Genomic DNA, 52161 nt, shown 5'->3' with positions numbered 1-52161 from the left:
GCTTTATTTGATTATGTCCACTGGTACAATTATATTCGAATTCATGGCACTCTCAACTACCTTAGTCCTATAGAATTCAAGAAGAAACACCTTAATGAAATTGTCTAGTTTTGTGTTGACAATCCAGTCTTCCACTATAGGGAGCTTACATGAATATCAAGACTGAAATTCCTAAGAACAAAAAAATATCGAGTATACACTAAAAGGTTGTATACTCGATTTCATTAGCTGTTAACTTTTTTATAAGGAATTTAGTTATTTACAGGTTCAGCTTCTGTTATTTTTTCGTTTTAATTTTTCCGTTCCATTTTTTGAAGCCGCCCTGCAGCTGGTTAAGATTAGAGTACCCTTTCTTATTCAGCATCAAGGCCGCCCTTGTGGAGCGTGCTCCGCTTTGACAGTAAAGGTAAACAGGCTTGTCTTTGCGAATTTCTATGAGACGGTTTCTCATCTGAGAAAGCGGGATATTACGAGCTCCTAAAATGTGGCCGCCATCAAATTCTTTTGGTTCGCGTACATCAATTAGCTGGGCTTTTCTATATCCTTGTCGAAATTCATCCTCTGATAATGTAGTCAATATCTTTCTAGCTTTCAAAAATCGATAAACTCCGAAAGCAATCAAAAATACTATTGCACCGATTAAAATCCAAAGTTCCATATTTCTTTCTACCCCCTCTTCCCCTATCTATTATATGAGGGAATCCATCCTATTTCAAAGTTTTTTTATCTTGGACTTTTGAGTAGAAAGAATTTATAATGGCTTTTTGGATTGGAAGAAGCAATCTTACGTCATATTGCTTTTGGCGGATTTTGCAACTTATAAAAAAAGTGTCTAATCGTTTATTTAATTCTATATTCTTTGATTATCTTCCATTCACTTTCATATTTGAACGATTTGTAAATTGACAAAGTTCTACATAGTTGTTCAAAAACACAATATATAGGCACTTTGTAATTTACGAGCACAATATATTGATTATTTTTTCGTAGATGTGGTATGTTACTAATATATTAATTCTTTATAAAGTTTTAAGACATGCCCTAACAAGCATGATGGAAGGGAGAGGTTTGCATGCAAATAACGCCCACAACGAAAGATGCAAATTCAAAAATTAACGTGGAGCGCTTGAATGCGGACATACGCCAATTTGAGCAAGTGCATGAAGTGACTGAGAATATGCATTTGACCCATAGCGGTGTATCAAGACTGGTAATGTTAGATCGTTACGCGTTTAAAGACACGGAAAAGTTGACCTTAGCAGAAGGGGACTTTGTCGTACTTACGGTCAAAGATGATCCTAAGTTTCCGGCACGTGGATTCGGGTTTATCCAATCCATCGACTGGAATGCACACAAAGCTGTGGTCAAAGTTGAGCCGGAATTTGTTAACGTATTGGACAGCGAAGAAGAGCAGCAGACAGGTTTGATCACTAAAAGCCTTGACACGATAGATAAGCCTTTAGAAGTTTATTATGAACAGATCGCGTTAAGAAATGCTGCCGGGTTATCGGCAGTAGAAGCGGATGAGCAAAAAAGACATGAAAGTTTCGAGAGATTTTATGAAGAGCTTTCTAACCTGAACTTTATCCCGGCAGGCAGGGTATTGTATGGGGCTGGTTCCAATACAGATGTCACGTACTTTAATTGTTACGTTATGCCTTACATCCAGGATTCGCGTGAAGGAATATCGGATCACCGTAAACAAGTTATGGAGATTATGTCCAGAGGTGGAGGCGTAGGGACGAATGGTTCAACGCTGAGACCGCGGAACACACTTGCTCGCGGGGTGAACGGTAAATCTTCAGGGTCTGTATCATGGCTTGATGACATTGCTAAACTGACTCACTTAGTAGAGCAAGGCGGTTCGAGACGTGGAGCACAAATGATCATGCTGGCTGATTGGCATCCGGATATTGTAGAATTTATCATCTCAAAAATGCAGAATCCTCGTATCCTGCGTTATCTGATTGAAAATACAGAAGATGAGGAAATCAAGAAACTTGCAAAAGATAAACTGAAATTTTCTCCGTTAACAGAAACGGAAAGAGATCTTTATCAGAGTGTTGTCAACTACAAGAACATGCCGGGTCAGGGCGGTTTTACAGAGAGCAGCATTCGGGAAGCGGAAGAGAAGCTTTATACAGGCGGCACATACACAGTCAACAATTCCGAGTTTTTGACAGGGGCTAACATTTCCGTTTGTATAACAAAGGATTTTATGGAAGCTGTTGAAAACGATGAAGATTATCGTCTCCGATTCCCAGATGTAGAAAGCTATTCAAAAGAAGATATGGAAATTTACAATGCCGAATGGCAGGCGAGCGGAGATGTTCGTGAATGGGAAGAGAAAGGTTTGGCTGTTCGAACATACCGGACAGTAAAAGCGAAGGAACTCTGGAATCTCATTAACATCTGTGCGACGTATTCAGCAGAGCCGGGTATTTTCTACATCGATAATGCGAATGAAAAAACTAACGCTAGTGCATACGGACAAAAGGTCGTAGCTACCAACCCTTGTGGGGAACAGCCTTTAGCTCCATTCTCCGTTTGTAATTTAGCGGCTGTAAATCTAGCTTCTGTAGCAGATAAAGATAATAAAGAAGTTGATTTTGATCAATTGAGAAAAACAGTCGCCACTGGGGTTCGCATGCAAGACAATGTTATTGATGCTACACCGTATTTCCTTGAAGAAAATAAAAAGCAAGCGCTTGGTGAGCGTCGTGTTGGTTTAGGAGTAATGGGTCTGCACGACCTGTTGATTTACTGTGAGACAGAATACGGTTCCCAAGAAGGAAATCAACTTGTTGATGAAATTTTCGAAGTCATTGCTACGACAGCTTACCGCGAGTCGATCGCCTTAGCTGAAGAAAAAGGAAGCTTTCCTTTCCTAATCGGGCAAACAGATGAAGAAACGAAACAATTACGTCAGAATTTCGTTAACACGGGCTATATGCAGGACATGCCTGATGATATAAAAGAAGGTGTTCTGAAATACGGCATTCGTAACTCTCACTTATTAACTGTAGCTCCAACGGGAAGCACAGGAACTATGGTCGGAGTAAGTACCGGGCTCGAGCCTTATTTTTCCTTCTCGTATTATAGAAGCGGCCGTTTAGGTAAATTTATCGAAGTAAAAGCGGATATTGTTAAAGAATATTTAGACAGGAATCCTGAGCAGGATCCAGACGAACTGCCTGAATGGTTCATCACTGCGATGACGATGTCTCCTGAAGCGCATGCGGATACCCAATGTGTGATCCAGCGCTGGGTGGACAGTTCAATTTCGAAGACGGTGAATGCCCCGAAAGGCTATTCTGTAGAGCAAGTAGAGAAGGTTTATCAGCGACTTTACCACGGTGGAGCAAAAGGCGGCACGGTGTATGTAGACGGCAGCCGTGACAGCCAGGTGCTTACGCTCAAAGCAGAAGAAAACGGTTTTGAAGGAGAACAAACCGAGTTCGATTTTGATGAAGAGAAGAAGCCGAGAGTGGTCCTTATGGATACTGTCCATGAGTTGGAAAAGACAAACGTTACCATCGGTTCTGAGGTAGGAGATACATGCCCTGTATGTCGTAAGGGAACAGTAGAAGACATTGGTGGATGCAACACATGTACAAACTGTAATGCTCAGTTGAAGTGTGGATTATAAAACACGACTAAAATGAGCTGTCCGTGAGATATAATCAGGTGAAAAGTTACTCATAAAAAATCGCTCTATCTTGTTTTTGTTAAGTTTAGTCGCTTATATTAAAACGAGTGGAGCGGTTTTTTGTATAAGGTTATGGAAACCTGTGATTTGCTGTTCGTGTGAATGGATGGATTGTTAAAACTCAAAGTTCAGACACTGCACAGTTCCACCATCGTGATGAGTAAAAGGTGTTTTCTAGGATGGGGCTCAAACTATCTTTAGTATAGGAAACGCCAATATATCTTTAATTTGCGTCTTCAAAGTTAGGGGATTGCCACACCCTTCCTTGTCATTGAAGTTGAACTAGTGTATCATTTTCTTGAATAGGCCTACAGAACATAAGCATTATTGGGGGTTTAACATGCCAACGCCAAGTATGGAAGATTATATTGAACAAATTTACATATTAATTGAGGATAAAGGGTATGCACGGGTTTCAGACATTGCGGAGAATCTGCAAGTTCACCCCTCTTCCGTAACAAAAATGGTCCAAAAATTAGACCGGGATCAATACTTGAATTATGAGAAGTACAGGGGACTTATATTAACTCCTAAAGGAAAGAAAGTAGGTAAGCGGCTTGTCTACCGCCATGAGTTACTAGAACAATTTCTTGCGATCATAGGCGTCGATCCGGATATAATCTATGAAGATGTAGAAGGAATCGAGCATCATTTAAGCTGGGATTCCATAGATCGTATAGGCGACCTGGTGCAATATTTTGAAGAAGAGTCCAGCCGAGTTGATGACTTAAGAAGCGTGCAGCAAAAAAATGAAGAACAAAATAATGAGACGGACTAAGAAGACGTAGAATTACGTCTTTTTTTTATGGCTTTCGTTCTATATAGCACTCTCCACACTTATAAATAACATATGGGGGGATGTGCGTGAACATAGACGGCGTTTTCTCTGGCGGGGGTGTTAAATCTTTAGCTTTTATTGGTGCTTTAGAAGTGCTTGAAAAGAATGACTATTCTATTCAGCGAGTGGCAGGAACCTCGGCTGGTGCAATTGTTGCTTGCTTGAAAGCAGCGGGGTATAACTCTGGAGATTTAAGCGTAATACTTGAAGAGCTCACTTTGGAAAATTTGATTGATCAACCATTTGTGGATCAAATTTTCCCGTTTTCCAAATGGATATATTTATATTTTCGGATGGGTCTTTACAGAGGGAATAGGTTAGAAGATGTATTGGAGAAATGGCTTCAAAAAAAAGGCATAAAGACTTTCGCCCACTTGCCGGAGGGAAAGCTTAAGATTGTGTGCTCAGACTTGACATTAGGGAGGATGGTCGTATTACCAGATGATTTAAAAGAGGTCTATGGCATAGATCCGAATACATTTTCTGTGGCAAAAGCAGCAAGAATAAGTGCAACCCTGCCCTATTTTTTCATGCCGGTAAAGCTGTATGGCAAGAAAGGGAAGTCTATATTAGTCGATGGAGGGGTTCTAAGTAATTTCCCTATTTGGCTGTTTGAGAATGAGCATGGAAGGAGGAAGCGGCCAATCATTGGTATGCAGCTTAGCGATCCTCCTGACCACTTACCTGAAAAGAGAATCAAAAACGCCATAGAGATGTTTCAAGCCTTATTTAATACGATGAAGCAGGCTCATGATGCCAGGTATATATCAGCTTCTAAAAGCCGTGATATTATTTTTATACCCGTAAAAGGAGTAGAAACGACAGATTTCCACTTGAGTACGAAGCAAAAAGAGATGTTGATTGATTTAGGCCGTGAACAAGCGGAGAAATTTTTGAAAAGATGGTCAAAATAAAAAGATCGAGCCCGCGATAATTAAAAGGAGGCTCGATCTTTTTTAGTATTTTTACTACCTTCTATAACCCTGAGATTAGGTGTGTTTTTTCTTCTGCTTTTTTTCTTTTGTATGGACGCTGTTTTAAATGAAGGGTTTGTTTTTACTTTAGATGCTTTGACAGGACTAGGAGCTTTGTATTTTTGTTTGGATTGTTTGACCGCTTGTTTATATTTTTTCATCTCATTTTTATTTCCTCCAGAGCCCATGCGGTGACGGAGAAAAAAGAAATAGATGGCACCATATAGTAGGACGGCAAATCCGATCATCATGATAATTGATGATAGGAAACTGGTTGTGTCCGTCAGCAATTGAACAGCCACATAAAAAACAGCAAGTGCGATTAGAGTGTAAATGACAGGAGTAATCCATTTTCTGGCCATTGCGTTATCCCCCTTTTTAAGAATTCGGCATATTTCAGGTCTTTACTAATTGTATACCACTATTCTGTGCACTTTTATCATTTTCTAGCATATTTTATTAATTAGCTTATACGGAGCGTGGTCATAGTTTAGATTCTTTCCGAAAATACTTAAAGTATTCATTCTTCTGGGGCTGCGTTTAAAAAACAATTGACTAGTAGCTTAAATTTGCTTCTATATATTTTATACTTTTATTTTACAGTATATTTGCAAGTTTCACTACCATTAAGATGGTCGAAAGTGGATGAAATTTTAAAATGTTGGTAACTATAAGTTCGAGGTGATTATAATGTCGGATGAACAAAAAGAACAAAGCAAAAAAGAACCCCCGCATAGTGTGCTGGCTAAATCATTAACAGTCGGATTCGTTGCGGGAGTTTTATGGAGTGGGATTGGAGCTTTATCTTACTATTTTCATTTTTCAGAAGTATCAGCTGCATCATTCGTTTTTCGCTCTTTTTGGGAGACAGAATGGACAAGTTCTTTATTGGGCGAGATATTAGCTGTGATAATTGTTGGTTTATTATCTGTTTTAACAGCGCTTATCTATTATACAGCTTTGAAAAGTATGAATGGTATATGGCCTGGACTGCTTTTCGGTCTAGTGATTTTTGTAGGAATTTATTTTGGTCTAAATCCTATATTTGACGCTGTACCTCACTGGAGAGAATTATCAGTAGATTCCATCGTAACTAACTTATGCTTATTTATCTTATATGGCGTATTCATTGGATATTCTATATCTTATGAGTTTCACGAATACAACCAGCAGACGAAGTGATGATATGCTCATAGTATGATAAAATAACGAAGAGTATTCATTCTGAAAAAGTTGGGTGGCTGATGATTGTTGAAACGATTGCTTTTATTGAATGGCCCTAATTTGAATAGACTTGGTCAGAGAGAACCGAAAACCTATGGCCATCATACTTTGCAAGACGTGGAGAGTCTGGTGACGGAAGCTGCTTCAGCTTATCACTATAAATTGGAGTGCTTCCAATCAAATCACGAAGGGGAACTGATCGATCGCCTCCACGAGGCGGAGGGTACTGTGGCTGGAATTATTTTTAACCCCGCAGCTTATACTCATACGAGCATTGCCTTGCGTGATGCGATTGCCAGCATATCTGCACCGGTAGTTGAAATTCATATTTCAAACGTTCATGCGCGCGAAGAGTTCAGGCATCATTCCATGTTAGCGCCTGTATGTATGGGCCAAATTGTAGGATTCGGAATCGAAGGCTACCGAATCGCTGCGTTAGGATTGATTAATAAACTGGAAAACGAAGGGGGAGAAGCTGATGGGTAAACTTGATAACTTACGCCAGGCTTTTGAAGAGCAACAATTAGATGGATTATTGATAATGAGTGAAAAGAACCGCCGCTATTTAGCGAATTTTACAGGTTCATCCGGAGCCTTGCTTATTACTCATAATAAAGCTTTGTTTATTACGGATTTCAGGTATACTGAACAAGCTGCTGAGCAAGCCGTCAATTTTGAGATTGTTGAACATAAAGTACCTTTACATGAGGAAGTGGCGACTCAGGTCGATAAGCTTGGCTTGAAGAAGGTAGGTTTTGAAAAAGATCATCTTACATATGGGCAATTCGACATGTTTGCTAAGAAATTGGACGCTGAGCTTGTTCCGACCTCAGGGATGGTCGAAAAATTACGCTTGATAAAGACTGAAGATGAGCTTACTATATTAAAGGATGCCACTAAAATAGCTGATGATGCATTTGAGCATATCCTTTCCTATATAAAACCGGGTGTCAGAGAAATTGATATCTCCAATGAGCTGGAATTCTTCATGAGAAAACAAGGTGCCTCCTCATCTAGCTTTGATATTATCGTAGCTTCAGGGTATCGTTCCGCCCTTCCTCATGGAGTTGCTTCTGAAAAAGAAATTCAAACCGGAGAATTGGTCACATTAGACTTCGGTGCTCTATATAAAGGATATTGTTCAGATATAACCCGTACAGTAGCTGTCGGCGAAATCAGTGATCAACTAAAGGAAATCTACGATACAGTGTACCACGCCCAGTTGAAGGGTATGGAAGGTTTAAAAGCTGGAATCACTGGGAAAGAAGCAGATGCGCTGACCCGTGATTATATTAAGGAAAAAGGCTATGGTGAATACTTTGGTCACTCGACTGGTCACGGTATTGGCCTCGATGTCCATGAAGGTCCCGGTCTATCGTTTAGATCAGACGTAAAATTGGAACCTGGTATGGTTGTGACTGTAGAGCCGGGCATCTATGTTCCGAAAATCGGCGGCTGCCGAATTGAAGATGATACGATTATTACTGAGAACGGAAACGAGAAATTAAGTCATTCGACTAAGAAGCTTATTACACTATAATTAGGAGGGGATTCAATATGATATCTGTGAACGATTTTCGCACAGGGTTAACGATTGAAGTTGATGGTAATATTTGGCAAGTTATGGATTTTCAGCATGTGAAACCAGGAAAAGGAGCGGCATTTGTACGCTCAAAGCTTCGTAATTTGCGAAACGGAAACATCCAGGAAAAAACCTTCCGTGGAGGAGAAAAGGTTGAGAAGGCTCACATAGAGAATAGAAGAATGCAATATCTATATGGTTCGGGCGATATGCATGCGTTCATGGATACAGAAAATTATGAGCAAGTGGAACTTCCTACTGCTCAAATCTCTCATCAGCTCAATTATTTGAAAGAAAATATGGAAGTTCAAATCCAAACCTATCAAGGGGAAACGATTGGTGTGGAGCTTCCTAAAAACGTAGAGCTTAAAGTGGTAGAAACAGAGCCTGGAATTAAAGGTGACACTGCTAGTGGCGGAACTAAACCAGCAACTCTTGAAACAGGGCTGATTGTACAAGTTCCATTCTTCATAAATGAAGACGAAGTTTTATTGATCAGTACGACAGACGGTAAATACGTATCCAGAGCATAAATAAGGGTTTAGAAGAGTAGTCCTGATAGGGCTGCTCTTTTTTTTGTGGCGAAAACCATAAATAGGGTTGTTCTCATGATGATAGAAATAAGTGTTTATTCAGCATATCAATCTCTTTATTTCCACTTTCTATCATGTGTCATAACTTTTGAGAGAGGACATACATATAAGGTAAAGCATCTAAAGGAGAATGGTGCCATGAAGGAAATTATCCGGCTGTTTCCGAAGCCATACCATCCCGCTATGCATGAAAACATTGATTGGAATACCGTTCAAGAGATACGCCTTCGAGTGAACCGTTGCTTGGAAGTGACGGATACTAATGGAGTGTCTTATGTAACGAATCAAGTGGCAGGGAGGCAAGACTTATCGTACGTACTCAACCAAGTAAGCCAGTTCTCCGTCTATAAGTTCAAGGAAGAGATGAAGGAAGGATTTATAACGATAGAAGGGGGGCACAGGATTGGACTGGCTGGAAAAACCAACATCCACGCACAAAGTGTAGAAGTTTTAAAAGATATAACGTTTATGAATATTAGAGTAGCTCGCTCATCTATTGATAGCGGAAGAAAGATTCTGCCTTATCTATTAAATGAGGGAAGGTGGCTGAATACATTAATTATCGGTCCGCCTCATTCAGGTAAGACCACCGTACTGAGGAACCTTGCTAAATGGATTGGCTCTGGGACAGATTTCAAACCAGCCTCCAAAGTGGCTCTCGTTGATGAGAGATCTGAAATTGCTGCCTGTAAAGACGGTGTCCCTCAGCTTGAAGTAGGGGAGCGGACAGATGTTATGGATGGATGCCCAAAAGCTGTCGGTATGATGATGATGATCCGCTCAATGTCTCCTGAAGTCATCATTGTTGATGAAATAGGGGGGATGGAAGATGCACTTGCTATAAAAGAAGCGATATACACCGGCGTCCAGGTGATTTGCAGCGTACATGGAAACAACCAATTATCTGTAGCTCGGCGCCAGGATGTTCAAGAACTGATAGAAAACCAAGCGTTCGATAGATATATCATTCTTAATAGACTATCTACACCAATTAGCTGCATTGAAGTGTTAGACGAAAAGGGTAGTCAATTGATGAGGTTAAAGGGGGAGGGGGACCATGGAGTGGTTGGGAGCGCTGATCGTACTAGTCGCCACCACGTGGGTAGGTTTTGACGCTGCGTCAAAGTTCAAAAAGCGTCCAGGGCAAATTAGACAGTGGAAAAGCGCCCTTCAAATGATAGAGGCAGAAATGGTTTACAGTCAGTCTTCATTGTGGGATGTATGTGAAAAATTATCCAAAGTGCTCCCTTCGCCAATCTGCTATTTTTTCTCAAGTTTAGTAAATGGAAAAAGTACATGTACAGACTTTAGTGAGTTATGGACTTCAGAATTAAGAAAGCAATGGTTTTGGAATGCTATGGCCAAGAGTGAATTGGATATACTGATCCAATTTGGAAATACACTAGGACAGCATGATCTGGATCAACAGCAAAAGCAGATTAAGTTAACTTTGCACCACCTTGATTTACAGCTTAATGAGGCGATTGAAGTTTCAGTCAAGCATCAGCGGCTGGCGCGCGGTATTGGAGTGCTTAGCGGTTTATTAGTGGTTTTACTACTTATATGACAAGGGGGAGGGGACGTTTTTGTTCCAAGACGCATCCATCCTGTTTCAAATTGCTGGGATAGGAATCATCGTAGCTATGTTCCACAGTATTCTAAAGCAAATGGGAAAAGAAGAAATTGCTCAAGTTGTTACTTTGACAGGGTTCATCATTGTGTTATTCATCGTGTTGCACAGACTTGCTGATTTATTCCAGCAAATCAAATCCGTATTTCTTTACCAGGGATAACCGGTATGGACATCATTCAAATCGTCTCTATAGGTTTAATAGCTACCATGCTCATCATCTTATTGAAAGAGCAAAAGTCTTCTATCGCATTTCTTTTGTTGTTATTTACAGTTTTGTTGATTTTCATTTCCATATTGGATCAAATTAAATATATTTTTTCTCTTCTTCAATATATGGCTGAACAAGCTCATGTCGAATCGATTTATTTTAAAACCATTCTTAAAATCATAGGTATTGCTTACATCACAGAATTTGGTGCTCAGCTCATCCGTGATGCGGGGCTTGGAGCTTTAGCATCAAAGGTTGAATTAGCTGGAAAGTTATTCATATTGATGTTAGCGATACCTATCATAACGGCGTTAATTGAAACGATCTTGGATTTCATACCTGGAGCGGCAGGTTAAGGATTGAGGTATGCCATGAAATTAATGACGTCTATATGTTTTTTATGGATAGGACTCCTTCTCTTTCCGATGGCCATCTCAGCTGCAACTACAAATGAAGAAGTTGAATCGTTAAGAGAACATTTTTCAACAGAAGAATTAGAGAGGAACTACGAGCAATTACACGAACAATACGGAGAGTATATGCCTTCGATTTCTTTCAGTGATATGAGTGACTGGAGCGAAAAAGAAGTCGAACCTTCTGGCTGGATATCAGGAATTCTTCATTTCCTGTTTAATGAACTTCTTTCGAATGGAAAGCTGCTTGGTGCACTATTATTTTTGACGTTGTTCAGTACGCTGCTTCAAGCAATGCAGTCATCTTTTGAGAATACCGTGATTTCCAACATTGCTTATATGGTCGTCTATCTTGTGCTTATTGGTTTGGCTCTAGAAAGCTTTGGACAAGTCATCGAATACACCCTTGGCGCTATAAACCAGATGAGCAGTTTCATGATCGGACTGCTTCCTTTATTACTCGGAATAATGGCATCCTTCAGCCATCTTCTGTCCATATCTTTTTTTCATCCAATTATAATTGCTTTAGTCCAATCCAGCGGCCTATTGGTAAAACATTTATTAATTCCATTATTTGCTTCATCTGCTCTTCTGCTGATTGTCGGCACATTGAATGAGTCGTTCAAAGTAGACCAGCTGGCAGAATTATTACGAAAAACTGGAGTCGCAGTGATGGCGGTATATTTAACTTTGTTCTTAGGTGTAATTTCGGTACAAGGAACAGTCACCGCTGTCCAGGATGGTGTCACGATGAAAACAGCAAGATTTGTTACAGGAAACTTCGTCCCGGTCGTAGGAAGACTATTCACAGATGCCACCGATACAATTTTGGGAGCCTCCCTAATTTTGAAAAATACGCTCGGTCTGGCAGGGGTTGTCATCCTGTTAGGGATCGCCTTATTTCCTGCTTTGAAAATTTTGGCCATAGCGATCATATATAAATTAGCTGCGGCACTTCTGCAGCCATTAGGAGATGGCCCGATCGTGACAGCTATGGATATTGTCAGTCGTCATATGATGTATATATTTGCTGCCTTGCTTATGGTATCAATGATGTTTTTTTTAGTCATAGTCATTATGGTAGCTGCAAGTAATATTACGATGATGGTTCGATAAGGGTGATCATATGCAAGTATTTATCCAGTGGATAACAGAGATTGTATTATTTTTGTTGTTAGCTATGGTTGCAGATGCTCTGCTGCCTTCAGGAGCAATGAGGAAGTATGCAAGATTAGTGATGGCGATTCTTCTCCTGTTAGTTATTTTAGATCCGCTGCTCCAGTTTTTGAAGCTGGATCCGCAGCAAATCATTCAGTCTGTTGAAAGCAGGATGCACACTAGTATTGAAACGGAAGAAATGAGTGGAGAAATCGAAGACAAGAAAAATGAAATATTACGTGGACAAGATGCATATACATTACAGCAAGTGGAAGAAGCAGTCTTAGATCAGCTGCAGAAACCTTTAAAAGCCGATTATGAACTCAGCCTTAATCAAGTGGAATTCAAGTTTCTGGAAGAACCATATTCAATGGAATCACTGGACAAGCTCATATTATTTGTATCCTCGAACAGCGAGGAGGGTGACATAGAAGAAGTAATCATTTCCACCTCAAGTGAGGATACAAATCAAAAATTGACAGTAAGAAATGAAGATCGTGACAGGATATATAAGTATGTCGCGGACCAACTAGATCTAAATCGACAGCAAATTGAAATTCACTGGGAGGAAGGCCATGAGTAAATGGTGGAGTAAACTCGTAAGCCCATTGACTTCAAAAGATGGAAACAGCGTGAACAAACGCAAATATTTTATCATTATCGGAATAATTGGAGTACTCTTCATTTTAATGAGTAATTGGTTTCAGACGCCTGATACAAGCAGCCCGCCTCCTGTGGAAAGCGATTCCGAAACGTTGAGCCAGGAAGTGGAAGAGACCTCCCTTTCTGTTGAGCAGCTGGAATCAGAATTCGAGTCGCAGCTGAAGCCGCTTCTGGAGAATATCCAAGGAGTGAGTGAGGTGGAGTTAATGATCAATTTATCTGCGACGGAGGAAAAAGTGTATGACAAAAACTTGATTATTGGAAAGCAGACAACGAAGGAAACAGATAAGAATGGAGGGGAAAGGGAGATTGAGGACTATTCAAAGGAACAGCAGCTAGTATTAGTCCGACAGGGCGATCAAGAAGTGCCGCTGCTTACGAAAACAAATAAGCCTGAGGTAAGCGGGGTATTCGTCACAGCAAAAGGTGTAGAGCAGATGAAGGTCAAAGAATGGGTCGTTGATGCAGTGTCCAAGGTGCTCGATGTACCCAGTCATAGAGTATCAGTTTTACCTAAATCATAGGGAGGGATTAGATTGGTGAAAAAACAGACAGTATGGCTATTGACGATGTTGAGTTTATTGATTGTGTTAAGTGTGTATTATATGACTTCTCCAGATAATGGGGAGATGGCTTTCATACAAGATGATCAGTGGGAAGAGGGAGAAAACGTTGATGTGAATGGGGAAGGGGAAGGGACTTCAGAAGATGTCGTCACTTCGGATTTTACTGCTGAAGAACTGTTCGCATCGATTCGGTTGGAAACACAAAGCGAAAGAGACCAAAAAACAGAGCAATTATCTGAGATTGTAGCTTCCAGTGAATATTCCGCAGAGGAGAAGAACGAAGCGATGGAAGAAATGGAAACATTGCAGGAAACTTCTTCTAAAGAATCCATTTTAGAAAATACAATCCGAGCAAGCATTCCATATGAGGACGTGCTTGTAAGAGCCGAAGATGAAGTCATTCAAGTTACTGTCAAAGCCGATGAACTTACTAAGGCGGAAACAAGAGAAATCATGCAGATGGTGTCGGATGAATTCGGACAAATGAGAGTGGAAGTGAAGTTCCAACCGAGTAAATAAATAGAAAACCTCCTGTGCAGTGATTCAGGAGGTTTTTTAATTGTTGATAATGTTCTTTAGGGATAGTTGCAGTTAGACGTCATTGTGTCGTAGAATGTTAGAAGGAGTTATTAGTACCAGTCATAAAAGTTAATTTACATAAAGGGGTGCCCTAAGATGTTAAAAGTTCAAGAAATTAGAGAACTAATTAAGTTGATTGATCAATCACAAATTGACGAATTTTCTTACGAAACAAATGGAACTAAAGTATGTATGAAGAAAAGTGGTGGACAGGTCGTCACAGATGCGCCGGCCATTAAGGAAACTGCTAAAAAACCAGAACCAGAACCAGAAGTAAGAGAGACGCCTGAACCTAAACAGGAAACTACAAAGGCGGAAGAGAGTAAAGAAGAGCCTGAAGCAAAAGCTGACTATGATAAAGAAATCACTTCTCCTATGGTGGGGACTTTTTATGAATCACCTTCACCAGAAGAGGGTGCATACGTAAAAGTCGGTGACAGCGTAAAGCAGGATAGTGTTGTCTGTATCGTAGAGGCCATGAAGTTATTTAATGAAATTGAAGCTGAAGTATCCGGTGAAATCGTTGAAATTCTAGTGGATGATGGCGAACTAGTAGAATACGGTCAGCCATTATTCAGAGTGAAAACGTCATAGTTCGGGGGTGGAGTCATGATTAAGAAAGTTCTAGTTGCGAATCGTGGGGAAATTGCGGTTCGAATCATTCGCGCTTGTAAAGAAATGGACATTGAAACGGTTGCGGTATATTCAGAAGCAGATAAAGAAGCTCTCCATGTTCAAATTGCTGACGAAGCTTATTGTGTCGGTCCAACGTTAAGTAAAGACAGTTACTTAAATTACACGAATATCATGAGTCTGGCGACTTTGACAGGAGCAGATGCCATCCATCCAGGTTATGGCTTTTTAGCTGAGAACGCTGAGTTCGCTGAGATGTGTGAAGAGTGTAAAATTACGTTTGTGGGGCCTTCCGCTTATGCTATTCAGAAAATGGGTACGAAAGATGTAGCACGTGAAACGATGCGGGAAGCAGGTGTCCCGGTCGTTCCTGGATCGAAAGGTATTATAAAAGACGTGGAAGAAGGAAAGCGTGTTGCAGAAGAAATAGGCTATCCCGTCATCATTAAAGCGACTGCTGGCGGGGGTGGAAAAGGTATTCGCGTAGCACGTACCGAAGAAGACCTTGAAAAAGGGATACGTGTGACCCAGCAGGAAGCAGAAACTGCTTTTGGAAACCCGGGCGTTTATATTGAAAAATTCATAGAAGATTTCCGTCACGTCGAGATTCAAGTCCTTGCAGATAATCACGGGAATGCGGTGCACTTGGGTGAACGTGACTGCAGTATACAGCGAAGGCTTCAAAAATTAATCGAAGAAACCCCTTCTCCTGCTATCACTCCTGCTATCCGTAAGAAAATGGGAGACGCAGCAGTTAAAGCTGCATTAGCAGTTGATTATTCAGGAGCTGGAACTGTTGAATTCATTTTTGACCAAAATGAACAATCGTTTTATTTTATGGAGATGAATACGAGAATTCAAGTGGAGCACCCTGTGACGGAGATGGTTACTGGGGTTGACTTGATCAAGGAGCAGCTGAATGTAGCTAATGATGAAAAGCTGACATATTCTCAAGAAGAAATAAAGTTTGAGGGTTGGGCGATGGAATGTCGTATTAACGCTGAAGATCCTTTTAAAAACTTCATGCCTTCAGCAGGAACGATAGATATGTATTTAGCCCCTGGCGGCTTTGGGATCCGAGTAGATTCCGCTGCTTATCCAGGCTATATGATCCCGCCATATTACGATTCAATGGTAGCTAAACTGATCACTTACGGAAAAGACCGTGATGAAGCCATTCGTAAAATGCGTCGAGCATTAGATGAGTTCGTTGTGGAAGGAGTCAAAACGACCATTCCGTTCCACCAGCGGATGATGGAACATGAAGTATTTGTTAGTGGCGACTTCAACACAAAATTTCTTGAAAACTATACAATAATGGAAGATTAACAAAATAGGAGTGGTCATTGATGGATGAAAGACAATTGTTGAACGTTACAGAAGGCTCAACGCTTGGTAATGTTGAGATTGCTCCGGAAGTTATTGAAGTTATTGCAGGTATAGCTGTATCAGAAGTTGCGGGGGTCGCCTCAATGCGTGGGAATTTTGCAACAGGTGTAGTGGAGCGGCTAGGTAAAAAAAGTCATGGCAAAGGTGTGAAGGTTGAACTGGATCAAGATGGGATTCTTATAGATGCTTATGTCGTCATGGACTACGGGATCTCAATCCCTGACACAGCACAAAAGATCCAGGATAATACACGCCAGGCTTTAAAAAACATGACTGCACTCGAGATCAAAGAAATTAATGTTCACGTGGTCGGCGTCCAAATGGATCCCAAAGAAGAAGCTGAAATCGAAGAGGAATGAAGATAAGGCCGGTTGGGCTTGCCCTTAACTGGTCTTTTTCTATTGACAGAATAGCAATTCAAAGGCGGAAATGTTATGATTCTTACGGATATGACATTAAAGGAGCAGAATATAGATGAAACGACGATTAGCAAGAGAAAAAGCATTCCAAACCCTTTTTCAAATTGACTCAAGTGACATCAGTACAGAAGAAGCGATGCAGCATGTACTGAATGAGGAAGAAGAAGATGCTTTTTTAAACCAATTAATTGATGGGGTTATAGAACATAAAGATAAGATCGATCCTTGGATTGAAGCGCATTTAGAACATTGGACCTTTGCTCGTTTAGCCAGGGTCGAAAAGACCTTATTAAGAATGGCAGCCTATGAAATTAAGTTCAATGAGGACGTTCCGACGCAGGTTGCGATCAATGAAGCAGTAGAATTAGCTAAAATTTTTGGAGAAGATCAATCAGGAAAATTCATTAATGGCGTGCTATCAAAAATGGTGAAGTAGGAAGGGGAAAACGACTATGTCAGCAGAAGTGATTTATGGAAAGCAGCTTGCCGAAACCATCAGGCAGGAAATGAAAGAGGAGGTTGCCCAGTTAAGTGGACAAGGCATTCATCCGAAACTCGTTGTCATCATCGTTGGAGAAGACCCGGCTTCCCAGTCCTATGTTAAAGGGAAACAGCGGGCTTCCGAAAAAATCGGCATGAATTCCGATTTATTAGAGTTATCTGCGGATACTTCTGAAGAGAAGCTCTTGGAAATTATTAAAGAATTGAATGAGGATAGAAGTGTACACGGAATTCTTGTGCAGCTTCCTTTGCCTGAACAAATCGATGATCAGAAAGTTATTGAAGCGATTGACCCTTCTAAGGATGTCGATGGGTTTCACCCTAGTAATGTAGGACGCTTGATGACTGGGCAAGAAACATTTTATCCTTGTACACCCTATGGAATTTTAGTGATGCTGCAGCGTGCAGATATTTCTCTTGAAGGAAAGCATGTAGTTATTGTAGGACGCAGTAACTTAGTCGGAAAACCTGTAGGACAGCTTCTTTTGAACGAAAATGCAACAGTGACTCATTGCCACTCAAGAACAAAAAATCTAAGAGAGCATACGAAGCAGGCAGATATTCTGATTGTAGCTGCGGGTAAAGCCGGGTTAATTACAGGTGAGGATATATCAGATGGTACCGTAGTCATTGATGTAGGAGTAAACCGAGTCGATGGAAAGTTGACAGGGGACGTGGATTTTGAATCGGCTTCAGAAAAAGCATCACATATTACCCCTGTTCCAAAAGGGGTCGGTCCTATGACTATTACAATGCTGCTTCACAATACGATCAAAGCAGCTAAGTGGATTCACCAAAAATAAGGAGACTTTCTAGTGAATGATCGCTATTTAACCGTTTCGGCACTTACCAAATATATTAAACGCAAACTTTCTCATGACCCTCATTTAAAAGAAGTTTGGTTAAGAGGGGAAATATCGAATTTTAAGCATCATAGCCGGGGGCATATGTACTTGTCTATCAAGGATGATCAATCCCGCATTCAAGCCGTGATGTTCGCAGGTAATAATCGGTCTTTGAAATTCGCTCCTGAAAACGGGATGAATGTTCTTGTGCGTGGTGAGATCAATGTGTACGAACCTATGGGATCTTATCAGCTCTACATCCAAGAGATGGAGCCTGATGGTATAGGAGCCCTTTACTTAGCGTTTGAACAATTGAAAGAAAAGTTAGAGAAAGAGGGATTGTTCGACTTCAGCCGAAAACGGGCGATCCCATCTTATCCTAAACATATCGGTATTATAACCTCCCCCACAGGAGCAGCGATCCGGGATATCTTAACAACGATTAAACGAAGGTATCCGATTGTTAAAGTTTCGATTTTTCCTGTTCTTGTCCAGGGAAAATCAGCGGCTTCTTCTGTGTCCAAAGCCATTGAATACGTCAATCATCATATCGATTGTGATGTCCTTATTGTAGGGAGGGGCGGTGGATCATTAGAGGACCTATGGGGGTTCAACGAAGAAGTCGTGGCACGAGCCATCGCAGGATCTCAAATTCCGGTCATTTCTGCCGTGGGTCATGAAACAGATACAACAATCAGCGATTTCGCTGCGGACTTAAGAGCGGCTACCCCGACTGGAGCAGCAGAGCTTGCCGTACCTTCTCTCGTTGACATTAAGGAGCATATCCAGGGTTTGAAGAGAAGATTGCATCGTACTTTAGAGGTAAAGCAGTCTGAAGCCGAACAGCGCCTTACTCGTCTGAAAAAATCCTACGCTTTTAAATACCCGGAACAGCTGATGCGTCAGAAAGAACAAGACTTGGACCGATTAATCGAGCAGCTTCACAAAAGCGCAGATTCAATAAAAAGCCGTGAAGGTGAGCGATTGAAATACATGATGAACAGACTTCAACAACAACACCCCGCATCACAGATCGAGACCGGCCAAAAGCAAGTCCATGATGTTACGAAGCGGCTGCACACTGAATTTCAATATAAACTTAAATCTAAGCAAGAAGAATTCAGAGCCTCTTTAGAAAAGCTTGCATTACTGAACCCACTAGATACAATGAAGCGTGGCTATGCTATACCGTATCTGGAAACTGGTAAAGTGTTAAAAGACGTTAAGAGCGTACAAAAAGGGGACGAAATCATCGTCAGCATCCATAATGGTTCTTTATACTGCCAAGTAGCTGATGTCAAGGAGGAAAACCGATGAGCGAGGAGAACAAAGAACTGAGCTTTGAGGAAGCGATGAAACAATTGGAAGAAATCGTAGAAAAACTGGAAACCGGCGAGGTTCCTTTAGAAAAAGCGATAGAATATTATCAGGGTGGCATGAAGTTATCGAAGCTTTGTAATGAGAAGTTAGGGAATGTAGAAAAACAAATGCAGCAAATTTTAAATGAACATGGGGAATTTGAGCCTTTCGATGTTCAGGAGGAAGAATAGTGGATTCGCTAATCGAATACTTAGATGGAAAGCGGCAGCTAGTGAATACGCAATTAGTAAATTATGTTACCGCAAATACGTATGAAGGCCGGGTACGGGACGCGATGCTCTACTCGATTGAGGCTGGAGGCAAGCGTCTGCGACCTATCCTTTTATTAGCAACTATAGAAGCTTTCCGCGGAAACCTTTCTAAAGGACTCCCAGTAGCCTGTGCTTTAGAAATGATTCATACTTATTCCCTTATTCATGATGACCTTCCTGCTATGGACAATGATGACGTAAGAAGAGGCCAGCCGACAAATCATAAAAAATTTGACGAAGCAACGGCTATATTAGCTGGAGATGCACTGCTTACCCTTAGCTTCCAAATCATCACGGACTCCAATGATCTTACGAATGATGAAAAAGTATTCATTGTAAAAGAATTATCAAAAGCCAGCGGTCCAAAAGGAATGGTCAATGGACAGATGAAAGATATGCAATATGAAAACCATGATATTCCGCTGCTTGAGCTCGAAGACATACATCGGCAGAAAACTGGCCGTCTATTAAGCTTTGCTGTGTTATCAGGGGCTTATTTAGCTGAAGCTGATGATCAGTCAATGAACAACTTGACAGCGATGGCAGGAGCACTGGGGCTGATATTCCAAATCCAGGATGACATTCTAGATGTGGTAGGCGACTCTCATGCTATCGGCAAGCCTACCGGAAGTGACGAAGGAAACAATAAGAGTACCTATCCCCAGTTATTAGGACTCGAAGGTGCTATTGCACAGAAAGATAGGTATGTTGAGGCTGCTAAAAATGCATTACACGAATCTGGGATTAATGGCACCACTTTATCTGAATTGATTGACTATTTAAGCAGCCGCGACAGATAAGGTTGGTTCAGCGTTTTTTAATTGAGGATGTCAGATGGATGTGATATATTATATATACAAAAGGAATGGTGCAGTATCCTAGTCGGCCCTCCGTTCCCGAAGGCGGGCCTAAAAATCCGCCAAAGGGCACATCGATGAAGTTCCTTGTGTCGGCTTGAGGCGCCCAGCCTTGGGTCGATGCTGGGAGTTAAGGTCGCAGGGCGATCCACAAAGGCATGTGGGCGTTGACCCTGCTTCCGCGGAGGCCCATTCTTGTGAGAGTATCTCAGCCAGAGACTCTTATGAAATGGGGTATGAACCTACTTTTATATGGAGTAACATCTATATAAGTAGCGTAGCCTGCCTTGAGTGGTTCTTGAGGGGATTATAGCCATGGACCATTCATGACTTCCGATGGCCACTGAAGTGTGAATGTTGTCGCTGTATGAAATCAGAACTGCAAAAGAGGCTAAGGAACGGTTAAAGGCTGTCGGGGAAATCCCCTAGGCTGTTCCATGGACGGGGATCAGGAATTATAGTGCGGACTAAGTGGTAATCTAGTCCAGCATTTGGAAACGAAGCTGATTCGGTTTTAAAGGGGAACCGCCAGAGTGGTGACACTCGGTAACCGAATGGGAAAACCTACTAGACCTAAGCCGTAATTTTTACCTGATCCGCGACCATTCCTTTTTACATAAGTCTTTTATATACGAGGGTTGAAATGGACAATAAATTAAAAAAATCATTAAAATTTAGTGTTAGTATCGCCGTTATCACTTTTGTGCTAGCGGCTATTTTTTCAGTTATATCAAACTCTGTTATGAGCGGAGTAGTATGGGGAATAGGTTTAGTCATTGTCTTAATCATCATAATAATCGGGGTAGTGTTTGATATGCTGGGAATAGCAGCAACAGCAGCCTCAGAACCTCCCTTCCATGCCATGGCCGCTGAAAAAATCCCCGGAGCAAAACAGGCCATTATTATCGTTAGAAATGCTGACCGATTTGCAAGTTTTTGTAATGATGTAATAGGGGATATTTCAGGTATAGTGAGCGGAACGGCTTCCGCTGTAGTAGTTATACAAATAGCAAATGATCTTGGACATTCTGATGGATCGAGTGTTCAAATTACATTATCTGTATTATTAACAAGTGTCGTTGCTGCATTGACTGTAGGAGGTAAAGCCGTAGGGAAGTACATGGCTGTTCATTCTTCTACTAAAGTCATCTTTTTTGCCGCACGGGTGATTGCGTGGATTGAAGCAAATTTAAAAATAAGAATTCTTTCCGCCGCTACAAAAAACACTCGAAAATCAAGATAACTATAAGGGGGTCCATTTATGGATCTGTACAAGATTAAAGACCCGTCATTTTTGAAGGCTCTATCGATTGAACAACTTAAAGACCTATCATCAGATGTCAGGAAATTCCTTATCGAAAATTTATCTTCTACAGGGGGACATTTAGGAGCGAATTTAGGGGTTGTAGAACTTTCCCTTGCTTTGCATTACGTATATGAAAGCCCTAAAGACAGGTTCCTTTTCGATGTTGGCCATCAATCATATATCCATAAAATTTTAACGGGGAGAGCAGAGAAGTTCGACACGCTAAGAAAATACGAAGGCTTATGCGGCTTTCCCAAGCGTAACGAAAGTGAGCACGATGTGTGGGAAACCGGTCATAGCTCAACGTCTTTGTCCGCTGCCATGGGTATGGCGATTGCCAGGGATCTAAAAGGTGAATCGCATTCCATTCTTCCTATTATAGGGGATGGCGCTCTGACAGGTGGAATGGCTCTGGAAGCCCTCAACCATATCGGGGATGAGAAAAAGAATGTAACCGTTATCTTAAATGATAACGAAATGTCGATCGCTAAAAACGTGGGAGCACTTAACACAGCGCTCGGCCGTATGAGGAGCGCTGGAAAATATAATCGTGCAAAAGACGATTTGGAATGGCTTCTCAAAAGAATTCCTGCTGTTGGTGGAAAACTGGCTCAAGCAGCCGAGAGACTTAAAGACAGTATGAAGTATTTTGTGGTTCCCGGCATGTTTTTTGAAGAGCTGGGTTTTACTTACTACGGTCCTGTTGACGGACATGACTACCATGACCTTCTTGAAAACCTCCAGTATGCGAAAAAAACGGAAGGCCCGGTGATCATACACGTCATAACTCAAAAAGGGAAAGGTTATCACCCTGCAGAAACTGATCAGAAAGATAAGTGGCATGGAGTGGGCCCTTATAAAATTGAATCAGGTGAAAAAATCAAAGCGTCAGGAGCTCCGCCAGCGTGGAGTGAAGTTATCAGTGATACTCTTATAAAGGAAGCACGCACCGATAAACGTATTGTAGCCGTGACTCCTGCCATGGTGCTTGGATCAAAACTTGAAAAATTCCAGGCGGAGTTTCCAGATCGATTATTCGACGTAGGTATTGCTGAACAGCATGCCACAACGCTATCAGCCGGGTTGGCAACGCAAGGCATGAAGCCGTTTTTGGCAATTTATTCGACTTTTCTGCAGCGCGGATATGATCAAGTGATTCATGACGTAGCAAGGCAGAACTTGAATGTCATTTTCGGTATTGATCGCGCCGGTCTCGTCGGAGCAGATGGAGAAACTCATCAGGGTGTATTTGATATAGCATTCCTGCGCTCAGTTCCTAATATAGTGCTGATGATGCCCAAAGACGAAAATGAAGGCCAGAACATGGTACACACTGCGGTGAAATATAACGATGGTCCAATAGGTATCCGTTATCCGAGAGGGAATGGAAGCGGTGTGGAAATGGATGAAAATCCAACTGCCCTTCCAATCGGCAGCTGGGAAGTTCTAAAAGAAGGGTCTGACGCTGTGTTACTTACATTCGGTACTACGATACCAATGGCTTTAGCAGCAAGAGAACGTCTTCTAAAGGACGGCATTTCCGTTCGTGTTATAAATGCGCGCTTTATCAAACCGATGGACGAGCCGATGCTTCACGATATTATGGGTGAGGAATTGCCAATTGTTACTATAGAAGAAGCAGTTCTTCTGGGCGGCTTCGGGTCGAGCGTACTGGAATTTAAAGAAGAACACAATTATGATTCATGGATCAAGCGGCTCGGTGTGCCCGATCGTTTTATAGAACACGGAAGTGTAAGTAAGCTGTGGGAAGAAATCGGGTTGACGGAAGATAATATTATAAATGAAGTCAAAGGTATGAAAATGACTAAAAAGCGAAGGGCTTAAAAAGATGAGTAAAAAAGTAAGGCTAGATGTGCTCCTCGTTGAAAGAGGATTGTTTGAAACTAGAGAAAAAGCGAAACGAACAATTATGGCCGGTCTTGTTTTTCATGAGCAGGAGCGGATGGATAAACCCGGTTTAAAGGTGGACGAAGAAATCCAGTTGACCGTTAAAGGGAAAGCCATCCCCTATGTTAGTCGCGGCGGCTTAAAATTGGAAAAAGCTTTAAAAACGTTTTTTCTTGATATTGATGGCAAAATTATGATTGATGTAGGCTCATCCACAGGAGGATTCACAGATTGTGCTCTGCAAAATGGAGTGGCATTAAGTTATGCTGTTGATGTAGGATACAACCAACTGGATTGGAAGCTTAGAAACCATGCACAGGTTGTAGTTATGGAACGAACAAACTTCCGATATATGACAGAAGAAGACTTAGAATACGGACGGCCTGATTTCGCATCAATCGATGTTTCCTTTATATCGCTGCGTATTATTCTGCCTGTTTTGGCCACATTACTTAAGAAAGACAGTGATGTCGTTGCTCTAATAAAGCCTCAATTTGAGGCGGGTAGAGAGCAAGTCGGAAAAAAAGGGATCATAAAAGATCCAAAAATCCACAAACAAGTAGTTGATACGATTTTATCATTTGCTATGAAGCACGGATATTCCGTACACGGCTTGACGTTTTCCCCTATTACAGGCGGTGATGGCAATATTGAATTTCTTGCTCATTTTCATTACGAAGGTGGGGAAGGGAAGTTCATATCGGATACTGACAGCTATTCAGTAGTGGAAGAAGCGCACAAGAACCATAAAAAGGCAACATAACTTTCGGAAGGAGGCTAGTGGACATTAGCCTCCTTCTTCAAGAGAATAAAAAAGAAGCAGGAGTGTGATCATGAATAAAGGTCAGCGTCATATTAAAATTCGTGAGTTAATTACGAATGATGATATTGAAACACAAGATGAGTTAGTAGATCGGCTCAAAGGAATGGGGTATAACGTTACTCAAGCTACGGTATCTAGAGACATCAAAGAGCTTCATCTCGTGAAAGTACCGATGATGGATGGTCGGTATAAATATAGTCTGCCTGCGGATCAACGATTCAATCCGCTTGAAAAATTAAAGAGGCTTATGATGGATGCTTTCGTCAGTATAGATAGGGCCGGTCATTTTATTATTCTGAAAACTCTTCCTGGTAATGCGAACGCTGTAGGAGCACTTATCGATAATCTAGAGTGGGAAGAAATCATGGGGACTATATGCGGAGACGACACATGCCTGATCATTTGCCGAAGCCAGGAACAAACAGAAGATATCAGTGAACAGCTACTAAATATGCTATAAATTGAGGTGACTCACTTCATGCTTACAGAATTATCTATCAAAGATTTTGCTATTATTGATAAAGTTACCATCACCTTCAAAGAAGGTCTGACGGTTTTGACGGGTGAAACAGGTGCTGGTAAATCCATCATTATCGATGCTATACAACTGCTCTCAGGCTCTCGAGGCTCTGTTGAATTTGTCAGGCATGGGACAAAGAAAGCAGATATTGAGGGTTTATTCACTGTGGAGAATTCACACCCAGTTTTCAGCAAGGCCGAGGAGTTTGGCATAGACATCAGCGAGGATGGTATGGTTGTCCTGCAGCGAACCATTACAAACCAGGGGAAAAGCATTTGCCGTGTGAATGGGAAGCTCGTCACGCTAGCGATTTTAAAGGAGTTTGGACGTTCCCTTATCGATATTCACAGTCAGCATGAAACTCAATCTCTTATGGATCCTGAACGGCATATAGAACTTCTTGATTTGTATGCTCACCGGAAGTTAAAGGATACTAAAGATGAATATACAAAACAGTACGAGCAGCTGCTTACGTTAAAAAAACGTTATAATGAACTAAACGAAAATGAACAAGAGATGGCACAAAGGCTCGACTTGCTTGAATTCCAACTGCGCGAATTACAAGAAGCTGAACTTATGCCTAATGAAGATGAAGAGCTATCCGAAGAAAGAAAAAAGCTGATGAATTTTGAAAAAGTCTATCAGGGAATTCATGATGCCTATAATTCATTATACGGAGAACAAAGAGGCTTGGATTGGCTCAGCCACGCTATGTCTTCTTTAGAAAGTGCAGCAGGTTACGACGAACAGACTTCTAAATTGTCAGAGGAACTCAATAATCATTATTACATGGTTGAAGAAATCAGTTTTCAATTAAGTTCCCAGTTAACTGAAATGGAATTTGACCCTGAAAGACTGAATTTCATTGAATCCAGATTAGATGAGCTAAACAGATTGAAGAAAAAATATGGGCAGACCGTGGAACGTATGATGGAATACGCTTCTGAAATCGAAGAAGAGATTGATGAGATAAAGAATAAGGATTCTCATTTAAATCGGCTTGAGACGCAAATGAAGGATGCCGGAGCTGATGCTGTTCTCGAGGCTAAACATCTGCATGAAATACGAGCGAAGGCCGCTGTACAGCTGTCAGAATCGATCCATGAAGAACTTAAGGATTTATATTTAGAAAAAGCTGCTTTTGATGTCGGCTTTTCTTATAAAGAAGGCAATAGTTCAGATCCAGAACTGGACGGACAGCCGATTCGTTTGAATAAGCGTGGAATGGACTTTATTACATTTTTAATTACGACTAATCCTGGTGAACCTTTGAAGGAAATACATAAAACGGCGTCTGGTGGAGAATTATCAAGGATTATGCTAGCTTTAAAACGTATTTTTTCAAAACACCAGGGAGTGACGAGCGTTATTTTTGATGAAGTCGATACGGGAGTAAGTGGGAGGGTCGCACAAGCAATAGGAGAAAAGATTCATGGTATTTCAGAAGGCTCACAAGTTCTTTGTATTTCTCATTTACCTCAAGTAGCGGCCATGGCTGATACTCATATCCGAATCGAAAAAGAAGTTAAAAACGATCGTACATCCACTTTGGTCTATGAGCTTTCTGAAGAAGACAAAGCTGATGAGATATCAAGGATGATATCAGGTGCAGAGATGACGGCAACAACGATAGAACACGCAAGAGAGCTTCTTACTTTAGCTGAAAAACACAAACAAAAATAACGAAAAAGACGCATGGAGCATCCATGCGTCTTTATTTTGGAGAATGTTTCATGAGAAGGGAATCCATCCTATATTTTCTGTCATTATGCTCGTTTAAAAAATGCGATTGAAGCCCACATTATAAGTAAGCCAATTGTTTGGTTCAGGAGTGAAAAGGAGTGTGAGAAAGTGAAGAAAAAAGAAAAAATGAAGTTGATCTGTGGCTCCGTACTCCTAATGATGATGCTTGTTATTCCTTTAATTAATCCACTTCAAGAGTATATATCTATACCGACAGAGTTAAGAATAAATGCTTCTCAGCCTGTTACTGCAAGTGCCGGTGAACAATCGCTTCCGGCACTCTCGATGGATAAAATTACTGAAGGTGACAATGTTTTTCATGAATATGCTGGAATCCCGGTGAAAAAGACGGAAATGCAGCATGTCAAGGATATCCGGTTAGTACCGGGAGGACAGTCTGTAGGAGTTGAATTGCAGACGAAAGGCGTTTTAGTCGTCGGTCACCATCTTGTTAGTGAAGATAAAAACAAACAGACATCACCAGGAGAATATGCCGATATTCAAGTAGGAGATATTCTGCTGAAAGGAAATGGCAAAGAACTTAACCATATGGAGGATTTGTCCACAGTAGTGGCAGAGTCTGGTGAAAATGATAAAGAAATAAAGTTTGATGTAAAAAGAGGGGAAGAAACATTTCAAGCGACAATAAAGCCCGAGGTCAATCCTAAAGAGGATAAATACCAAATCGGTTTATATGTTCGTGATTCCGCTGCAGGTATTGGAACAATGACCTTTTATGATCCTGAAACTAAAAAATATGGAGCTTTAGGTCACGTCATAGCGGACATGGATACGAAAAAACCGATTGAAATCCATGAAGGGACAATTGTTAATTCTCGAGTCACTTCTATACAAAAAGGAAACCAGGGTGTCCCAGGAGAAAAAAGAGCGGAATTCTCTTTAACGGATGATCGAATGGGTACAATTACAAAAAATAGTTCTTTTGGAGTCTTTGGAGAGCTGGAACAAGCGATTAAAAACGACAAATACTCAGAAGGATTACCTATTGCCTTAGATGAGGAAATAAAAGAAGGACCTGCAGAGATCATGACGGTGTTAAATGGAGAAGATCTTCAATCATTCGACGTTGAAATTGTTCGTAATATGCCTAAAGATTCGCCTGTAACCAAAGGGATGATCGTGAAAATAACTGATCCGGAGCTTTTGGATAAAACCGGAGGAATTGTTCAAGGTATGAGCGGAAGTCCTATTATTCAAGATGGTAAAATCATTGGAGCTGTCACTCACGTATTTGTAAATGATCCTACCTCGGGTTATGGAGTCCATATTGAATGGATGCTGGAAGAAGCAGGAATCAATATTTACGAAGAAGATCATGCCAAAGCAAGCTGAATAAATGAAGAGCCTCTAATTAAGAGGCTCTTATTTCATTAATTTCGACAAAATTCGACAACTTTAATCGTGATAATGTTGAATATTATCGAATTATAAAGAAAATAAGAGTATATAGAAGCATTTTCAAGATAATCTTATTTTTTATAAATAAATTTGCTATAATAAAGAAGGGTAATACTTCCTGATGTCGAATTAGTATATTAAGAAAGATCAGGATTATTTTGTAAGGAGGAAGGGTTAAATGGATAAAATAAAAGTGTGTTTAGCAGACGACAACCGTGAACTAATTAGACTTCTGGAGGATTATTTTTCAGATACTCAAGATATTGAAGTGATAGGTACGGCTTTTAATGGAAGAGACTGTTTGGAAATGCTGAAAGAGAACAAGCCTGACGTCCTTATTCTAGATATTATCATGCCTCATGTAGATGGACTAGCTGTTCTGCAAGAACTAAAAAGCGGGGGGAAATCTCCTGAAGTGATTATGCTGACAGCTTTCGGACAAGAAGAAGTGACGAAAAAAGCTGTAGAACTAGGTGCTGCTTATTTCATGATGAAGCCTTTTGATCTAGATCATCTTAGTGAACAGGTTCGTCAGATCAAACATGTAGGAGACCCTATCAACCGAGCTATGGGAAGCAGTTACACTAAAGCCAAGAAACCTGATTTAGATACAAGCATAACTCACATCATCCATGAAGTAGGAGTGCCAGCTCACATCAAGGGGTATCTTTATTTAAGAGAAGCGATTACTATGGTTTACACGGATATTGACCTGCTTGGCTCTATTACAAAAGTCCTTTACCCAGATATTGCAGTCAAATTTAATACTACAGCTTCACGAGTAGAGCGCGCGATTCGTCATGCTATTGAAGTAGCCTGGAACCGTGGGAATATTGACGCCATTTCCTCCTTGTTCGGATATACAATTTCTTCCACAAAAGCTAAACCGACAAACAGTGAATTTATTGCGATGGTCGCCGATCGCTTAAGATTAGAGCACAAAGCATCTTAATGAAGTCCTCCTCTTTACCAGAGGAGGATTTTTTTATTTCATCTTGTTGTGAGATTATGATACAATTCTTAATTATTAGACACTTTAGTTCATAATAACAGGGAGTTGTACAAATGAAAGTAGTAAAATTCGGCGGAAGTTCAGTAGCCGATGCCAATCAACTAAAAAAAGTAACAGAAATCATTAGAGCGGATCGAGAAAGAAAAGCTATTGTCGTATCCGCCCCAGGGAAAAGGCATGCAAAAGACACAAAAACGACAGATCTGTTAATTACTCTTGGGGAATCTGTCCAGGCACATGTGCAGAACGAAGCGATTTATGATCAGGTTATCGAGAGATTTGGCTCAATCATAAGGGAATTGGAATTAGATCATTCTATTCTAGAAAAAATCAAAAATAAAATTGATGAAGCGTCAGATTTAGTGAAAACTGATGTCAACCGCGGTATGGATGCTTTGAAATCTTGCGGTGAAGATGGAACTGCGTTAATTTTGAGTGCATATTTACAGTCAAGGGAACTGGAATCTTATTATGTAAACCCAAAGGAAGCCGGCATTTTTGTCAGTGACCAGCCGGGCGGAGCATTAGTATTGGACGAAAGCTTCGAACATTTATATAAATTAAGGGAAAGAGAAGGTGTGCTTGTCATTCCGGGATTCTTTGGATATACACTAGATGATGAGTTGGTCACGTTTTCCCGCGGCGGTTCAGATATTACCGGCTCTATTGTAGCGGCAGGAATGAAGGTCGACCTATATGAGAACTTTACAGATGTCGATTCTGTATTTTGTGTGAACCCGATGATCGTAGAGAACCCGCAGCAGCTTAAAACACTGACTTACCGGGAAATGCGTGAACTTTCTTATGCTGGTTTTTCTGTGTTCCATGACGAAGCCCTCATTCCGGCATTTAAAGAGAAAATTCCTGTTTGTATCAAAAATACAAATAACCCGAGCGGCGACGGTACTATGATCGTAGCAGACTTGCCGGAGAGAGAAGGCCATGTGGCAGGTATAGCGAGCGACTCCGGATTCTTGAATCTATATGTCAGTAAATACTTAATGAACCGTGAAGTAGGCTTTGGTCGCAAATTGCTGCAAATTCTCGAAGAAGAAGAAATTTCTTTCGAACATGCGCCTTCTGGAATTGATGATATGTCCGTTATTATTAGAGATCATCAGCTGCCTGCTGAAAAAGAAGAAGTAGTGAAAGATCGCATACAAAATGAGCTTCATGTCGATATGATTACGATAGAGAGAGACATGGCGATGATTATGATTGTGGGCGAGGGAATGAACGAGGCTATTGGCGTTGCCAGTAAGGCGACTACAGCATTTAGAGATGCTGATGTGAACATCGATATGATCAACCAGGGGTCTTCGGAAGTATCCATGATGTTCGGTATCAAATCAGATGATCTGAATGAAGCCGTACGTTCCTTATATAAAGCTTTTTTCTGAAATAAAAGCTTTACTCTATCACCTTAGAACTTAACTGCGCTAGAGACCGACTGTATAAGCTATAATGAAAAGCGAGGAGCCTTCTTTAATGGCTCCTCGCTTTTTTGTGAGGTTCGAGTGTGTTTTTTAATTCACCGAAGGTTTGTACGTTTTCTTTGATAATGAGCTGTAGTAAGTGACTGAATAACTCAGCTGTCATTACCGCATCGTTTAGCGCATGATGTCTTTCCCGTTTGTCTATATTAAAACGTTTAAGCAGAGGATCAAGCTGGTGTTTGACTTCTGGAAATAAGTGCCTGGCCATGACTTGCGAGTCAATGACAGGTACATTCAAGGCGGGTAATTTCCAGCGTTTGAGCATCGTCTGCAAAAAACGCATATCAAATTTCGCAGGATGGGCGACGAGTACGGAACCCTGGCAAAAATCGAAAAAGTCTTGAAAAGCGTCCATGAATAAAGGAGCCTCAGCCAGCTGGGTACGTGTCAGCCCGGTTAAGTTCAATGTTTGTTTGCCAACTGGCCGCAGGGGCTGCACTACGCTGTAGAAGGTTTTTCTATGGCATGCATCAAGCCCGTTTAATCTTATTGCACCAACCGAAATGATCTCATGGCCTATCTCCGGGATAAAACCTGTAGTTTCTAAATCAAAAATTGTGTAATCCAGCTCGCTTAACTTCGATTGATGAATATTAGGTGATGGCATCGAATGTATTTGATCTGTTATTTTTTGATGAGTTTCCGTCGTTAAAAAAGGACGGATTTTGTAATAATAAATGGGTTTTTCTATAAAAATGTATTTTAAAATCTGCAAATCAATAGGCAGCATTACATCACCCGATTTCGGTTGTAGCTCAATTCTAGAACTTGCTGTAGGCGTTTTGCAATATTCAATGCATCCTTTAAAGATTTCCTTTCATCTCTGTTGAGTTTGCTCAAACGTAATTCGTTCGTCACGTTCTCATCATTCCTTAATTGACTCAAATTCTCCTTAAGGCGGAAGAGCATCAATCTATGGAGGGCAAGTTTCGCGTTTTCGGCATCTCTTGGATGGAACCGTTCTTGTTCAGCGAGACTGTCCAGCCTGCTGATCGTGTTAATATTCTCGATTCCATATTTCATGCTGTAGATCCGCACGGCATTGACGATCTGCATAATCGCTGATTTCTTTAGATTCAGCGTTTTTCTTTTTCCTACCCCAGAAATTCGACCGAAGGGCTGGACGGGAACTCTGAAACGGAGTGTGTCTTTCATTAAAAGTTGCTGAAGTCCCAGTGACCTTTGGACCCTTTGTGTAACGTATTTTTTTAAATCATACGCTAGGGAAAAATCTCCAAAAATAGGGCGGAAATCCATAAAAATCGTGAAGTCGCGTATTTCTTCCGCATCCATCTTTGAAATCCACTGGTCTATACTGGTATGCCACTGGCTCATTTGCTGCCGCCACTTATCCTCACGCGCCATAATTCCGCCTGAACAATAAGGGAACCCACATTCATTCAGCATAAAGTTTATCTTCTCAGCTAACAGCTTGAAATATTGAGCGATCTGTAATTTATTCCTTGAGTTTTCGAAGTCCGACAGGATCATCCCGTTATCCTGATCGGTGGAGAAGGCTTGTTCTTTTCTTCCTTCGCTTCCCATAACGAGAAAACAATAATTGATAGGAGGAGCGCCGTGACCCGAAGCTATCATTTCGTTCTCAGCAATTTGAATGATTTGTTTGTGGATACGGTCATTATAGTTCGTCATCAATTCAGCAATATCGTAAGCGAACATTTGCTCATCAATGAGACTGGAAATGAATTCCTGGAACCTGGAATTATAAACTGGTGATAGAGTTTTTAGTTCTTCGATTGTCTCAGCATTGGAAATGCGATAAGTAAGATCAAAGTAAACCGAATTTTTTATAGTGAAGAAGGAAGACTGCCTTAAAATCCCGACCACTTTATCCTTATGATGGACAGGTATGATTTCGGTGGGGTGGTGCTTCAAATAACTTAATGCATCATAAATAAATTCCTTGTCACTGATTAAATAGGGTTCTTCAGACATGTGGTGGTATACAGGGTCATGATGATTATTTTCAAAATAAGCCTTAAGCAGGTCTCCGTAACCAATCATGCCCAGCAAAGTTTGCTTATCGTCACTCACAAGAAGCGCTTCGATTTTTTGCTGCTGAAGCATTCTCGCTGCTTTTTCTATCGATTCTTCCGGGTGGATGAATGTTGGTGGCTCCATAAAAGAGCCAGCTCGTTTCTTATAGAGCTCCCTGTCATCATCTTCATCGGTCGTGGAACTTTTGAATTTCACCTCATCATATAAACTTTTCATCAACTGGCTGATTCCATCCATAACGACTTTAGAAAACTGAGTATTGTTCGACATGATCTTTAAAAACGATTCACGGTTAAAGCATAATGTTTTTACAGGTTCTAAAGCTTGAACAGAAAACCTCATCTCTCCACTTGTCAGTAAAATCATAACCCCTACTAGATCACCAGGGTAATAAAAACGTACGGATAATTGTCGGCCGTCTGAACGGTGCATAATATTTTTAGCTAATCCAGAAACTAGGAAGTGAATATCAATCGTATCATCTGTTTGATCTTCATGGATGATGAATTCATTCGTTGTGTAATCTTTCTCGACAGCGTGATCAAAGATATCATTGAATTCTTTTTCGGATAATAAATCGAACGGGTACAACGTCTTATAGAAATCGAATGTATTAGGCATAGGTAAAACTCCTTTATGGTGCATTTCGTAAAAAAGAAGAAGAGTATATACACTACTTCTTCTTAAAACGTCCTTTAGTTAAATTTCTTTTTCGATCCCTGTGTAAAATGAATCCTCCAATGAATGCTACACCACCAACTACGCAGAGGACACCAAAAATTCCTTGAACAGCGATGTGTAAAAAAACAGGATGAAAAACATTAAATATAGCATCTCTTATAAGTTTGATCCCGATCACGGCAATTATGCCCGGGGTTACAAGTAATAGTAAAGCGATCAGACGCATGATATGTACTCCTTTACGATTCAATCCTCCATTAGTATACCAAACTGAGGCCAGTGTGAAAATAAAGGTTGTGCTTGCTAAAATGTGCAGGATAATGTACGATGAAATTGCGCAAAATATTGCAGGGTGTGATGAATTTGAAACGAGTATTGATTGTAGGCGGAGGCAAGGGCGGCACCGCTTTATTGAAGCTTCTTAACGAAACGGATAGTCTTCAGGTAGCAGCTTTGACTGATATCGATTCGAGTGCAACAGGTCTTGAAAGAGCAGCTTCCTTAGGTATTTCTACAGGAAGTAATTGGCGTGCGTTTATACATAATGACATCGACATAGTTATCGAAGCTACTGGACGGGATGAAGTGTTTGAGCAGATAAGAGCGGAGCGGCCTGCACGAACGGTAGTGATCCCTGGAGCGGTCGCGTACATAACAGCAGAACTTTTGGAAGAAAAAGAGACGTTGATCAAACAAGCCAAACAACAGACGGATAATCAGACTTTAATCCTGAACAGTATCCATGACGGTATGATTGTAATGGATCAAGATGAAATCGTTACATTTTTAAATAAAAGCGGAGAAAGAATACTAGGAAAGACGCGTGCTGAAGTAATCGGACAGCCAGTGCGTCATGTGATTCCGTCTTCAGGCTTGCCTTACCTTTTGAAAACGAAGACAAAAGAAATCAATAAAGAATTAAAAATAGAAAACGGCAAAAAAGTCATTACAACTAGAATCCCACTCATCGGATCTGACGGAGAACCTATTGGAGCTTATGCCGTATTTAAGGATATCACGGAAGTAGTACAGCTCGCCGAAGAGATTACTGACTTAAAAGAAGTCAAAACAATGCTTGAAGCTATCATACAATCTTCGGATGAAGCAATTTCAGTAGTAGATGAAAATGGAAACGGTTTAATGATTAATCCTGCATACTCACGTATTACAGGTCTCAGTGAAAAAGAAGTATTAGGTCAACCTGCTACTGTAGATATTTCGGAAGGCGAAAGTATGCATATGAAAGTTCTCAATACTCGACGACCTGTGCGGGGAGTCCGTATGAGCGTCGGACCCTCAAAAAAGGAAGTATTAGTTAATGTAGCTCCTGTCATTGTCGATGGAAGGTTGAAAGGTAGTGTCGGCGTCCTACATGATGTGACAGAAATCCAGTCATTGACGAGCGAATTAAAAAGAGCACGCCAGATCATCCGAAGTCTGGAAGCGAAATATACGTTCGCAGATATCACAGGAGAATCCCAGGAGCTCACTCTTGCACTTGAGCAAGCTCGTGTGGGGGCTAAAACACCAGCCACTGTCCTGCTTAGAGGAGAGTCTGGAACTGGAAAAGAATTATTTGCTCATGCTATCCATAATGAAAGCAATCGCAGGCATAATAAATTCATTCGAGTCAATTGTGCATCTATTGGGGAGTCTCAGCTTGAGAGCGAATTGTTCGGCTATGAGGAAGGGGCCTTCCCTGGAGCCAAACAAGGGGGAAAAAAAGGTATCTTTGAAGAGGCAAACTACGGAAGCGTCTTTCTTGATGAAATCGGGGAATTACCTTTAGCTATGCAGGCAAAGTTACTTCGAGTGCTTCAGGAGAAAGAAATTGTTCGGACCGGAGGCACAAAGCCGATATTAGTAGATGTAAGGGTGATTGCTGCCACGAACATCAATCTGGAGAAAGCGATCATGAAAAAAACGTTCCGCGAAGATTTATACTATCGTCTGAATCGGCTTCCGATTTACATTCCCCCACTTCGTGAAAGGAAAGGGGACTTGCCTCAGCTGATTGAGCATCTCATACAAAAGCTGAACGAAGATTATGGAAGGAAAGTCCTGTCAATTGATGAGGAAGCTTTTCAGAAACTCAGAGAATATGATTGGCCTGGAAATGTGCGTGAGCTAGAGAACATAATAGGTCGCGCTATGATATTTATGGAGCACCATGAAGAAATCATTTCGAAAAATCATATTCCTTCCTTAAAAAGGAAAGAAACTAGCTTTGCAGATGCCCACGGTGAAGAAACGATATGGCTCGGGGGATCCTTACAAGAGGCGGTGGATGAATACGAAAAGAATATTATCGCCGACGCTTTCCGGTCTCACAATTTCAATAAAACGAAAACAGCGAAAGCGCTGGGAATATCAATCCGTAATTTATATTACAAGCTGGAGAAATATCAGCTCGATAAAGATAGTGTGCAAGAATTTTCATAGTATGCAAAAATGGATCAAAGAGGTGAACTCATGAAAGCATTAAAAGAACTCATCCACCACTTGGAACAACAACCACCTAAACGTGTAGTCATTGCCCAAGCTGCTGATTATGAAGTGCTGCGTGCAGTAAAACAAGCTTTGGACTTGGGTATCGCATCTTTTCTACTAACGGGAAATCAGACCAAAATCCGGGGTATGGCTGTGGAATCAGGTATTGATATCGAATCTTCTGAAGTAGAAATGCTTGACTGCCCAGAAGGTGAAGCCGCAAATGAAGCTGTGAAAGCAGTAAGTGAGGGTAAGGCTCACGTCGTGATGAAAGGTCATATTGATACAAAAGCGCTACTTAAAGCAGTACTGAACAAAGAATATGGACTAAGGACTGGAAGAGTTCTTTCTCATGTTGCTTTATTTGAGGTACCTAATCAAGATCGGATGATTTTTCTGACCGATTCTGCGATGAACATATCACCGACGCTAGAAGAGAAAAGTCAGATCGTTAACAATGCCGTAAATGTCGCCGTTCACTCAGGGTGGGTTCGTCCTAAAGTAGCGATGGTGGCTGCTGTCGAAGTTGTCAATCCATCCATGCAAGCGACAATTGATGCCGCGGCTCTCACTCAGATGAATCGCAGGGGACAGATCAAAGATTGTGTCGTAGATGGACCGCTGGCTTTTGATAATGCAGTGAGCAAAGAAGCGGCTGTCCAAAAAGGCATCGAATCGGAAGTGGCTGGTGCTGCAGATATTTTAGTAGTGCCGACGATTGAAGTGGCCAACGCTCTTTACAAGTCCTTCATGTATTTTGCTGACGCAAGAGTAGCAGGTATAATCAGCGGGGCTAAAGCTCCAATTGTCTTAACATCGAGGTCCGATTCAGCAGAGAGTAAAGTATATTCATTAGCCTTAGCGTTACGTTCCAGTACAAACTAGGAGGAATTTTTAATGGAAATATTCAAGTATATGAGCAAATACGATTACGAACAATTAGTGATGTGTCATGACGAGGCTTCAGGATTGAAAGCTATCATTGCCATCCACGATACAACTTTGGGACCTGCCCTCGGGGGTACTAGAATGTGGACGTATGAGTCAGAAGAAGCAGCGATTGAAGACGCCCTTCGTCTGGCCAAAGGTATGACATACAAAAATGCGGCGGCTGGCCTAAATTTAGGAGGGGGCAAAACGGTTATCATCGGAAATCCGAAAGAGGATAAGAATGAAGAGATGTTCCGTGCCTTCGGTCGATATATTCAAGGGTTAAATGGCCGTTATATTACCGCAGAGGATGTAGGTACGACCGTTCAGGACATGGATCTTATTCATGAGGAAACGGATTATGTTACGGGAATCTCTCCTGCCTTCGGTTCTTCAGGAAATCCTTCCCCAGTTACAGCTTATGGTGTCTATCGTGGGATGAAAGCAGCGGCTAAAGAAGGATTTGGCAGTGACTCATTAGAAGGCCTTACTGTTGCAGTCCAGGGTGTCGGAAATGTAGCTTTCCACCTATGCCGCCATTTGCATGAAGAAGGTGCGCACTTGATCGTCACCGATATCAATAAGGAAGCCGTGCAAAGAGCTGTAGAAGAATTCGGAGCTAAAGCAGTAGGAACCGACGAAATTTATGGCGTAGATTGTGACATTTATGCACCGTGTGCTTTAGGGGCTACGCTGAACGATGAAACTCTTCCAATGTTAAAGGCAAAAGTCATTGCGGGTGCTGCAAATAATCAGCTGAGAGAAACGAAGCACGGAGACATCCTTCACGAAAAAGGTGTCGTTTATACGCCTGATTATGTTATCAACGCCGGGGGTGTCATTAACGTTGCTGATGAACTTCACGGATATAATGAAGAGCGTGCTATGAAGCGGGTTGAAACGATTTATGATAATGTGTCACGAGTGTTCGATATTTCTCGTCGTGACAATATACCGACATACAAAGCGGCGGATCGCATGGCTGAAGAACGTATTGAGCAAATGCGGAAGTCACGCAGTCAATTTTTACAAAATGGTCATCATATTCTGAGCAGAAGATAGGTTATCGGAGGTCAATGATAGTGCAGACACATCGAATATTAGTAATAAATCCTGGATCAACATCAACAAAGATTGGTGTGTTCGATAATGATCAGGTCGTTTTCGAAAAAACGATCAGACATACAATCGAAGAAATCAACGAATTTCAAGAAATCATTGATCAGTATGAATTTCGAAAGCAAGTCATACTGCGAATTCTCGATGAAGAGGGAATTAACATCAATAAGTTGAGTGCCGTCTGCGGACGCGGGGGTTTGCTGCGTCCAATTGAGGGCGGTACATACGAGGTCAATGATGCCATGCTCGAGGACTTGAGAAATGGTTATAATGGCGAACATGCTTCAAACCTTGGAGGAATCATAGCCAATGAAATAGCACACGGTCTTAATATTAATGCCTATATCGTCGACCCCGTTGTCGTTGATGAACTGCAAGACTTGGCGAGAGTTTCAGGAGTACCTGAAATTCCGAGAAAGAGTATTTTTCATGCCTTGAATCAGAAAGCAGTCGCACGCCGTGCATCACTGGATTTAAACCAATCCTATAAGGAATCTCGTTTGATTGTAACGCATATGGGCGGTGGTATTACCATTGGAGCGCATGCCGGCGGAAGAGTTATCGACGTCAATAATGGCTTGCACGGGGATGGTCCTTTTTCACCGGAACGAGCAGGAACCGTACCAGCTGGAGATTTGATTTCTATGTGTTATTCAGGGCAATACTACCGGGATGAAATGATGAAGAAGCTTGTAGGCCAAGGGGGCTTGATGGCATACCTTGATACGAATGATGCATTAGAAGTAGAAAAGATGATCGAACATGGCGACGATAAAGCAAAGCTCGTTTACGAGGCTATGGCTTACCAAATCGCGAAAGAAATAGGCAGTATGAGCGCAGCTCTTGAAGGCAAAGTTGACGCAATAGCTCTAACGGGCGGGCTGGCTTATGGCAAAGACTTCATAAATAAAATTTCTGAGCGCGTAAGCTGGATTGCGGATGTTCTCGTATATCCTGGTGAAAATGAGCTGGAAGCTTTGAATGAAGGCACATTGCGAGTATTGAACAAAGAGGAAATGCCGAAACATTACCCTAATTTTGCAGAATAGAAAGGAGCTTTTTAGCTGATGGCTGAAGAATATGATTTAGTCGTGCTTGGTGGCGGAACCGGCGGATATGTAGCCGCGATCCGTGCTTCCAAATTGGGACTGAAGGTTGCAATCGTTGAAAAAAGAGAAATGGGAGGGACCTGTCTTCATCGGGGGTGTATCCCTTCTAAAGCCCTTCTAAGAAGTGCTGAAGTTTTTCGGCAAACGAAAGAAGCTGGTCAATTCGGAATCTCGACTTCAGAGCCAGTTTTAGATTTTGCAAAAGTACAGGAGCGTAAACAATCGATTGTAGACACTTTGCATAAAGGTGTACAAGGATTGATGAAAAAGGGGAAGATTGACGTTTTCGAAGGATTTGGACGCATTCTTGGACCTTCCATTTTTTCTCCTACAGCCGGTACGATATCAGTAGAAATGAATAATGGGGAAGAAAACGAAATGATTGTCCCTAAGAACGTTCTGATAGCGACAGGGTCCAGTCCTAAATCGCTGCCGGGATTAGAAGTGGATGGTGAACTCGTGATGACTTCAGATGAGGCTCTTCACATGGAAGAACTTCCTGAGTCGATCATCATTATAGGCGGTGGAGTGATTGGAATCGAATGGGCCTCCATGCTTGCTGACTTCGGAGTGAACGTTACAGTGCTTGAATACTTGACTCACATTTTACCGACGGAAGATCATGAGATTTCTAAAGAAATGCTCAAGCAATTGAAGAATAAAGGAATTGAAATCGTAACGAATGCTAAAGTTATGACAGATTCTTTACAAAAAGAAACACATGTTTCTATCCAGGCTGATGTAGGAGGAGAAACGGTCACTTATGAAGCGGATCGCATGCTCGTCTCCGTAGGGCGTTCAGCTAACATCGATAATATCGGGTTAGAAAATACGGACATTGAAGTCGAAAAAGGGGTCATACAGACGAACAAGTATTACCAGACAAAAGAAACCCATATCTACGCAATTGGTGATGTAATTGGCGGCATGCAGCTGGCACATGTGGCCTCACATGAAGGGATGACTGCAGTCGAGCATATGGCAGATAAACTTCCTCATCCTATGAATTATGACCAGGTGCCAACTTGTATTTATTCAAGTCCTGAAGTTGCCAGTGTTGGTCTTACTGAGCAGCAAGCCGAAGAAAAAGGATTTGAAGTCAAAGTCGGTAAATTTCCATTTAAGGCTATAGGGAAGGCTCTTGTTTTTGGGGAAACGGAAGGGTTTGTTAAAATCATTGCTGATCAAAAAAACGATGATCTCCTTGGAGTCCACATGATAGGCCCTCACGTAACTGACATGATTTCCGAGGCGGGGCTCGCTAAAGTTCTAGATGCTACTCCGTGGGAAATCGCTGAGACGATTCACCCGCATCCTACACTTTCAGAAGCTATAGGAGAAGCAGCTATGGCAGTTGATGGGAATCAAATACATGGATAAACATTAAAGGAGGAATCCGCATGGCTGAGAATCGCCATAAATCACTTGGTTTACTTGATGATGAAGTATTAGATATGTTTCGTACGATGCTGCTGGCAAGAAAGATTGATGAACGGATGTGGTTATTGAACAGAGCAGGGAAAATCCCGTTCGTCATTTCCTGCCAAGGTCAGGAAGGAGCCCAGGTGGGTGCTTCCTATGCGTTGGATCGTGACAAAGATTATGCTTTGCCATACTACCGGGATATGGGGGTCGTTTTAGCTTTCGGAATGACGGCTAAAGACTTGATGCTCTCAGGGTTTGCCAAAGCAGAAGATCCTAATTCCGGGGGGCGTCAGATGCCCGGCCACTTTGGACAAAAGAAGAATCGAATCGTGACTGGTTCATCTCCGGTAACTACTCAAGTTCCTCACGCGGTCGGAATAGCGTTAGCAGGTAAAATGGAGAAAAAAGACTTTGTTTCATTGGTTACCTTTGGCGAAGGGTCTTCGAACCAGGGTGATTTTCATGAAGGTGCAAACTTTGCAGGTGTTCATAAACTCCCAGTTATCTTCATGGTTGAAAATAATAAATACGCCATTTCAATTCCTGTTTCCAAGCAACTAGCATGCGAAAAAGTTTCTGATCGAGCGATCGGTTATGGAATGCCAGGATATACTGTCGATGGGAATGATCCATTAGCTGTTTATGAAGTAGTTAAAGAAGCGGCAGATCGAGGACGGAGAGGCGAGGGACCTTCTCTTATAGAAGCGGTTTCCTACCGGTTGACTCCTCACTCCAGTGATGACGATGACCGTACTTACCGGGAGAGAGACGAAGTAGATGAAGCGAAGAAGAAAGATTCAATCTTCACTTTTGCTAAATACTTACGTGATCAAAATATCTTAACAGAAGAAAAAGAAAAAGCATTAAATGAAGAGCTGGATAACTTAGTCAATGAAGCAACGGATTATGCTGAAAATGCTGCCTACGCCGAAGCTGAATCTGCATTGAACTATGTATATGAAGAGTAAGGAGGGGGAAGAACAATGGCAGTTTTATCTTATATTCAAGCCGTCACTCAAGCTCTGAAAGAAGAAATGCGGCGTGATGAGAAAGTGTTTGTCCTCGGAGAGGATGTTGGGAAGCGCGGAGGAGTTTTTCGTGCGACGGATGGTCTTTATGAAGAGTTCGGTGAAGACCGTGTGCTTGACACACCTTTAGCAGAATCCGCTATTGCCGGAGTAGGAATCGGAGCAGCGATGTACGGAATGCGTCCAGTGGCAGAAATGCAATTCGCTGACTTCATTATGCCCGCCATCAACCAAATTATTTCTGAAGCCGCAAAAACACGGTATCGCTCCAATAATGATTGGTCTGTACCTATGACAATACGTGCCCCTTATGGCGGCGGTGTTCATGGTGCGCTTTATCACTCGCAATCTGTAGAAGCGATCTTCGCCAACCAGCCTGGATTAAAGATTGTCATGCCTTCCACACCTTACGATGTGAAAGGTTTACTTAAAGCTTCCATACGTGATAATGATCCTGTGCTGTTCTTTGAACATAAACGAGCGTATCGATTGATCAAAGGTGAGGTGCCTGAAGATGATTACACGCTGCCTATAGGAAAAGCAGATGTAAAGCGTGAGGGTTCTGATATTACAGTTATTACTTATGGATTATGTGTTCATTTTGCCTTGCAGGCAGCTGAAAAGCTTGCTGAAGATGGGATTGACGCGCATATTCTAGATCTTCGCACTGTTTATCCATTGGACAAGGCAGCGATCATCGAAGCGGCATCAAAAACTGGTAAAGTACTTCTTGTAACAGAAGACAATAAAGAAGGCGGAATCATTTCGGAAGTGTCGGCCATCATCAGCGAAAATTGTTTGTTTGATCTTGATGCCCCTGTCAAACGACTGGCGGGGCCAGATATCCCATCTATGCCTTATGCTCCGACAATGGAGAAATATTTCATGATGAATCCTGATAAGGTGGAAAAAGCAATGAGGGACCTTGCTGAATTTTAATTTAAAGCTAACCAACTCCCGGCATTGGAGAGTGAGTCATACTAAGGAAAGCATACTGATGTAAGGATCAAGCTTTTTATCACGTGAAGTATTGCCTCAGGTGTTTCCGATATCCTCATTAACGGCAAGAAGGGAATTAGCGAGACTCTTATGTAAAGCTAACTGTACGCCCGCGGAATGTAAGTGATTTCCCGGACCTTCACGCTCTATTCTTAGCCACGGAAACTTTCTAAGATTCTTGGGAGCTTATATGAATGTCAAGTCGGAAATTTAATAGAGCCAAATGGAAAAGGAGGAGTATTGATGGGAGTAGAAAAAATAAACATGCCTCAGCTCGGTGAAAGCGTAACGGAAGGAACAATCAGTTCCTGGCTTGTAAAACCCGGCGATAGCGTGAACAAATACGATCCAATAGCAGAAGTGATGACTGATAAAGTGAATGCCGAAGTTCCTTCATCATTTACGGGAACAATTAAAGAGCTGGTTGCAAGTGAAGACGATACGATTGCTGTCGGCGAATTAATGTGTTACATCGAAGTAGAGGGAACAGGTTCAGAGGAAAAGGAAAGTGAAGAACCAGCAGAACAGAAGACTCCTGATGAACCTGCTGAGTCTGTTGAAAAAGAACAACCACCAGTTAAAAAGCAATCGACAAGTAAAGATACTGGTGATAAAAAACGTTTTTCACCAGCAGTGATGACTCTTGCTCAAGAAAACGACATCGACTTGAATGCAGTGGATGGAACAGGTCGCGGCGGACGGATTACGCGCAAAGACCTTGAGAAAATTATAGAATCGGGTGAAAAGCCTGCGGTTAAACAAGAAAGCCCCGGTGAAAAAGAATCTGAAGCACCTGCGAAATCTCAGGCTTCCTCGGGCGTTAAAACAGAGGATGGGGATATAGAAATTCCTGTCACTGGTGTACGTAAGGCAATCGCTCAGAATATGGTGAAATCGACTACGGAAATTCCACATGCGTGGATGATGGTGGAAGTGGACGTCACCAACCTGGTAGAACTTCGTAATTCATTGAAAACTGAGTTTAAAGAAAAAGAAGGGTACAGCTTAACGTATTTCGCATTTTTCGTTAAAGCAGTAGCTCAAGCATTGAAAGATTTCCCTCAGCTTAATAGCACGTGGGCAGGGGATAAAATCATTCAGCGTAAAGCCATTCATCTCAATATCGCGGTTGCCAAGGACGATGAGCTTTTTGTACCTGTAATCAGGGACGCAGACGAGAAAAGCATCAAGGGGATCGCTCGGGATATTACTGATCTAGCGGCAAAAGCAAGAAAAGGAAAACTCACTTCAAAAGATATGGAAGGGGGTACGTTTACCGTTAACAATACCGGTTCGTTTGGTTCTGTCCAATCGATGGGCGTCATCAACCATCCGCAAGCAGCTATTTTACAAGTGGAATCTATCGTGAAGAAGCCCGTATTCCAAGATGGGATGTTCGGCCCCCGGGACATGGTGAACTTATGTCTTTCTCTAGATCACCGTGTGCTTGATGGACTTGTGGCGGGGAACTTCTTAGCTAGAGTAAAAGAGATTTTAGAAAAAATGTCAAAAGATCATACTTCAGTCTATTAAAGCAGGGCCCCGGCAGGCAGCCGGGGTCTTTAGTATTATATATACTGAGCTCCTTGCTCATAATTGAAAGCATTATAAAATCTTGGTAAACTGTGGATAGTACTTAAAAGAAAAGGGGCCATGATATATGGATTTCAATATTTATATGAATGACGTCGTCACTCAAGCTCGTGATGAAATAAAACAAGCTGGATATACAGAATTAACGACACCTGAACAAGTGGATGAAGCACTCAACCAAAAGGGAACAACTCTTGTTATGATCAATTCTGTGTGCGGTTGTGCAGGAGGAATTGCCAGACCTGCCGCTTCCCATGCAATTCACTATGATAAAAGGCCGGATCAATTAGTCACTGTATTTGCCGGTCAGGACCGTGAAGCAACGGAACGTGCCCGTGAATACTTTGAAGGTTATCCGCCTTCCTCACCGTCATTCGCGCTTTTAAAGGATGGTAAGATACAATCCATGGTCGAGCGTCATGATATTGAAGGATTCGATCCAATGGAAGTAATCAGTAAATTACAGCGAAATTTTGAAGAATATTGTGAAGAGGTTTAAAAAGATAAAGAACGGGGATCTTTGTTGTTTACAAAGATCCCCTTTTACGTAGAATAGGTTCGATTGAGGTGAAGAATCCTTTGAAAATTGGTTATCGTACGATAAAGACAGCTATTGGTACGCCATTAGCTATTTGGATAGCAACACTGCTGGGGCTAGAAAATTTCGCATCTGCTGGAATTTTGACGATCCTATGTATTCAAATTACAAGAAAACGATCATTCTTGTCCGCCTGGCACCGATTCGCAGCATGCATGATCGCTATTGTATTTTCCTATGTATTTTTTGAACTCTTCGGGTACAATCCTGTAGCGATCGGCCTCATGATGTTTGCTTTTATTCCGACCACGGTAAAACTGAACATTAGCCCTGGTATTGTAACAAGCTCGGTCATCATTCTGCATCTATACGTGTCCAGTTCCATAGAATGGGATCTTGTTTTCAATGAAATTCTGCTCATCACGGTGGGTATTGGAACAGCATTGATTTTGAACCTCTATATGCCGAGCCTTGAAAATAAGCTCGAGGAATATCAGAAGCAAATCGAGGACAACTTTTCCATCATTATTAAAGAAATAGCCCATTTCTTACGTGACGGAAATGACGGGTGGACAGGGAAAGAACTTACAGAAACTGCGGTTATATTAGAAGAAGCAAAATCGTTATCATTCCGCGACGTGGAAAATCATTTATTACGGACACATAACCACTATTATCATTATTTTCATATGAGAACGAAGCAGTTCGAGCTATTGGAGAGAATGCTGCCTCTTGTGACGGGAATAGGCGGGACTACCGAGCATGCCTTGAAAATCTCCGAGTTTTTCGATGAATTGTCTGAAGGTATTCACCCTGGGAATACAGCCGTTCTTTATTTGAAGAAATTGAAAGAAATGCGTGATGAATTTCGGGAAGCTGATCTGCCTGCCACAAGAGAAGAATTTGAAAGCCGGGCAAGTTTGTTTCATCTACTTAATGAAATTGAACAGTATCTAATATTTAAACGGTCATTTAAGAAGAGTGATGTATAAGTGAGAGGCATAGAGGCATACTTTGAAAAAAGGATGAACTTTATGCCTCTCTTTAGTTCAATGATAATACTTTCAGCGTACTTTTTCATTTCTCCGGTAGTGACAGGTGAAACTTTGATGATAGTAAATAAGTCGTCTCATGAATTAGTGGTTTATCAAAGTGGTGAACAGGTTTTTCAATCTAAGGTAGCGACGGGTAAAACGAAGGAATTGACCCCAGAAGGAGAATTCACCGTTAAAGTCAAAGCAGTCGAACCTTATTATAGGAAAGATGATATACCAGGGGGAGACCCGGATAACCCTTTAGGAAGCCGGTGGATCGGATTTGATGCTGAAGGCACCGACGGAAGGATCTACGGAGTGCACGGAACGAATAAACCTTCTTCAATCGGTAAAGCTGTCTCCGCGGGCTGTATAAGAATGGAAAACAAACAAGTAGAAAAACTTTATAATTTAGTAGAAGAGGAATCTGATATTATCATTACAAGGGATGACTCGGAGTATGAAAAAATATATGAAAAGTGGGAAAAGAAGCAATGGAAAGAATTTTTCAATGTGAATGGATAACCAAATAAAACGTCAGAGAAAAAAGAAAGTAAGCGAATGTCCGCTTACTTTCTTTTTAGTTTCACCTCATATTATAAAAAGAAACTAGCTCCAGCTAGAAGAGTGGATAGAACCATGGAAACGATCATCAAATAGATTACAAATTTCGTACGCTTCTCGCGCTTCGACTTTTTCTTTTTCACAGGTTGATTTTGATTAGCCAAGGTGTTTGAACCTCCTTCGTATACTACTAAAAACATTTTAAATGATATCTTTGATTTGGACAAGGGAGGAAAATAAATTAAAATAGTATTGTAAATTATACTAATTTTTAGAAACGTAAGCGCTTTATTTCTGGTATGCTAGATATGAGATGTATTTTCTTAGGGGGTTGACATTATGACCGACAACCATTCAAGTAATGAGAAGTGGAAAAGTGAAGTAGATAAAATAAAACAAAGGTTTCCTGAGCGTAAAGAACGCTTTCACACAAGCTCAGACTTAACTATTGAAGGACTATACACACCAGATCAATCTCATTCTTACGAGAAGGATTTAGGATACCCTGGCCAGTTCCCTTATACTCGCGGAATCCAGCCGACGATGTACAGGAGCCGTTACTGGACGATGCGGCAATATGCCGGTTTTGGTTCAGCAGGAGAAACGAATGAAAGGTTTCGCTATTTATTGAAGCAAGGGCAGACTGGGTTATCTGTAGCCTTTGATTTGCCGACGCAAATTGGTTACGACTCTGATGACCCAATGGCTGAGGGTGAAGTCGGTAAAGTTGGAGTGGCGATCGATACTTTAGAGGATATGGAAGTATTGTTCGATCGTATTCCATTGAATGAAGTCAGTACTTCTATGACGATCAATGCTCCAGCTTCGATTCTTCTCGCTATGTATATTGCAGTTGGAGAAAAACAAGGGGTGAAACCCGAACAACTTACAGGAACGATACAAAATGACATTTTAAAAGAGTATATTGCTCGAGGTACATATATTTATCCGCCCAAACCGTCGATGAGACTGATCACCGATATTTTTGCCTATTGTCAGGAGAATCTTCCTAAATTCAATACAATCAGTATATCCGGTTATCATATCAGGGAAGCTGGCTCTACGGCTGTCCAGGAGGTCGCTTTCACGATTGCAAACGGAATAGCTTACGTAGATGCTGCCATTGAAGCGGGACTCGAAGTGGATCAATTTGCTCCTAGACTTGCTTTCTTTTTCAACGCTCATAATCAATTTTTTGAAGAGGCTGCCAAGTTTCGAGCCGCCCGGCGTATATGGGCGAAGATCATGAAAGATCATTATAAGGCGAAAGATCCAAAAAGCTGGAAAATGAGGTTTCATACACAAACGGGCGGCAGTACACTGACAGCGCAGCAGCCGGATAATAATATCGTTCGAGTCACGCTGCAGGCATTAGCAGCCGTATTGGGTGGAACCCAAAGTCTTCATACGAACTCGAGAGACGAGGCATTAGCTCTTCCTACTGAAGATTCAGCACGGATCGCCTTAAGAACTCAGCAAATCATTGCTCAAGAGAGCGGTGCAGCAGACACGGTTGATCCTTTAGGAGGCTCATATTATGTGGAGGCTCTAACTGATGGGATAGAGAACGAAGTGAATGAATATCTGGAAAGAATTAAAAAAATGGGCGGCGCCGTTCAAGCTGTTGAGGATGGCTACATGCAGCGTGAAATCCACCAAGCGGCCTACGACGCGCAAAAAAGAATAGAATCCAATGAAGATATCGTTGTTGGATTGAACGAATATAAGCTGGATGAAGAAATACACCCGGATTTGCTGCGTGTAGATGAGCAGTTAGAAGCGAACCAGGTTGAACGTACTCAAAAGGTAAGAAGGTCTCGTGATCAAGACAAGACAGATGAATGTTTGAAAAGGTTAAGACAGGCAGCCGTTGAAAATAATAATGTTATGCCTCACATTGTGGATGCTGTGAAGGCATATGCCACTGTTGGCGAAATTGCTAACGTACTTAGAGAAGAATTCGGAGAATATGCGGGGATGTAGGAAGGGTGTTGAAGACATGAAACCAATACGTGTACTTATAGCTAAGCCGGGTCTTGATGGACACGACAGAGGGGCTCTTATTATTGCTCAAGCCTTAAGGGACCATGGGATGGAAGTTATTTATACCGGGCTTAGACAATCGGCAGTTCAAATAGCAAGAGCCGCGGTCCAGGAAGACGTAGATGTAGTTGGGTTATCCTCTTTATCAGGCGCCCATAAATCGCTTTTTCCGAAAGTAGTGGAGGCGCTTGCTGCTGAGAACGCTTCAGATATTCCTGTGATCGGAGGAGGAGTGATCCCACCTGAAGACATTCCTTATTTAGAAGAAAAAGGGGTAACGAAAATATTTACTAGCGGTTCACCAACAGATGCAATCGCGGTTTTTATCAAACAAATGATGAATCATGAAATGAGAACAGCTCCGAAGAAAATCGCTCATATAGGGATTGCGGTGGAAAGTTTGGAAATGGCACTTCCTTTCTATCAGGATACATTAGGGTTACAACTTGAAGCAGTGGAGGAAGTCGATTCGGAAATGGTGCGAGTAGCTTTCTTCCCGATCGGAGATACGAGACTCGAATTGCTTGAGCCTACGATGGAAGATTCACCGATAAGAAAGTTCATCGACAAAAGAGGAGAAGGGATTCATCATATAGCTCTTGAGGTGGATGATATCAGTAAGCGGTTACAGCAATATCGAGAAGAAGGAATTTCCCTGATCCATAATGAACCTAAACAGGGGGCGCACGACAGTCAAATTGCATTCATACACCCAAAGGCTGCCGCAGGTGTTATGTATGAACTAAGTCAACCGAAGAAGGAGGAGTGAAAACGTGGATATATATGATAAAATCAGTGAATTATATGATAAGCGGAGAAAAGTACAGCTTGGCGGCGGCGATGAACGTATTGATAAGCAGCATGAAAAAGGAAAATGGACGGCCAGGGAACGTATTGATTATTTAGTTGATGAAAACAGCTTTATGGAGTTAAATCCATTTATAGAACACCGCCATGACGATTTTGGTATGAACGGCAAAGATGCTCCCGGGGAAGGAGTCGTTACGGGTTTCGGCAAAATTGAAGGACGTCCCATTTATTTATTCGCTCAGGACTTTACAGTGTTTGGAGGAGCACTTGGAGAAATGCACGCTAAAAAAATTGCCGCAGTCATGGATTTAGCTGTTAAAAATGGTACACCATTCATAGGGTTGAATGATTCGGGTGGGGCGAGGATTCAAGAAGGAGTTTCTTCACTTGATGGTTATGGACAAGTCTTCTATCGGAATTCGATATATTCCGGCGTCATTCCTCAAATTAGTGTAATTATGGGGCCTTGTGCAGGCGGGGCTGTATACTCTCCTGCAATTACTGACTTTGTCATTATGGTTGAAAAAACCTCGCAGATGTTCATTACAGGACCAAAAGTTATTGAGACCGTCACTGGTGAAAAGATCAGTTCTGAAGACCTTGGGGGAGCACATGTCCACAATACATTAAGCGGCAATGCTCATATTAAAACGGAGAATGAAGCGACTGCTCTTGATGCAGTAAGAGATTTGGTCACATACTTGCCGGCGAACAGCAAAGAAAAGCCTCCTCGCCTCGAAGTGGCGGAGGAGGATGATTACCGCCCGGATCTAACGGATAAAGTTCCTTTTGATTCCATTCGTCCGTATGATGTACGAGTGATCATTGATGAAGTAGCGGATGCTGATTCATTTTTCGAAATTCACAAAGATTTTGCTAAAAATATAGTAGTGGGATTTGCAAGGCTTAAGGGGCGCACGGTAGGATTAATTTGCAATCAGCCGAAATACATGGCTGGAGGATTGGATATTGATTCAAGCGATAAAGCTGCAAGGTTCATCAGGTTTTGTGATTCTTTCAACATCCCATTGATTACTTTTGAAGATGTAACTGGTTTTTTCCCTGGGATTAAACAAGAGCATGGGGGAATCATAAGACACGGAGCAAAAATTTTATACGCTTATTCTGAAGCGACAGTTCCTAAACTTACCGTGATTACAAGGAAAGCTTATGGAGGAGCGTACGTAGCTTTGAATAGTAAATCAATAGGAGCGGATCTTGTCTATGCATGGCCCAATGCGGAAATTGCGGTAATGGGGCCTGAAGGGGCAGCCAACATCATTTTTGCTAAAGAAATCAAAGAAAGCAGCACTCCTGAAGAGACGAGGAAAAGTAAGATCAACGAATACCGTGAGAAGTTTGCCAATCCGTATGTAGCGGCCGGCCTTGGAATGGTAGATGATGTGATCGATCCGAGAGAAACTCGATCTACTCTAATAAAAGCGTTGGATATGCTGGAAAATAAATACGAAGACCGACCATATAAAAAACACGGCAACATCCCGCTATAATTGACATGGTAAGCGTGTTCCGCTAACGTACAAAGTGGAACATGTATACATAGAAAGGGGATTTTCCACATGGTAGCGATCAATAAAAAAAGATTATTAGACGAATTCATTGAATTAGTCAAAGTGGATTCTGAAACAAAAGACGAAGCAAAAATTGCAAAAATATTAACAAAGAAGTTCAAATCCCTTGGTCTTGAAGTCATAGAAGATGATGCTAAATCAAAAACAGGTCATGGTGCAGGAAACCTGATCTGCAACTTAAAAGGGGCAAAAGATGAGGCAGATACGATTTATTTCACTTCTCACATGGATACCGTTATCCCGGGGAATGGAATAAAGCCTTCAGTCAAAGATGGATATGTCATCACTGATGGATCGACTATTTTAGGTGCAGATGATAAAGCTGGGATTGCGGCAATTTTAGAGGCGATCCGCAGTCTGCAGGAACAAAATGTTGAGCATGGAGATATACAGTTTATCATAACGGTCGGTGAGGAAAGCGGGCTTGTCGGAGCCAAAGCGCTCGATAGTGAACACTTAAAAGCGAAATATGGCTATGCGATTGACAGCGATGGTAAAGTGGGGAATATTATAGTAGCTGCGCCTACCCAGGCAAAAATTAATGCCATCATCAAAGGAAAAACAGCTCACGCAGGTGTAGCTCCAGAAAAAGGGGTTTCTGCTATCACCTTAGCCTCGAAAGCGATCGCTAAAATGCCTTTAGGCCGTATAGATGAAGAAACCACTGCTAATATTGGCCGTTTTGAAGGAGGCAGACAAACGAACATTGTTTGCGATCACGTAGAGGTTTTGGCGGAAGCTCGTTCCCTTGTACCCGAAAAAATGGAAGCTCAAGTTGAACGAATGAAACAAGCCTTTACCGAAACAGCCGAAGAAATGGGCGGAGAAGTGGAATTGAAAATCGAAGTTATGTACCCTGGATTCAAGCATGAAGCTGGCGATGAGGTCGTGGAAGTAGCGAAAGCTGCCGCAACTAAAATCGGGCGAGAAAGCGAATTGCTTACGAGTGGCGGCGGAAGTGACGCGAATATCATTGCCGGGTTCGACATTCCTACCGTGAATTTATCAGTAGGGTATGAGGAAATTCATACGACGAATGAACGGATTCCAGTCGAGGAACTTGAAAAAGTTGCTGAATTTGTGACTGCTATTATAGTGGAAGCGGCTGAACGCTAAAAGGTTAAGTTATCCTTTTAAAACAGTTGAACTATTACTCAAAGAATTGCTCTTTTCGTTTTTTGTTAAGTTTAGACTCTGACAAAACGAAGGGAGCGATTTTTATGTTGAAGGCTAAGTTAAAGTTCCTTATTGATATTTAAATAAGCTCCCTTATGTTGAAGACTCAGTTTCGAGGCATAAAGAGAATTTAGGGGCTCCGGGAAACTGATCGCTTTCCCGGGGGGCGGGCGCTGAGCCTCCTCGAGCTTCGCTCTCCGGGGTCTCACCTGTCCCGCTCCTCCCCCAAGAGTCTCACCGTTTTGGAAAGGTTACACTTGTTTGGACAGTTTCGTTAAGGTCAGTTACACTTTACTAAATATTTCAATCAAGGAGACTAAACATGACCCCAAGGAATCGCCGTAACTTTACTGATGAATTTAAGAAGCA

General features: G+C 41.6%; 53 protein-coding genes. 47 read left to right on the top strand and 6 right to left on the bottom strand.

Annotation, left to right across the window (positions count from 1 at the left end; translation table 11 throughout):
* On the top strand, window positions 1-108 hold a 108-nt coding region (locus tag LF817_RS16800; protein WP_253935032.1), incomplete at its 5' end, for an IS3 family transposase.
* A 169-nt stretch (window positions 109-277) separates the two neighbouring features.
* Here the strand turns inward: LF817_RS16800 and LF817_RS16795 are convergent.
* Complete coding sequence (locus LF817_RS16795; protein WP_253936968.1) at window positions 278-658, bottom strand: rhodanese-like domain-containing protein; 381 nt, start codon at window positions 656-658, stop codon at window positions 278-280.
* 414 nt (window positions 659-1072) lie between these two features.
* Here LF817_RS16795 and LF817_RS16790 point away from each other — a divergent pair, with 414 nt between their 5' ends.
* The 3 genes from LF817_RS16790 (at window position 1073) to LF817_RS16780 (ending at window position 5461) form a co-directional block, all read left to right on the top strand.
* A complete protein-coding gene (locus LF817_RS16790; protein WP_253936967.1) occupies window positions 1073-3649 on the top strand; it encodes a vitamin B12-dependent ribonucleotide reductase in 2577 nt (858 codons plus the stop codon).
* A 400-nt stretch (window positions 3650-4049) separates the two neighbouring features.
* Window positions 4050-4487 (top strand): transcriptional regulator MntR, encoded by a 438-nt coding sequence (gene mntR / locus LF817_RS16785; RefSeq protein ID WP_253936966.1) that lies wholly within the window; start codon window positions 4050-4052, stop codon window positions 4485-4487.
* A gap of 86 nt (window positions 4488-4573) precedes the next feature.
* Window positions 4574-5461, top strand: a complete 888-nt coding sequence (locus tag LF817_RS16780; protein ID WP_253936965.1) for a patatin-like phospholipase family protein — start codon at window positions 4574-4576, stop codon at window positions 5459-5461.
* A gap of 20 nt (window positions 5462-5481) precedes the next feature.
* Here the strand turns inward: LF817_RS16780 and LF817_RS16775 are convergent, their stop codons facing one another.
* Window positions 5482-5883, bottom strand: coding sequence for a DUF2955 domain-containing protein (locus tag LF817_RS16775; RefSeq protein WP_253936964.1), 402 nt, complete (start codon window positions 5881-5883; stop codon window positions 5482-5484).
* Window positions 5884-6211: 328 nt separating this feature from the next.
* On the opposite strand from LF817_RS16775, the gene LF817_RS16770 reads away from it, so the two are divergent.
* The 28 genes from LF817_RS16770 (at window position 6212) to LF817_RS16635 (ending at window position 30546) form a co-directional block, all read left to right on the top strand.
* Window positions 6212-6703 (top strand): YqhR family membrane protein, encoded by a 492-nt coding sequence (locus LF817_RS16770; RefSeq protein ID WP_253936963.1) that lies wholly within the window; start codon window positions 6212-6214, stop codon window positions 6701-6703.
* A gap of 69 nt (window positions 6704-6772) precedes the next feature.
* The gene (gene aroQ, locus LF817_RS16765; RefSeq protein WP_253936972.1) at window positions 6773-7231 is read left to right on the top strand and encodes a type II 3-dehydroquinate dehydratase; all 459 of its coding nucleotides are present in this window, start codon (window positions 6773-6775) and stop codon (window positions 7229-7231) included.
* Window positions 7224-8285, top strand: a complete 1062-nt coding sequence (locus LF817_RS16760) for a M24 family metallopeptidase (protein ID WP_253936962.1) — start codon at window positions 7224-7226, stop codon at window positions 8283-8285. The genes aroQ and LF817_RS16760 overlap by 8 nt, the downstream gene beginning before the upstream one ends.
* Before the next feature lie 17 nt (window positions 8286-8302).
* A complete protein-coding gene (efp, locus tag LF817_RS16755) occupies window positions 8303-8860 on the top strand; it encodes an elongation factor P (protein WP_253936961.1) in 558 nt (185 codons plus the stop codon).
* A gap of 198 nt (window positions 8861-9058) precedes the next feature.
* Window positions 9059-10033, top strand: coding sequence for a stage III sporulation protein AA (gene spoIIIAA, locus LF817_RS16750; RefSeq protein WP_253936960.1), 975 nt, complete (start codon window positions 9059-9061; stop codon window positions 10031-10033).
* Window positions 9978-10487: a stage III sporulation protein SpoIIIAB gene (spoIIIAB, locus tag LF817_RS16745; protein WP_253936959.1), complete on the top strand. Its 510-nt coding sequence runs from the start codon at window positions 9978-9980 to the stop codon at window positions 10485-10487. The genes spoIIIAA and spoIIIAB overlap by 56 nt, the downstream gene beginning before the upstream one ends.
* Before the next feature lie 19 nt (window positions 10488-10506).
* Window positions 10507-10713, top strand: coding sequence for a stage III sporulation protein AC (spoIIIAC, locus tag LF817_RS16740; RefSeq protein WP_253922296.1), 207 nt, complete (start codon window positions 10507-10509; stop codon window positions 10711-10713).
* 5 nt (window positions 10714-10718) lie between these two features.
* A complete protein-coding gene (gene spoIIIAD / locus LF817_RS16735) occupies window positions 10719-11117 on the top strand; it encodes a stage III sporulation protein AD (protein WP_253936958.1) in 399 nt (132 codons plus the stop codon).
* 15 nt (window positions 11118-11132) lie between these two features.
* Window positions 11133-12290: a stage III sporulation protein AE gene (gene spoIIIAE, locus LF817_RS16730; RefSeq protein ID WP_253936957.1), complete on the top strand. Its 1158-nt coding sequence runs from the start codon at window positions 11133-11135 to the stop codon at window positions 12288-12290.
* Between the two features lie 10 nt (window positions 12291-12300).
* On the top strand, window positions 12301-12915 hold the full coding sequence (gene spoIIIAF, locus LF817_RS16725) for a stage III sporulation protein AF (RefSeq protein ID WP_253936956.1): 615 nt from the start codon (window positions 12301-12303) through the stop codon (window positions 12913-12915).
* Window positions 12908-13519 carry a stage III sporulation protein AG gene (gene spoIIIAG / locus LF817_RS16720; protein WP_253936955.1) on the top strand — a complete coding sequence of 204 codons (612 nt, stop codon included), beginning with the start codon at window positions 12908-12910 and terminating at the stop codon, window positions 13517-13519. The genes spoIIIAF and spoIIIAG overlap by 8 nt, the downstream gene beginning before the upstream one ends.
* 15 nt (window positions 13520-13534) lie before the next feature.
* On the top strand, window positions 13535-14080 hold the full coding sequence (locus LF817_RS16715) for a SpoIIIAH-like family protein (RefSeq protein WP_371925084.1): 546 nt from the start codon (window positions 13535-13537) through the stop codon (window positions 14078-14080).
* A 156-nt stretch (window positions 14081-14236) separates the two neighbouring features.
* Complete coding sequence (gene accB / locus LF817_RS16710) at window positions 14237-14734, top strand: acetyl-CoA carboxylase biotin carboxyl carrier protein (protein WP_253936953.1); 498 nt, start codon at window positions 14237-14239, stop codon at window positions 14732-14734.
* A 15-nt stretch (window positions 14735-14749) separates the two neighbouring features.
* Window positions 14750-16102, top strand: coding sequence for an acetyl-CoA carboxylase biotin carboxylase subunit (gene accC / locus LF817_RS16705; RefSeq protein ID WP_253936952.1), 1353 nt, complete (start codon window positions 14750-14752; stop codon window positions 16100-16102).
* Window positions 16103-16122: 20 nt separating this feature from the next.
* The gene (locus LF817_RS16700) at window positions 16123-16521 is read left to right on the top strand and encodes an Asp23/Gls24 family envelope stress response protein (protein WP_253936951.1); all 399 of its coding nucleotides are present in this window, start codon (window positions 16123-16125) and stop codon (window positions 16519-16521) included.
* Window positions 16522-16636: 115 nt separating this feature from the next.
* Window positions 16637-17017, top strand: coding sequence for a transcription antitermination factor NusB (nusB, locus tag LF817_RS16695; RefSeq protein WP_253936950.1), 381 nt, complete (start codon window positions 16637-16639; stop codon window positions 17015-17017).
* 16 nt (window positions 17018-17033) lie between these two features.
* Entirely contained in the window at window positions 17034-17885 is an 852-nt protein-coding gene (gene folD, locus LF817_RS16690) for a bifunctional methylenetetrahydrofolate dehydrogenase/methenyltetrahydrofolate cyclohydrolase FolD (protein ID WP_253936949.1), read from the top strand.
* Between the two features lie 12 nt (window positions 17886-17897).
* Entirely contained in the window at window positions 17898-19244 is a 1347-nt protein-coding gene (gene xseA / locus LF817_RS16685; RefSeq protein ID WP_253936948.1) for an exodeoxyribonuclease VII large subunit, read from the top strand.
* Entirely contained in the window at window positions 19241-19477 is a 237-nt protein-coding gene (locus LF817_RS16680; RefSeq protein WP_253936947.1) for an exodeoxyribonuclease VII small subunit, read from the top strand. Before xseA ends, LF817_RS16680 begins: the two co-directional genes overlap by 4 nt.
* Window positions 19477-20358 carry a polyprenyl synthetase family protein gene (locus tag LF817_RS16675; protein ID WP_253936946.1) on the top strand — a complete coding sequence of 294 codons (882 nt, stop codon included), beginning with the start codon at window positions 19477-19479 and terminating at the stop codon, window positions 20356-20358. Before LF817_RS16680 ends, LF817_RS16675 begins: the two co-directional genes overlap by 1 nt.
* 700 nt (window positions 20359-21058) lie before the next feature.
* On the top strand, window positions 21059-21658 hold the full coding sequence (locus tag LF817_RS16670) for a hypothetical protein (RefSeq protein ID WP_253936945.1): 600 nt from the start codon (window positions 21059-21061) through the stop codon (window positions 21656-21658).
* Between the two features lie 18 nt (window positions 21659-21676).
* On the top strand, window positions 21677-23566 hold the full coding sequence (dxs, locus tag LF817_RS16665) for a 1-deoxy-D-xylulose-5-phosphate synthase (RefSeq protein ID WP_253936944.1): 1890 nt from the start codon (window positions 21677-21679) through the stop codon (window positions 23564-23566).
* A gap of 4 nt (window positions 23567-23570) precedes the next feature.
* Complete coding sequence (locus LF817_RS16660) at window positions 23571-24392, top strand: TlyA family RNA methyltransferase (RefSeq protein ID WP_253936943.1); 822 nt, start codon at window positions 23571-23573, stop codon at window positions 24390-24392.
* Window positions 24393-24462: 70 nt separating this feature from the next.
* Window positions 24463-24912 (top strand): transcriptional regulator AhrC/ArgR, encoded by a 450-nt coding sequence (ahrC, locus tag LF817_RS16655; RefSeq protein ID WP_188375744.1) that lies wholly within the window; start codon window positions 24463-24465, stop codon window positions 24910-24912.
* A gap of 18 nt (window positions 24913-24930) precedes the next feature.
* Complete coding sequence (gene recN / locus LF817_RS16650; RefSeq protein WP_253936942.1) at window positions 24931-26655, top strand: DNA repair protein RecN; 1725 nt, start codon at window positions 24931-24933, stop codon at window positions 26653-26655.
* 168 nt (window positions 26656-26823) lie between these two features.
* Complete coding sequence (gene spoIVB / locus LF817_RS16645) at window positions 26824-28068, top strand: SpoIVB peptidase (protein ID WP_371925083.1); 1245 nt, start codon at window positions 26824-26826, stop codon at window positions 28066-28068.
* A gap of 244 nt (window positions 28069-28312) precedes the next feature.
* Window positions 28313-29086, top strand: coding sequence for a sporulation transcription factor Spo0A (spo0A, locus tag LF817_RS16640; RefSeq protein WP_253936941.1), 774 nt, complete (start codon window positions 28313-28315; stop codon window positions 29084-29086).
* A 113-nt stretch (window positions 29087-29199) separates the two neighbouring features.
* On the top strand, window positions 29200-30546 hold the full coding sequence (locus LF817_RS16635; RefSeq protein WP_253936940.1) for an aspartate kinase: 1347 nt from the start codon (window positions 29200-29202) through the stop codon (window positions 30544-30546).
* Window positions 30547-30631: 85 nt separating this feature from the next.
* On the opposite strand, the gene LF817_RS16630 is transcribed toward LF817_RS16635, so the two are convergent.
* From LF817_RS16630 to LF817_RS16620, 3 genes are read right to left on the bottom strand one after another with little or no spacing between them, the layout of a single operon-like run.
* Entirely contained in the window at window positions 30632-31372 is a 741-nt protein-coding gene (locus tag LF817_RS16630) for a 3'-5' exonuclease (protein WP_253936939.1), read from the bottom strand.
* Window positions 31372-33282: a DUF294 nucleotidyltransferase-like domain-containing protein gene (locus tag LF817_RS16625; protein WP_253936938.1), complete on the bottom strand. Its 1911-nt coding sequence runs from the start codon at window positions 33280-33282 to the stop codon at window positions 31372-31374. The genes LF817_RS16630 and LF817_RS16625 overlap by 1 nt, the downstream gene beginning before the upstream one ends.
* Before the next feature lie 52 nt (window positions 33283-33334).
* Window positions 33335-33568 (bottom strand): DUF2627 domain-containing protein, encoded by a 234-nt coding sequence (locus LF817_RS16620; RefSeq protein WP_253936970.1) that lies wholly within the window; start codon window positions 33566-33568, stop codon window positions 33335-33337.
* Between the two features lie 101 nt (window positions 33569-33669).
* On the opposite strand from LF817_RS16620, the gene LF817_RS16615 reads away from it, so the two are divergent.
* The 11 genes from LF817_RS16615 (at window position 33670) to LF817_RS16565 (ending at window position 46132) form a co-directional block, all read left to right on the top strand.
* Window positions 33670-35784 (top strand): sigma 54-interacting transcriptional regulator, encoded by a 2115-nt coding sequence (locus LF817_RS16615; protein ID WP_253936937.1) that lies wholly within the window; start codon window positions 33670-33672, stop codon window positions 35782-35784.
* Between the two features lie 30 nt (window positions 35785-35814).
* Window positions 35815-36717 carry a phosphate butyryltransferase gene (gene yqiS / locus LF817_RS16610; protein ID WP_253936936.1) on the top strand — a complete coding sequence of 301 codons (903 nt, stop codon included), beginning with the start codon at window positions 35815-35817 and terminating at the stop codon, window positions 36715-36717.
* Between the two features lie 12 nt (window positions 36718-36729).
* On the top strand, window positions 36730-37824 hold the full coding sequence (gene bcd / locus LF817_RS16605; protein ID WP_253936935.1) for a branched-chain amino acid dehydrogenase: 1095 nt from the start codon (window positions 36730-36732) through the stop codon (window positions 37822-37824).
* A 14-nt stretch (window positions 37825-37838) separates the two neighbouring features.
* Window positions 37839-38930 (top strand): butyrate kinase, encoded by a 1092-nt coding sequence (gene buk / locus LF817_RS16600; RefSeq protein ID WP_253936934.1) that lies wholly within the window; start codon window positions 37839-37841, stop codon window positions 38928-38930.
* Between the two features lie 18 nt (window positions 38931-38948).
* Window positions 38949-40370 (top strand): dihydrolipoyl dehydrogenase, encoded by a 1422-nt coding sequence (gene lpdA, locus LF817_RS16595; RefSeq protein ID WP_253936933.1) that lies wholly within the window; start codon window positions 38949-38951, stop codon window positions 40368-40370.
* Between the two features lie 20 nt (window positions 40371-40390).
* On the top strand, window positions 40391-41383 hold the full coding sequence (locus LF817_RS16590; RefSeq protein ID WP_253936932.1) for a thiamine pyrophosphate-dependent dehydrogenase E1 component subunit alpha: 993 nt from the start codon (window positions 40391-40393) through the stop codon (window positions 41381-41383).
* Between the two features lie 15 nt (window positions 41384-41398).
* Entirely contained in the window at window positions 41399-42382 is a 984-nt protein-coding gene (locus LF817_RS16585) for an alpha-ketoacid dehydrogenase subunit beta (RefSeq protein ID WP_253936931.1), read from the top strand.
* A 303-nt stretch (window positions 42383-42685) separates the two neighbouring features.
* Window positions 42686-43975 (top strand): dihydrolipoamide acetyltransferase family protein, encoded by a 1290-nt coding sequence (locus tag LF817_RS16580; protein ID WP_253936930.1) that lies wholly within the window; start codon window positions 42686-42688, stop codon window positions 43973-43975.
* Between the two features lie 127 nt (window positions 43976-44102).
* Window positions 44103-44534 carry a BrxA/BrxB family bacilliredoxin gene (locus LF817_RS16575; RefSeq protein ID WP_253936929.1) on the top strand — a complete coding sequence of 144 codons (432 nt, stop codon included), beginning with the start codon at window positions 44103-44105 and terminating at the stop codon, window positions 44532-44534.
* Window positions 44535-44614: 80 nt separating this feature from the next.
* The gene (locus LF817_RS16570; protein WP_253936928.1) at window positions 44615-45565 is read left to right on the top strand and encodes an aromatic acid exporter family protein; all 951 of its coding nucleotides are present in this window, start codon (window positions 44615-44617) and stop codon (window positions 45563-45565) included.
* Between the two features lie 60 nt (window positions 45566-45625).
* The gene (locus LF817_RS16565; RefSeq protein WP_253936969.1) at window positions 45626-46132 is read left to right on the top strand and encodes a L,D-transpeptidase; all 507 of its coding nucleotides are present in this window, start codon (window positions 45626-45628) and stop codon (window positions 46130-46132) included.
* Window positions 46133-46203: 71 nt separating this feature from the next.
* On the opposite strand, the gene prli42 is transcribed toward LF817_RS16565, so the two are convergent.
* Window positions 46204-46335 carry a stressosome-associated protein Prli42 gene (gene prli42, locus LF817_RS16560; protein ID WP_253936927.1) on the bottom strand — a complete coding sequence of 44 codons (132 nt, stop codon included), beginning with the start codon at window positions 46333-46335 and terminating at the stop codon, window positions 46204-46206.
* A 175-nt stretch (window positions 46336-46510) separates the two neighbouring features.
* Between prli42 and LF817_RS16555 the strand changes: the two genes are divergently transcribed.
* The 4 genes from LF817_RS16555 to LF817_RS16540 all read left to right on the top strand — a co-directional run bounded on the left by LF817_RS16555 (window position 46511) and on the right by LF817_RS16540 (window position 51732).
* Window positions 46511-48154 (top strand): acyl-CoA mutase large subunit family protein, encoded by a 1644-nt coding sequence (locus tag LF817_RS16555; protein WP_253936926.1) that lies wholly within the window; start codon window positions 46511-46513, stop codon window positions 48152-48154.
* Window positions 48155-48170: 16 nt separating this feature from the next.
* Complete coding sequence (mce, locus tag LF817_RS16550; protein ID WP_253936925.1) at window positions 48171-48983, top strand: methylmalonyl-CoA epimerase; 813 nt, start codon at window positions 48171-48173, stop codon at window positions 48981-48983.
* A 4-nt stretch (window positions 48984-48987) separates the two neighbouring features.
* Window positions 48988-50535, top strand: a complete 1548-nt coding sequence (locus LF817_RS16545; protein ID WP_253936924.1) for an acyl-CoA carboxylase subunit beta — start codon at window positions 48988-48990, stop codon at window positions 50533-50535.
* 69 nt (window positions 50536-50604) lie between these two features.
* Window positions 50605-51732 carry a M20/M25/M40 family metallo-hydrolase gene (locus tag LF817_RS16540; RefSeq protein ID WP_253936923.1) on the top strand — a complete coding sequence of 376 codons (1128 nt, stop codon included), beginning with the start codon at window positions 50605-50607 and terminating at the stop codon, window positions 51730-51732.
* Window positions 51733-52161 lie beyond the last annotated feature (429 nt).

Origin of the sequence: Halobacillus sp. A1 (assembly GCF_024189295.1) — a bacterium.
Taxonomy (GTDB): domain Bacteria; phylum Bacillota; class Bacilli; order Bacillales; family Halobacillaceae; genus Halobacillus_A.
Note: the sequence above shows the minus strand (reverse complement) of the source record. Positions and strands in the feature narration are given on the sequence as shown.

Bases quoted from the DNA above. Each gene is read 5' to 3' on its own strand.
- LF817_RS16795 (WP_253936968.1), bottom strand. From the start codon at position 658: ATGGAACTTTGGATTTTAATCGGTGCAATAGTATTTTTGATTGCTTTC.
- folD (WP_253936949.1), top strand. From the start codon at position 17,034: ATGTCAGCAGAAGTGATTTATGGAAAGCAGCTTGCCGAAACCATCAGG.
- LF817_RS16625 (WP_253936938.1), bottom strand. From the start codon at position 33,282: ATGCCTAATACATTCGATTTCTATAAGACGTTGTACCCGTTCGATTTA.
- LF817_RS16660 (WP_253936943.1), top strand. From the start codon at position 23,571: ATGAGTAAAAAAGTAAGGCTAGATGTGCTCCTCGTTGAAAGAGGATTG.
- LF817_RS16540 (WP_253936923.1), top strand. From the start codon at position 50,605: ATGGTAGCGATCAATAAAAAAAGATTATTAGACGAATTCATTGAATTA.
- spoIIIAE (WP_253936957.1), top strand. From the start codon at position 11,133: ATGAAATTAATGACGTCTATATGTTTTTTATGGATAGGACTCCTTCTC.
- spoIIIAF (WP_253936956.1), top strand. From the start codon at position 12,301: ATGCAAGTATTTATCCAGTGGATAACAGAGATTGTATTATTTTTGTTG.
- nusB (WP_253936950.1), top strand. From the start codon at position 16,637: ATGAAACGACGATTAGCAAGAGAAAAAGCATTCCAAACCCTTTTTCAA.
- LF817_RS16585 (WP_253936931.1), top strand. From the start codon at position 41,399: ATGGCAGTTTTATCTTATATTCAAGCCGTCACTCAAGCTCTGAAAGAA.
- spo0A (WP_253936941.1), top strand. From the start codon at position 28,313: ATGGATAAAATAAAAGTGTGTTTAGCAGACGACAACCGTGAACTAATT.
- LF817_RS16760 (WP_253936962.1), top strand. From the start codon at position 7,224: ATGGGTAAACTTGATAACTTACGCCAGGCTTTTGAAGAGCAACAATTA.
- spoIIIAG (WP_253936955.1), top strand. From the start codon at position 12,908: ATGAGTAAATGGTGGAGTAAACTCGTAAGCCCATTGACTTCAAAAGAT.
- LF817_RS16630 (WP_253936939.1), bottom strand. From the start codon at position 31,372: ATGCTGCCTATTGATTTGCAGATTTTAAAATACATTTTTATAGAAAAA.
- LF817_RS16565 (WP_253936969.1), top strand. From the start codon at position 45,626: ATGATAATACTTTCAGCGTACTTTTTCATTTCTCCGGTAGTGACAGGT.
- yqiS (WP_253936936.1), top strand. From the start codon at position 35,815: ATGAAAGCATTAAAAGAACTCATCCACCACTTGGAACAACAACCACCT.
- LF817_RS16670 (WP_253936945.1), top strand. From the start codon at position 21,059: ATGGACAATAAATTAAAAAAATCATTAAAATTTAGTGTTAGTATCGCC.
- LF817_RS16580 (WP_253936930.1), top strand. From the start codon at position 42,686: ATGGGAGTAGAAAAAATAAACATGCCTCAGCTCGGTGAAAGCGTAACG.
- lpdA (WP_253936933.1), top strand. From the start codon at position 38,949: ATGGCTGAAGAATATGATTTAGTCGTGCTTGGTGGCGGAACCGGCGGA.
- bcd (WP_253936935.1), top strand. From the start codon at position 36,730: ATGGAAATATTCAAGTATATGAGCAAATACGATTACGAACAATTAGTG.
- ahrC (WP_188375744.1), top strand. From the start codon at position 24,463: ATGAATAAAGGTCAGCGTCATATTAAAATTCGTGAGTTAATTACGAAT.
- LF817_RS16775 (WP_253936964.1), bottom strand. From the start codon at position 5,883: ATGGCCAGAAAATGGATTACTCCTGTCATTTACACTCTAATCGCACTT.
- LF817_RS16770 (WP_253936963.1), top strand. From the start codon at position 6,212: ATGTCGGATGAACAAAAAGAACAAAGCAAAAAAGAACCCCCGCATAGT.
- recN (WP_253936942.1), top strand. From the start codon at position 24,931: ATGCTTACAGAATTATCTATCAAAGATTTTGCTATTATTGATAAAGTT.
- LF817_RS16700 (WP_253936951.1), top strand. From the start codon at position 16,123: ATGGATGAAAGACAATTGTTGAACGTTACAGAAGGCTCAACGCTTGGT.
- spoIIIAD (WP_253936958.1), top strand. From the start codon at position 10,719: ATGGACATCATTCAAATCGTCTCTATAGGTTTAATAGCTACCATGCTC.
- dxs (WP_253936944.1), top strand. From the start codon at position 21,677: ATGGATCTGTACAAGATTAAAGACCCGTCATTTTTGAAGGCTCTATCG.
- accB (WP_253936953.1), top strand. From the start codon at position 14,237: ATGTTAAAAGTTCAAGAAATTAGAGAACTAATTAAGTTGATTGATCAA.
- LF817_RS16680 (WP_253936947.1), top strand. From the start codon at position 19,241: ATGAGCGAGGAGAACAAAGAACTGAGCTTTGAGGAAGCGATGAAACAA.
- LF817_RS16590 (WP_253936932.1), top strand. From the start codon at position 40,391: ATGGCTGAGAATCGCCATAAATCACTTGGTTTACTTGATGATGAAGTA.
- LF817_RS16790 (WP_253936967.1), top strand. From the start codon at position 1,073: ATGCAAATAACGCCCACAACGAAAGATGCAAATTCAAAAATTAACGTG.
- accC (WP_253936952.1), top strand. From the start codon at position 14,750: ATGATTAAGAAAGTTCTAGTTGCGAATCGTGGGGAAATTGCGGTTCGA.
- buk (WP_253936934.1), top strand. From the start codon at position 37,839: ATGATAGTGCAGACACATCGAATATTAGTAATAAATCCTGGATCAACA.
- efp (WP_253936961.1), top strand. From the start codon at position 8,303: ATGATATCTGTGAACGATTTTCGCACAGGGTTAACGATTGAAGTTGAT.
- mntR (WP_253936966.1), top strand. From the start codon at position 4,050: ATGCCAACGCCAAGTATGGAAGATTATATTGAACAAATTTACATATTA.
- spoIIIAA (WP_253936960.1), top strand. From the start codon at position 9,059: ATGAAGGAAATTATCCGGCTGTTTCCGAAGCCATACCATCCCGCTATG.
- LF817_RS16635 (WP_253936940.1), top strand. From the start codon at position 29,200: ATGAAAGTAGTAAAATTCGGCGGAAGTTCAGTAGCCGATGCCAATCAA.
- LF817_RS16555 (WP_253936926.1), top strand. From the start codon at position 46,511: ATGACCGACAACCATTCAAGTAATGAGAAGTGGAAAAGTGAAGTAGAT.
- LF817_RS16620 (WP_253936970.1), bottom strand. From the start codon at position 33,568: ATGCGTCTGATCGCTTTACTATTACTTGTAACCCCGGGCATAATTGCC.
- mce (WP_253936925.1), top strand. From the start codon at position 48,171: ATGAAACCAATACGTGTACTTATAGCTAAGCCGGGTCTTGATGGACAC.
- LF817_RS16575 (WP_253936929.1), top strand. From the start codon at position 44,103: ATGGATTTCAATATTTATATGAATGACGTCGTCACTCAAGCTCGTGAT.
- spoIIIAB (WP_253936959.1), top strand. From the start codon at position 9,978: ATGGAGTGGTTGGGAGCGCTGATCGTACTAGTCGCCACCACGTGGGTA.
- LF817_RS16615 (WP_253936937.1), top strand. From the start codon at position 33,670: ATGAAATTGCGCAAAATATTGCAGGGTGTGATGAATTTGAAACGAGTA.